At 60.2% G+C, this 57671-nt stretch carries 51 protein-coding genes (2 of these 51 only partly in view); 27 read left to right on the forward strand and 24 right to left on the reverse strand.

Annotation, left to right across the window (positions count from 1 at the left end; genetic code table 11):
• The 3 genes from RRH01S_RS15985 to RRH01S_RS15995 form a co-directional block, all read right to left on the reverse strand.
• Window positions 1-1984, reverse strand: partial view of a molybdopterin cofactor-binding domain-containing protein gene (locus RRH01S_RS15985; RefSeq protein WP_042472935.1) — the 5' portion only. It extends 1574 nt beyond the left edge of the window; only the first 1984 of its 3558 coding nucleotides appear in the window; it begins with the start codon at window positions 1982-1984; its stop codon lies beyond the left edge, outside the window.
• A complete protein-coding gene (locus tag RRH01S_RS15990) occupies window positions 1981-2490 on the reverse strand; it encodes a (2Fe-2S)-binding protein (protein WP_039974517.1) in 510 nt (169 codons plus the stop codon). Before RRH01S_RS15990 ends, RRH01S_RS15985 begins: the two co-directional genes overlap by 4 nt.
• Window positions 2491-2793: 303 nt before the next feature.
• Complete coding sequence (locus tag RRH01S_RS15995; protein WP_007698250.1) at window positions 2794-3204, reverse strand: MarR family winged helix-turn-helix transcriptional regulator; 411 nt, start codon at window positions 3202-3204, stop codon at window positions 2794-2796.
• A 289-nt stretch (window positions 3205-3493) separates the two neighbouring features.
• Here RRH01S_RS15995 and RRH01S_RS16000 point away from each other — a divergent pair, with 289 nt between their 5' ends.
• From RRH01S_RS16000 to RRH01S_RS16045, 10 genes are all read left to right on the forward strand, one after another.
• The gene (locus RRH01S_RS16000; protein ID WP_034515310.1) at window positions 3494-4543 is read left to right on the forward strand and encodes a substrate-binding domain-containing protein; all 1050 of its coding nucleotides are present in this window, start codon (window positions 3494-3496) and stop codon (window positions 4541-4543) included.
• Window positions 4544-4611: 68 nt separating this feature from the next.
• Complete coding sequence (locus RRH01S_RS16005; protein WP_042472941.1) at window positions 4612-5850, forward strand: urea ABC transporter substrate-binding protein; 1239 nt, start codon at window positions 4612-4614, stop codon at window positions 5848-5850.
• Window positions 5851-5917: 67 nt separating this feature from the next.
• Window positions 5918-6784 carry a branched-chain amino acid ABC transporter permease gene (locus tag RRH01S_RS16010; protein ID WP_041723400.1) on the forward strand — a complete coding sequence of 289 codons (867 nt, stop codon included), beginning with the start codon at window positions 5918-5920 and terminating at the stop codon, window positions 6782-6784.
• Window positions 6784-7833, forward strand: a complete 1050-nt coding sequence (locus tag RRH01S_RS16015; protein ID WP_042472945.1) for an ABC transporter permease subunit — start codon at window positions 6784-6786, stop codon at window positions 7831-7833. Before RRH01S_RS16010 ends, RRH01S_RS16015 begins: the two co-directional genes overlap by 1 nt.
• A gap of 1 nt (window position 7834) precedes the next feature.
• Window positions 7835-8563: an ATP-binding cassette domain-containing protein gene (locus tag RRH01S_RS16020; RefSeq protein WP_007698266.1), complete on the forward strand. Its 729-nt coding sequence runs from the start codon at window positions 7835-7837 to the stop codon at window positions 8561-8563.
• A complete protein-coding gene (locus RRH01S_RS16025; protein WP_007698268.1) occupies window positions 8560-9261 on the forward strand; it encodes an ABC transporter ATP-binding protein in 702 nt (233 codons plus the stop codon). Before RRH01S_RS16020 ends, RRH01S_RS16025 begins: the two co-directional genes overlap by 4 nt.
• Before the next feature lie 77 nt (window positions 9262-9338).
• The gene (locus tag RRH01S_RS16030; protein ID WP_007698271.1) at window positions 9339-10853 is read left to right on the forward strand and encodes an amidase; all 1515 of its coding nucleotides are present in this window, start codon (window positions 9339-9341) and stop codon (window positions 10851-10853) included.
• Complete coding sequence (locus tag RRH01S_RS16035; protein WP_007698274.1) at window positions 10853-11152, forward strand: putative quinol monooxygenase; 300 nt, start codon at window positions 10853-10855, stop codon at window positions 11150-11152. The genes RRH01S_RS16030 and RRH01S_RS16035 overlap by 1 nt, the downstream gene beginning before the upstream one ends.
• Window positions 11153-11244: 92 nt before the next feature.
• The gene (locus RRH01S_RS16040) at window positions 11245-12828 is read left to right on the forward strand and encodes a GMC family oxidoreductase (RefSeq protein WP_042473093.1); all 1584 of its coding nucleotides are present in this window, start codon (window positions 11245-11247) and stop codon (window positions 12826-12828) included.
• An 11-nt stretch (window positions 12829-12839) separates the two neighbouring features.
• Window positions 12840-14342 (forward strand): aldehyde dehydrogenase, encoded by a 1503-nt coding sequence (locus RRH01S_RS16045; RefSeq protein ID WP_042472950.1) that lies wholly within the window; start codon window positions 12840-12842, stop codon window positions 14340-14342.
• An 80-nt stretch (window positions 14343-14422) separates the two neighbouring features.
• Here RRH01S_RS16045 and RRH01S_RS16050 read toward each other — a convergent pair whose 3' ends face one another.
• From RRH01S_RS16050 to RRH01S_RS16065, 4 genes are all read right to left on the reverse strand, one after another.
• A complete protein-coding gene (locus tag RRH01S_RS16050) occupies window positions 14423-14836 on the reverse strand; it encodes a hypothetical protein (protein WP_042472953.1) in 414 nt (137 codons plus the stop codon).
• A gap of 199 nt (window positions 14837-15035) precedes the next feature.
• A complete protein-coding gene (locus RRH01S_RS16055) occupies window positions 15036-18104 on the reverse strand; it encodes an efflux RND transporter permease subunit (RefSeq protein ID WP_007698301.1) in 3069 nt (1022 codons plus the stop codon).
• Window positions 18101-19186, reverse strand: coding sequence for an efflux RND transporter periplasmic adaptor subunit (locus tag RRH01S_RS16060; protein WP_042472956.1), 1086 nt, complete (start codon window positions 19184-19186; stop codon window positions 18101-18103). The genes RRH01S_RS16055 and RRH01S_RS16060 overlap by 4 nt, the downstream gene beginning before the upstream one ends.
• Entirely contained in the window at window positions 19183-20262 is a 1080-nt protein-coding gene (locus tag RRH01S_RS16065; protein WP_007698305.1) for an efflux RND transporter periplasmic adaptor subunit, read from the reverse strand. The genes RRH01S_RS16060 and RRH01S_RS16065 overlap by 4 nt, the downstream gene beginning before the upstream one ends.
• Window positions 20263-20391: 129 nt before the next feature.
• On the opposite strand from RRH01S_RS16065, the gene RRH01S_RS16070 reads away from it, so the two are divergent.
• Window positions 20392-21021 (forward strand): TetR/AcrR family transcriptional regulator, encoded by a 630-nt coding sequence (locus RRH01S_RS16070; RefSeq protein ID WP_007698313.1) that lies wholly within the window; start codon window positions 20392-20394, stop codon window positions 21019-21021.
• Window positions 21022-21110: 89 nt separating this feature from the next.
• Here the strand turns inward: RRH01S_RS16070 and RRH01S_RS16075 are convergent, their stop codons facing one another.
• Together RRH01S_RS16075 and RRH01S_RS16080 are read right to left on the reverse strand one after the other, a co-directional pair.
• On the reverse strand, window positions 21111-21638 hold the full coding sequence (locus RRH01S_RS16075) for a cytochrome b (RefSeq protein WP_042472959.1): 528 nt from the start codon (window positions 21636-21638) through the stop codon (window positions 21111-21113).
• On the reverse strand, window positions 21622-22095 hold the full coding sequence (locus RRH01S_RS16080; RefSeq protein WP_042472964.1) for a MarR family winged helix-turn-helix transcriptional regulator: 474 nt from the start codon (window positions 22093-22095) through the stop codon (window positions 21622-21624). The genes RRH01S_RS16075 and RRH01S_RS16080 overlap by 17 nt, the downstream gene beginning before the upstream one ends.
• Window positions 22096-22192: 97 nt before the next feature.
• Between RRH01S_RS16080 and RRH01S_RS16085 the strand changes: the two genes are divergently transcribed.
• Both RRH01S_RS16085 and RRH01S_RS16090 read left to right on the forward strand, forming a co-directional pair.
• Window positions 22193-22561: an antibiotic biosynthesis monooxygenase family protein gene (locus RRH01S_RS16085; RefSeq protein ID WP_007698327.1), complete on the forward strand. Its 369-nt coding sequence runs from the start codon at window positions 22193-22195 to the stop codon at window positions 22559-22561.
• A gap of 53 nt (window positions 22562-22614) precedes the next feature.
• Window positions 22615-23061, forward strand: coding sequence for an anthrone oxygenase family protein (locus RRH01S_RS16090; RefSeq protein WP_007698330.1), 447 nt, complete (start codon window positions 22615-22617; stop codon window positions 23059-23061).
• Between the two features lie 34 nt (window positions 23062-23095).
• On the opposite strand, the gene RRH01S_RS16095 is transcribed toward RRH01S_RS16090, so the two are convergent.
• On the reverse strand, window positions 23096-24010 hold the full coding sequence (locus RRH01S_RS16095; RefSeq protein ID WP_007698333.1) for a helix-turn-helix domain-containing protein: 915 nt from the start codon (window positions 24008-24010) through the stop codon (window positions 23096-23098).
• Window positions 24011-24212: 202 nt separating this feature from the next.
• Here RRH01S_RS16095 and RRH01S_RS16100 point away from each other — a divergent pair, with 202 nt between their 5' ends.
• The 7 genes from RRH01S_RS16100 (at window position 24213) to RRH01S_RS16130 (ending at window position 32950) form a co-directional block, all read left to right on the forward strand.
• Entirely contained in the window at window positions 24213-25403 is a 1191-nt protein-coding gene (locus RRH01S_RS16100; RefSeq protein ID WP_374188756.1) for an ABC transporter substrate-binding protein, read from the forward strand.
• Window positions 25404-25572: 169 nt separating this feature from the next.
• Window positions 25573-26391: a carbohydrate ABC transporter permease gene (locus tag RRH01S_RS16105; protein WP_178128707.1), complete on the forward strand. Its 819-nt coding sequence runs from the start codon at window positions 25573-25575 to the stop codon at window positions 26389-26391.
• On the forward strand, window positions 26391-27242 hold the full coding sequence (locus RRH01S_RS16110) for a carbohydrate ABC transporter permease (protein ID WP_007698344.1): 852 nt from the start codon (window positions 26391-26393) through the stop codon (window positions 27240-27242). Before RRH01S_RS16105 ends, RRH01S_RS16110 begins: the two co-directional genes overlap by 1 nt.
• On the forward strand, window positions 27239-29329 hold the full coding sequence (locus RRH01S_RS16115) for an alpha-galactosidase (RefSeq protein WP_042472973.1): 2091 nt from the start codon (window positions 27239-27241) through the stop codon (window positions 29327-29329). The genes RRH01S_RS16110 and RRH01S_RS16115 overlap by 4 nt, the downstream gene beginning before the upstream one ends.
• Window positions 29330-29334: 5 nt before the next feature.
• A complete protein-coding gene (locus RRH01S_RS16120; protein WP_007698349.1) occupies window positions 29335-30426 on the forward strand; it encodes an ABC transporter ATP-binding protein in 1092 nt (363 codons plus the stop codon).
• A complete protein-coding gene (locus RRH01S_RS16125) occupies window positions 30426-32360 on the forward strand; it encodes a beta-galactosidase (RefSeq protein ID WP_042472976.1) in 1935 nt (644 codons plus the stop codon). The genes RRH01S_RS16120 and RRH01S_RS16125 overlap by 1 nt, the downstream gene beginning before the upstream one ends.
• A gap of 101 nt (window positions 32361-32461) precedes the next feature.
• Window positions 32462-32950 carry a lysozyme inhibitor LprI family protein gene (locus tag RRH01S_RS16130; protein ID WP_042472979.1) on the forward strand — a complete coding sequence of 163 codons (489 nt, stop codon included), beginning with the start codon at window positions 32462-32464 and terminating at the stop codon, window positions 32948-32950.
• On the opposite strand, the gene RRH01S_RS16135 is transcribed toward RRH01S_RS16130, so the two are convergent.
• A complete protein-coding gene (locus tag RRH01S_RS16135) occupies window positions 32947-33618 on the reverse strand; it encodes a hypothetical protein (RefSeq protein ID WP_042472984.1) in 672 nt (223 codons plus the stop codon). The two genes, RRH01S_RS16130 and RRH01S_RS16135, sit on opposite strands and share 4 nt — an antisense overlap.
• 252 nt (window positions 33619-33870) lie before the next feature.
• On the opposite strand from RRH01S_RS16135, the gene RRH01S_RS16140 reads away from it, so the two are divergent.
• Complete coding sequence (locus RRH01S_RS16140) at window positions 33871-36072, forward strand: M48 family metalloprotease (protein ID WP_042472987.1); 2202 nt, start codon at window positions 33871-33873, stop codon at window positions 36070-36072.
• 76 nt (window positions 36073-36148) lie between these two features.
• Here RRH01S_RS16140 and RRH01S_RS16145 read toward each other — a convergent pair whose 3' ends face one another.
• From RRH01S_RS16145 to RRH01S_RS16170, 6 genes are all read right to left on the reverse strand, one after another.
• Window positions 36149-37801, reverse strand: coding sequence for a GMC oxidoreductase (locus RRH01S_RS16145; protein WP_042472990.1), 1653 nt, complete (start codon window positions 37799-37801; stop codon window positions 36149-36151).
• 30 nt (window positions 37802-37831) lie between these two features.
• Complete coding sequence (locus RRH01S_RS16150; RefSeq protein ID WP_042472993.1) at window positions 37832-38914, reverse strand: ABC transporter ATP-binding protein; 1083 nt, start codon at window positions 38912-38914, stop codon at window positions 37832-37834.
• A gap of 4 nt (window positions 38915-38918) precedes the next feature.
• The gene (locus RRH01S_RS16155) at window positions 38919-39803 is read right to left on the reverse strand and encodes a carbohydrate ABC transporter permease (protein WP_007698375.1); all 885 of its coding nucleotides are present in this window, start codon (window positions 39801-39803) and stop codon (window positions 38919-38921) included.
• Window positions 39803-40690 carry a carbohydrate ABC transporter permease gene (locus RRH01S_RS16160; protein ID WP_042472996.1) on the reverse strand — a complete coding sequence of 296 codons (888 nt, stop codon included), beginning with the start codon at window positions 40688-40690 and terminating at the stop codon, window positions 39803-39805. Before RRH01S_RS16160 ends, RRH01S_RS16155 begins: the two co-directional genes overlap by 1 nt.
• Before the next feature lie 69 nt (window positions 40691-40759).
• Complete coding sequence (locus RRH01S_RS16165) at window positions 40760-41992, reverse strand: ABC transporter substrate-binding protein (RefSeq protein ID WP_042472999.1); 1233 nt, start codon at window positions 41990-41992, stop codon at window positions 40760-40762.
• 58 nt (window positions 41993-42050) lie between these two features.
• Window positions 42051-43004: a sugar phosphate isomerase/epimerase family protein gene (locus RRH01S_RS16170; RefSeq protein ID WP_012649921.1), complete on the reverse strand. Its 954-nt coding sequence runs from the start codon at window positions 43002-43004 to the stop codon at window positions 42051-42053.
• Between the two features lie 219 nt (window positions 43005-43223).
• Between RRH01S_RS16170 and RRH01S_RS16175 the strand changes: the two genes are divergently transcribed.
• The gene (locus RRH01S_RS16175) at window positions 43224-44300 is read left to right on the forward strand and encodes a LacI family DNA-binding transcriptional regulator (protein WP_085997458.1); all 1077 of its coding nucleotides are present in this window, start codon (window positions 43224-43226) and stop codon (window positions 44298-44300) included.
• Window positions 44301-44374: 74 nt separating this feature from the next.
• Here the strand turns inward: RRH01S_RS16175 and RRH01S_RS16180 are convergent, their stop codons facing one another.
• Window positions 44375-44617, reverse strand: coding sequence for a DUF1127 domain-containing protein (locus RRH01S_RS16180; RefSeq protein WP_042473008.1), 243 nt, complete (start codon window positions 44615-44617; stop codon window positions 44375-44377).
• 537 nt (window positions 44618-45154) lie between these two features.
• On the opposite strand from RRH01S_RS16180, the gene RRH01S_RS16185 reads away from it, so the two are divergent.
• Window positions 45155-46045, forward strand: a complete 891-nt coding sequence (locus RRH01S_RS16185; protein WP_042473010.1) for a DUF6528 family protein — start codon at window positions 45155-45157, stop codon at window positions 46043-46045.
• 20 nt (window positions 46046-46065) lie between these two features.
• Here the strand turns inward: RRH01S_RS16185 and RRH01S_RS16190 are convergent, their stop codons facing one another.
• Window positions 46066-47316, reverse strand: coding sequence for a D-amino acid dehydrogenase (locus RRH01S_RS16190; protein ID WP_042473014.1), 1251 nt, complete (start codon window positions 47314-47316; stop codon window positions 46066-46068).
• Between the two features lie 28 nt (window positions 47317-47344).
• Window positions 47345-48478, reverse strand: coding sequence for an alanine racemase (gene alr, locus RRH01S_RS16195; RefSeq protein WP_042473018.1), 1134 nt, complete (start codon window positions 48476-48478; stop codon window positions 47345-47347).
• A 128-nt stretch (window positions 48479-48606) separates the two neighbouring features.
• Between alr and RRH01S_RS16200 the strand changes: the two genes are divergently transcribed.
• Window positions 48607-49071, forward strand: a complete 465-nt coding sequence (locus RRH01S_RS16200) for an Lrp/AsnC family transcriptional regulator (protein WP_007698400.1) — start codon at window positions 48607-48609, stop codon at window positions 49069-49071.
• A 148-nt stretch (window positions 49072-49219) separates the two neighbouring features.
• Here the strand turns inward: RRH01S_RS16200 and aptA are convergent, their stop codons facing one another.
• Window positions 49220-50554, reverse strand: coding sequence for an omega-aminotransferase AptA (aptA, locus tag RRH01S_RS16205; RefSeq protein ID WP_042473022.1), 1335 nt, complete (start codon window positions 50552-50554; stop codon window positions 49220-49222).
• 146 nt (window positions 50555-50700) lie between these two features.
• On the opposite strand from aptA, the gene RRH01S_RS16210 reads away from it, so the two are divergent.
• Window positions 50701-51249 carry a cupin domain-containing protein gene (locus RRH01S_RS16210; RefSeq protein WP_037221844.1) on the forward strand — a complete coding sequence of 183 codons (549 nt, stop codon included), beginning with the start codon at window positions 50701-50703 and terminating at the stop codon, window positions 51247-51249.
• A gap of 100 nt (window positions 51250-51349) precedes the next feature.
• On the opposite strand, the gene RRH01S_RS16215 is transcribed toward RRH01S_RS16210, so the two are convergent.
• The 3 genes from RRH01S_RS16215 to RRH01S_RS16225 form a co-directional block, all read right to left on the reverse strand.
• Window positions 51350-52411 (reverse strand): porin, encoded by a 1062-nt coding sequence (locus RRH01S_RS16215; RefSeq protein ID WP_007698409.1) that lies wholly within the window; start codon window positions 52409-52411, stop codon window positions 51350-51352.
• Window positions 52412-53014: 603 nt separating this feature from the next.
• Entirely contained in the window at window positions 53015-54481 is a 1467-nt protein-coding gene (locus RRH01S_RS16220) for an ArnT family glycosyltransferase (protein ID WP_234711706.1), read from the reverse strand.
• A gap of 62 nt (window positions 54482-54543) precedes the next feature.
• A complete protein-coding gene (locus RRH01S_RS16225; RefSeq protein ID WP_042473026.1) occupies window positions 54544-55623 on the reverse strand; it encodes a glycosyltransferase in 1080 nt (359 codons plus the stop codon).
• A gap of 565 nt (window positions 55624-56188) precedes the next feature.
• Between RRH01S_RS16225 and RRH01S_RS16230 the strand changes: the two genes are divergently transcribed.
• Both RRH01S_RS16230 and RRH01S_RS16235 read left to right on the forward strand, forming a co-directional pair.
• On the forward strand, window positions 56189-57118 hold the full coding sequence (locus RRH01S_RS16230) for a metal ABC transporter substrate-binding protein (RefSeq protein ID WP_007698416.1): 930 nt from the start codon (window positions 56189-56191) through the stop codon (window positions 57116-57118).
• A protein-coding gene (locus RRH01S_RS16235) for a manganese/iron ABC transporter ATP-binding protein (RefSeq protein ID WP_007698417.1) crosses the window boundary here: on the forward strand, window positions 57115-57671 show its 5' portion. 283 nt of this gene lie beyond the right edge of the window; 557 of the gene's 840 nt are visible here — the first part of the coding sequence; it begins with the start codon at window positions 57115-57117; its stop codon lies beyond the right edge, outside the window. Before RRH01S_RS16230 ends, RRH01S_RS16235 begins: the two co-directional genes overlap by 4 nt.

A 57671-nucleotide genomic window follows, 5' to 3' on the forward strand; every position in this document is an offset into this window, starting at 1 on the left:
CGCCCCATTCGGCGCTCTCGACCGCAGTGCTGGAGAAATCCACTTTTTCCTTCAGCACGCGGCTGGTGGACTGGATGACATTGCCGTGGATCTGGTGGCGCACGCCATCCGGATTGATCATCATGCCGGAATCCTGGCCGACGGTCACGCGCGTGACGGCGATCTCGCCGGTCTTGCGGTTGACGGCGACATCGGCGACCCAGGCCGACCAGGCGGCCGGCGTTCCCGGGAACTTGCCGTGGACATAGAGCGCATAGGCAAAGCCCCGGCCATAAAGCAGGTCGCCCTCGCCGCCCATCGTTCCCGGTTCCGAGCGCGGCGTCCAGCCGGCGCGTTCGGTCACGGCATGGACCAGATCGACTGCTCTTGGATCCTTCAGGTAGCGCAGCCGGTATTCGACCGGATCGACCTTGGCCGCGAAAGCGAGTTCGTCGATATAGCTTTCATGCGCAAAACTGTTCGGCATGGCCGAAACGCCGCGAAACCACGAGGCCCGCGCGATCGGCGGCATGTCCTGCACGGCGATACGCATATTGCTGAAAGCATAGGGCGGGATCGCCGTCCGATCGCCCATGTCCGACGTTGCCGTGATGTTCGAGGCTTTGCCGGTCAGGATCAGGGCAAGCGTCGGCGACAGGTTCGACGGATAGCGTGTCTCGAAATCGTAAGCCGCCGGGCCGCCTTCGAGATCGAGCCCGCCGCGCACGTCGATCACCTGCGCGGCCCCCTTCGGTTCCCAGCCATGCTCCTGTTCGCGGGTGAGCTGCACGCGCACCGGCCGCCCGACCGCACGCGACAAAAGGGCGGCGTCGGCGGTCACGTCGTCGGCGCAATTGCGCCCATAGCAGCCGGCAGCCTCCAGCCGCTCGACGAGGACTGCCTCTTCCGGCATGTCGAGAAGAAGCGCCAGATCGCGGCGCATCGGATAGGGGTTCTGCGTTCCCGACCAGACGATCAGTTGCTCCGGGTGCCAATCGGCGACGGCGCAGGATGGGCCGATGGAGCCATGCATCTGATAGGGCCAGACGTAGCTGCGGTCAAAACGCGGCGACGCGCCCTCGAGCGCGCGCTCGACATCGCCCTGATCGGCAAGAATGCGCTTCGTGGCCGGATTATCGCGCAGCGCCTGTTCCGGATTGTTGAGGTCGGGCAGGAGCGGCGGATCGCGCCATATGACTTCGAGCCGGCGTGCAGCCTCCGCCGCGTTTTCCTCGCGCGTGGCGACGACGCCGACGAAATCGCCGATCGCTACCACCCCGACCAGGCCGGGAATATCGGCGATCGAGGCTTCGTCGACGGAGATCAGGCTGTGGCCGACATGCGGGCCATGGTCGAAGCCGACATAGGGTGGGCGGACGACGCGGCCATGCAGCATGTCCGGCACGCGGACATCGTGGACATAGGTCCATTGCCCCGTCGCCTTGGCGGCGATGTCGTTGCGCGGCTGCGGCTTGCCGACGATCCTGTAGTTCTCGACCGATTTGATCGGCGCGGTGACGTCGATGACGATCCGCTCATGGCGCCCGGCGATCAGTTCGCCGAACGTGACCGACCAGTTTGCCGATGCATCCGGGTGAATAATGCCTTCTTCGATTGAGAGCGTCTGTGGCGTGACGCCATGGCGAAGAGCCGCCTGCTGAAGAAGCCAGCGTCGCGCCGTTGCCGCAGCCTGGCGCAGCGGTATCGCCGTCACCTGAATGGTTTCGCTGGCGATCGTCGCACCCTGATCGGGTGCCGCCGTCGTGCTGCCGAGCACCATCCGGACCCGGTCGAAAGGCAGGTCGAGCTCTTCGGCGACGATCTGTGCCAGGGCCGTCCGGATGCCGGTGCCGAGATCGACATGGCCGTTGAAGGCGCTGGCGGTTCCATCGGGATGAAGGGCAAGGAAGATGTCGGGATGGAGTGCATCTCCCGGCTTGACCACCAGCAGGATTTCATCCGCTTCGAGATAGCGGGCGCGAGGCGTCTCCTGCAGCGCGGTCATGGCGCATCCTCCGCAATGGCTGAGGAGGGAAGGGCGGCCATCAGTTCGCTGGCGCGGCGGGCGGCAGCAAGGATCTCGATATGCGTGCCGCAGCGACAGAGATGGCGCTTAAGAGCCGCGCGAATGGCGGTCTCGTCCGGCTGCGCATCACGAAGAAGCAGGGCAGTGGTTGCGATGATCATACCGTTCAGGCAATAGCCGCATTGCGCGGCTTGCTTTTCGATGAAGGCCTGCTGTACCGGATGCAACTTGTCCTTTGTGCCGAGACCCTCGAGGGTGACGATAGCGCGTCCTTCGGCAGCTGCCGCCGATATCGTGCAGGCACGCACGGCGCGCTTGCCGATCAGCACCGCGCAGGCGCCGCATTCGCCGAGACCGCATCCGAATTTCGGCCCGTTGAGACCGAGATCGTTGCGCAGGATATAGAGGAGTGGCGTTTCGGGGGACAGGTCGAGCGTGTGGCGGCGCCCATTGACATCAAGGGCGATCGGACGAGTCTTCACCACATCTCCCTTCCTGTCACGAGCAAGATGGAATGGATCGTCATCTCCCGAGATGGCGGGAAGCCATGCGAAACCGAGCAGTCGCTGCCGCGCTTTGTCAAGATAATCATCGCTCTGTTCCCAAGGGTCTTAATCGCCCTTCGTTTGTATACGAATGATTGCCGCGGAGCGGCTATCTGTCAATGGGCAGAGCTTGAAAACTATTTATGGTGATGTCGCGTTATCTTCGGTGCGGGACGCCATCCGGAAAACTCCAATTCCGAGCGCCCGATATCTTGGGGTTCTTTAGAGCAAGTAATCCATTGCTTACTGATCCAGTTTCTGAAAAACCTCGGAAAGCAGATTGGAAAGATCGGCCGCTTCCTTGTGGCCCAATATGTTCATCACATCCTGCTGCGCCTTCGTGCTGAGACCCTGTAATGTCAGGAAGATTTCCTTGCCCTTGTTCGAGCGGAAGATAAGAACCTTGCGCCGGTCCTTGGCGTCGGGAGCGCGATAGACGTCGGAGGATGCGACCATCTTGTCGATGATCTTGGTTAGGGTCGGCGAATCGACGAAAACCCTGGCTGCCAGCTCTCCCATCGACATGCCGTCATGTTCGTCGAGCGCTTCCAGGATCCTGTATTGTTCTATGGATAGGCCAACCGGTCTCAGGTGTGCCTCCATGGCCTGCTCGAGCTTGCGGTTGACGCCGCAGATGAGGCGCGTCAGTTGCACTTGGTTGATCCTCGCGTGCATATATTCATTTTCAATATTTTCCTTTCCATATAAATTTTCAAACGCAAATGATCAAGCCGGCGATTGGGCTAATATGCTTAACAACTGAGCATCTGGCCCTGTCGTTTTTTGTGCACAATCGCCGTCGGCGCCTCTCGAGGACCTGAATCTGATGGCTTGCGGCGGTCTATGGCCGTCCGACGGGTGCAAACAGACGGCCAAGAAGGGTTGGCACATTTCCTGCTTTCATAAATCTCTGGCGAAGCGACGAAGATGAAAGGCAACGGTCTTGTTCACGATTCGGCTTGGTCTGCTCACTGCACAAAGTGGTTCGGCGGGATTATGGGCGCCGTCTGCCGAGGCTTGCGGCCGTCTGGCGGTTGACGAGATCAACCGTGCAAGCGGGATCTTGCGCCGGCCTGTCGAGCTTTCTGTTATCGATGCCGGGTCGACGAGCGAAACCGCCGGCCGCGCGGCGGCGCACGCGATCCGCTTCGATGGTGTTCATGGTATCATCGGCATGGTGCCGAGCTACGCGCGCGAAGCTGTTGCCGCCGCGACCAATGACACGGTGCCGTTCGTCTATACCCCGCAATTCGAAGGCTTTGCGCCGGAGCGTCAGGTGATGACCACCGGAGAGACGGCCGACGAACTCCTGGCGCCGGCGATCAATTGGCTTTCAGAAAATAGCGGTGCGCGCCGCTATTTTCTCTGCGGCAACGATTATGTCTGGCCGCGCTCAAGCCTCTCCATCGCGCGGAAACTTATCCAGCGTGCCGGCGGCATCGTCACGGGAGAGAGCTTCGTTCCCGTCGGCGTGCTCGACTACGATGAAATCCTAGATCGCATCAAGACGACGCGCGCGGATGTGGTTCTGCCCTATTTTCTCGGCTCCGACGCCATTGAATTCAACCGGGCCTTTTGCGCGGCGGGCCTGAGCTCGAGTGTCTTGCGCTTCACCTCGGCGATCGACGAGACCATCGTCTATGGCCTTGCGCCGCACGAGACGGAAAATCTCTATGTCAGCTCGGCCTATTTCTCATCGATCCGGTCTCGCAACAACGGCGCCTTCCTGGAGCGCTATCACATGGCCTATGGCGAAAATCCGCCGCCGGCCAATGCCTTCGGGCAATCCTGCTATGAGGGCGTCTACTCCCTGGCTGCCCTTGTCGAAGAGGCCGGCGGCTTCGATACCAAACAGCTCGGGCGCCTCTATGGCCGCATCCTGCAGCAACGCACCGCTCGTGGCAGCGAGCCCAAGGCGGTGGTTGGTGGGCGCCATCCCGTGCATGTCGCGCGTCTGGACGGCTATGATTTTAAGATTCTCGCCAGCGCATAAAATAACTTGATTTTTCAAATATTGCGGATTTAAGTATCCCCGCCATAAGCAACAAGGGGAACTCTTCAATGCACCTGTCTCGCCGCCGCTTCCTGCATCGCTCCGCGCTCGCCTCCGCCACGCTCCTCACCGCCCCCATGATCCTCCGTCATTCGGCCCTTGGCGCGGATAACCCCATCCTGATCGGCAGCCTGCACGACCAGTCCGGCCCGATCGCGGCATCCGGCGTACCGATGGTGCATGCGCTTCAGCTGGCGGTCGACGAGATCAATGCGGCAGGCGGCCTGATTGGCCGGCCGCTAAAGATCGTGCATTACGACACGCAATCGAACATCCAGATGTATTCGCAATATGCCCAGCAACTGGCCCTGAAGGACAAGGTCGCGGTTGTTCACGGTGGCATCACCTCGGCCTCGCGCGAGGCCGTCCGCCCGACCTTCGACCGCTTCAAGGTGCTCTATTTCTACAACGTGCTTTATGAGGGTGGCGTCTGCGACCGCAATACGTTCTGCACGGGTACGACGCCGGCGCAGACCGTCGAGAAGCTGGTGCCCGCGGCCATGAAGAAGGCCGGCAAGAAGGCCTACATCATCGCCGCCGACTATAATTACGGTCAGATCACCGCGAAGTGGATGACCAAATATGTCAAGGACAATGGCGGCGAGGTCGCTTCGATCGACTTCTTCCCGCTCGACGTCACCAATTTCGGCCCGACCATTTCCAAGATCCAGGCGGCCAAGCCCGATCTCATCCTGTCGGCTCTCGTGGGCGGCAACCACACCGCCTTTTATCGGCAGTGGACTTCTGCCGGAATGAAGGGCCAGATCCCGATCGCCTCCACCACCTTCGGCCTCGTCAACGAGCCGACGACGCTGGATGCGGCGGAAAGCGAGAATATCCTGGGCGCCTACGGCTATTTCGAGGAACTCGATACGCCCGCGAGCAAAAGCTTCGTCGAGAAGATCAAGAAGGCCCATCCGGATACGCCTTATATCAGCGAGCTTGCCGCAGCCACCTATGAAGGCGCGCAGCTCTGGGCCGAAGGCGTGCGCAAGGCTGGCAGCATCGACCGCGCCAAGGTTGTCGACGCGCTGGAATCGGGCCTCTCCTTTGCCGGACCGACCGGCACAGCCACTCTCGACCACGCGACCCATCACACTACGCGCAATGCCTTCCTCGCCGAGGTCAAGGATCGCAAGTGGAGCGTTCTCGAGAGCTTTCCCGACGTCAAGCCACTCGACACCGCCAGCGTCTGCGATCTGGTGAAGAATCCGGCCGACAACAAGCAATACGTCATCAGCTTCTAGAGCCCGCCGGCGGATTGCGCGGCAAAGCCTGCGCAATCCGCAGTCTTCGCGAGAAAGGAGCTCGATTTTGGATATCTACATCATAGTGGCGCTCGACGTCATCAACGGCACGGCCTCTTTGTTCCTCCTATGCCTGGGATTGGCGATCATCTTCGGGATGATGAAGATCATCAATCTGGCGCATGGCGAGTTCATTATGCTCGGAGCCTATGCCACGGTTATCTCCGCCAATGCGGGCGTCAACATCTGGATCGCGATGCTGGTCGTCGCGCCGCTTTTCGTCGGGCTGGTCGGGCTTCTCGTCGAGCGCTGCCTGATCCGTTTCCTCTACGGGCGGCTGGTCGATTCCATGCTGGCGACCTGGGGATTGAGCCTGCTGATCATCGGTATCGTCACCACGATCTTCGGCAATACCATTCAGGGCGTGCCGACCCCGCTCGGCGGCTTCTCCATCGGCGCCTACCGGTCGAGCTACTACACGCTGTTCCTGCTGGCGATGGCGATCATCATGATGGCGCTGGTCTATGCCGTCATGCGCTACACCAGGTTCGGCCTGATCGCGCGCGCCACCATGCAGAACCCGGCCATGGCCAATACGCTCGGCGTCAATCCGGCGCGTGTCTACATGACGACCTTTGCGGCCGGGGCAGCCATTACCGGCCTTGCCGGCGGCCTGCTGGCACCGGTATCGGGCGTCACGCCGGTCATGGGCGGCGCCTATGTCGCCAAGGCCTTCATCACGGTTGTCGGCGGCGGCGCGGCTATTCTGTCCGGGACGCTTTCGGCGGCGACCTTGTTCGGCAGCATCAACCAGATCGGTGCCTATCTCACCACCCCCGTCTATGGCGAGGTCATCGTCTTCACCGCCGCCATCGTCCTGATCCGGCTATTGCCCCAGGGCATTTCCGGGCGCTTTTTCAAGGGGAATCTGTGATGACGCCACGTCTTCGCCTGTTTGCCCAGAGCCTGGCCGTTCTCGTAGCCATCATTGCCGTCGCCATTGCACCCGGCCAGCTCGAACTCTTTACATTGATGCAGTTCACGCTGTTTGCCGCCATGGCGGTGCTGTCGCTCAGCCTTGCCTTCATCTGGGGTTTCGGCGGCATTCTGTCCTTTGGGCAGACAGCCTTCTTCGGCCTCGGCGGTTATGTCTATGCAATCTCCGCCATCAACTTCCAGGATTCCACGCAAGGCATCATGCTGGCGCTGTTCATCCCGGCCGTGTTTTCGGCGTTGCTTGGCTACTTCGTCTTCTACGGGCGGATCTCCGATGTCTATCTCGGGGTCATCACCCTGACGGTGACCCTGATCCTGTTCAATGTCATTAACTCGACGTCGGGGGACGAGTATCATATCGGCACGGCGATGCTGGGCGGCTTCAACGGCATCCCGGCGGTGCCGACATTCAACATGCCCTTTGATCCTTCGACCCCACTGTCGCCGGAGCAATCATGGTGGGTGACGGGCGGTGCGCTCATTGCCGTCTACCTCCTGCTGCGCCTCATTCTGGCGAGCCCTTTCGGCCGTGTCGTGGTCGCCGTCCGGGAAAACGAGGTTCGTGCTTCCCTGCTGGGATATGATCCGCGCCTGATCAAGCTGGTGACCTTCGTGATCGGTGGCGCGATCGCCGGATTGGCTGGCGCCCTTTATGTCAATTGGGGCGCCTTCGTCGGGCCGACGATCTTCAGCCTGTCGCTGTCGGCCGAGATCATCATCTGGATCACCATCGGCGGTCTTGGCACACTGCTCGGCCCGATCATCGGCTGCATATTGATCGAATATGCCGTCGCCGCCATCGGCTCGCAGCAGACCCTGAATTCGAACCTCGTCCTGGGCGCGGTTCTCATTTTCTTCGTCCTGCTGCTGCCCAAGGGATTGGTGCCAACCGTCCGCGACCTTCTGCTGCGTCTCGTTCCCAAGATCGAGCCGAGATCGGCCAATCCAGCTCCAGAACCCTCCGTCCAGCCTGTGGGAGCCAAGTGACATGCCCGAGCCCACTTTGCTTCTCAAGACAGAACATCTGACCATGCGCTTCGGCGGCGTCGTCGCCAATGACGACATCAACTTCACGCTGGAGGAGATGGAGCTACGCTGCCTGATCGGCCCGAACGGAGCCGGCAAGAGCACCTTCTTCAAGTCACTCACCGGCCAGCAGACGCCGACATCGGGGACGATCGCGTTCCGGGGGCAGCCGATCGCGGGAAAGCTCCCGCATGAGATCGCCCGCATGGGCATCGGCATCAAGACGCAGGTTCCGAGCGTCTTCAACGGCTTGAGTGTCCGCGAAAATATCTGGATGGCGGCCCGCCGCAAGGCGACCCCGAGGGGGCTCGCGCCCATGGTGGAAAGCGTGCTTTCCCTGATCCGGTTGAGCGACTTCGCCGACAGGGTCGTCGCGACGCTGTCGCACGGCCAGCGCCAATGGGTCGAGATCGGCATGGTGCTTGCCGCCGAGCCGGACCTCATCCTGCTCGACGAGCCCGCCGCCGGCATGACGGACGAAGAGACGCTTAGAACCGCGGAGATCATCCGCGACATCAACCAGTCGCGCGCCATTATCGTCGTCGAGCACGACATGGCCTTCATCAAGCTGATCGCCAAGAAGGTCACGGTCTTTCACCAGGGCAAGGTGCTGGTGGAGGACACGATCGACCGCGTGCTCGCCGATCAGAGGGTTCGAGACATCTACCTCGGAAAGAAGGTGGTTGCATGACACAGCTTCTGAGCGTGAAGGACTTGCGATCCGGCTACGGGCGGATTCCGATCCTCGCAGGCGTGGATATGGCGATGGAAGAGGGCGAGTATCTCGGCATCCTCGGCCATAACGGCATGGGCAAGACGACGCTCATGCGTACTCTCATGGGGCATCTGCCGGCAACAGCCGGCTCGGTGGAATTCTCCGGCCGCAACGTGACGGGGATGAAACCTTTCGAGCGGTCGAGGCTCGGCATGGGGCTGGTGCCGCAGGGGCGCGAGATCTTTCCGGAGCTTTCGGTCTATGAAAACCTGCGGATGGGGCTGGTGGCGGCCCGAAAGGAGGACCGATCGATTATCGATACCGTTCTTCAGGATTTTCCACGTCTCGTTCGCCTGCTCGACCGTCGCGGCGGGGCGCTTTCCGGCGGCGAACAGCAGCTTCTGGCGCTTGCCCGCTGCCTGTGCACCAAGCCGAGGCTCATTCTGCTTGATGAGCCGACGGAGGGCATTCAGCCGTCGATCATCGAGGAGATTATCGAGACGCTGATTGCGCTGAAGAGCCGCTGGAAACTGTCGCTGATCGTCGTCGAACAGAACCTCGAATTCATCACCTCGCTGTCCGACCGGATCCTGCATATCCAGAAGGGACGCATCACCGGAGAAATCGATCGGGATGCCATCCTGTCCGGGGAGGTAGGCATGGCCCCCGTTTAGTTCACCGGGGCCGTCCCGGCTCCGTTCCAACCGAAATCCGATCTCAAAACGCTTGTCTTCACAAGAAAGGATGACTCATGTCCATTACCCGTCCAACCGTTGCCGATGTCGTCGAGCTGGCCTCCAGCCTGCACATGAACATGTCTGCCGAAGAGGCCGCCAGTTATCAGTCTCTGATGGGCGGCATGTTCGATGCCTATGATGTGGTCGACTCGCTGCCCAATCCGTTGCCACCGGCCAAATATCCGCGCACTCCCGGCTACAAGCCGGGCCTTGAGGAAAATAAATACGGGGCCTGGGCCTACAAGAGCGAGGTGAAGGGCGCGTCCGAGGGCAAGCTCAAGGGACGAACAGTCGCTCTCAAGGACAATGTCGCGCTCGCCGGCGTTCCGATGATGAACGGGTCAACGACGCTTGAAGGCTTCGTGCCGGCCGCCGACGCGACCATCGTCACCCGCATGCTCGATGCAGGTGCTACCATCGTCGGCAAGGCGGTCTGCGAGCATTTTTGCCTCTCCGGTGGTAGCCACACCTCCGATCCCGGCCCGGTGCATAACCCGCACCGCATGGGCTATTCGGCGGGTGGATCGTCTTCCGGCAGCGCCGCACTGGTGGCGGCCGGCGAAGTGGACATGGCGATCGGCGGCGATCAGGGCGGCTCGATCCGAATTCCGGCCTCCTATTGCGGCATTTACGGGATGAAGGCCACGCATGGTCTCGTGCCCTATACCGGCGTCATGCCGATCGAATCGACCATCGACCATACCGGGCCGATGACCGCGACGGTGGCCGACAATGCTCTGCTGCTGGAAGTGCTTGCCGGTGCCGACGGCTTCGATCCGCGCCAGTATGCGCCGAAGGTTTCGTCCTATACCGAGGCCCTGGGCAAAAGCGTCAGGGGTTTGAAGATCGGCCTGCTGAAGGAAGGCTTTGCCGTGTCGAACATGCAGGAGGCGGTTGCCGACAAGGTGCGGGCGGGTGCGGAGCGTCTGGCCGGCCTCGGTGCCGAGATCTCCGAGGTCTCCATTCCGGATCATCTCAATGCGCTTGCGGCCTGGAATCCGATCACGCTGGAAGGCTTCATGGTGCAGATGATGCATGGCAATGGCATGGGGTTCAACTGGAAGGGGCTCTATGATGTCGGTCTCTTGGACGCGCATTCGTCCTGGCGGAACCGGGCCGACGATCTGTCGAAGACACTCAAGCTGTGCATGCTGGTTGGTCAGTGGGGGCTTACTCATTATCGCGGGCGCTACTATGCCAAGTCCCGCAATATCGCTATCGCGGCAAAGGCTGCCTATGACGCGGTCTTCGGTGAATATGATCTGCTCTTGATGCCGACCCTGCCTTGCGTGGCAACGAAATTGCCCGAGAAGGATGCGCCGCTCTCCGAGATCATTGAGCGCGCCTTCGAGATGACCGCGTCCACCAGCCCCTTCGACGTCACCGGCCATCCGGCCATGTCCTTGCCCTGCGGCCTCGTGGACGGACTGCCCGTTGGCTTGATGCTGATCGCCAAGGATTACGACGAGAGCACGATTTATCGTGCGGCCAGTGCATTTGAGGCCGACGGCGACTGGAGGTCGTTCTGATGCACACCATCAGCGCGATCATCCGGGTTAAGGCCGGGCAGGAGGCGACCATGCGCGACGCCCTGATGGCGGTCGCCTCGCATGTGGCCATGAATGAGCCGGAAACTCTCGGCTTCTTCATTTCCCAGAGTGAGGACGATCCGTGCCTGTTCACCACCTATGAACGCTTCGCGGATCGCGCCGCCATGGACCGCCACAATGGTTCGGATGCGGTGGCTGTGTTTTTTGCCATCGCAAGCCCCATCCTGGATGGGCCTGTGACACTGGTGACGGCGCTCGAGGCATCGGCGAAAGCCTGATTTTGACAGTCCCGAAGTGCCGGCGGCGTCGAGCGCGCCGGCACGGGGCAACGCATGGCTCTTTGCCGATTTTCCAACGAAAGAATGGGATGATGTTCGATACGATCATTATCGGGGCGGGCTCAGCCGGCTGCGTGGCAGCCCATCGCCTGAGCGCGGATGCGAAGCGAAAGGTTCTGGTGCTGGAGGCCGGGCGGGATGCGCCGATTGCTTCCGATATCCCGTCCGACTGGGTGACGATGTTTAATACCGGCGCCGACTGGGGCTACTATACCGAGCCGCAGCCCGGCTGCCGGGGCCGCCGCATCTTCTGGCCGCGCGGTAAAATGGTCGGCGGATCCGGCGCGCTCAATGCCATGATCTATATTCGCGGCCTGCCGTCGGATTATGACGCCTGGCAGGAGATGGGCTGCACCGGCTGGGGCTGGAAGGACGTATTTCCGGCCTTCCTCGCCGCCGAGAACAATGCCGATTTCCAGGCCGACCACTATCACGGCAATGAAGGGCCGCTTCATGTCGCCAACGTGCCCTATGTCGATAGGCACGAGCACCTATGGCTCGAAGCCGCCCAGGTGGCGGGCTTCGCGTTCAACCCGGATTTCAATGGCGAGAGCCAAGAGGGGGCCGGGCTCTTCCAGTTCACGATCAGGAATGGCGAACGATGGGGGACCGGCAAGGCCTATCTGCGCCCCGTCCTCGACCGGCCGAACCTGACCTTGAAAAAAGGCGTTCTCGTCACCGGTCTGATTATCGAGAAGGGCCGTGTCATCGGCGTGAACTACCTGGTGAACGGCATTCCGGAGACATCCTATGCGGCCAGCGAAGTCGTCATGGCAGCCGGCGCCATCGGGACATGTCAGATCATGATGCTGTCCGGCATCGGCCCGGCCACGGAGCTGGAAGCGGCGGGCGTCACGCCGGTTCACGATCTTCCCGGCGTCGGCAAGGATCTGCAGGACCACCTCAATATCCCGATATCCTTCTACGCCAAGGAGCCGATGGGGATCGGGGCGTGGACAGAGGAAATCCTTGAAGACAGTTTTGCGGAATGGCGTGATCATCGAAGCGGCATCCGCACCTCGCCCTGGGTGGCGGCAGGTGCCCATGTCTGTAGTCGGGAAGGCGTCGAGCCGGATCTCCAGCTTTACGGCGCCATCAGCCCGCATCGCGACTATGCCCGGTTCCTCGGCGGTCGCTCCGGTATCACCGCCCATTGCGTTCTCCAGCGGCCGAACAGCCGGGGAGAGATCAGGCTGCGCTCGCCGGATCCCACGGAGCATCCGGCGATCGATCCGAAATACTTCGTCTCCAATCCCGACGGGACCGATCTTGCGACGATGATCGCCGGGGTGCGGATCAACCGCAATATCCTCGCCCAATCGCCGATAAGAGAGCTCATCGACTACGAGCTGTCGCCGAGCGCGGAGTGCGAGACGGATGCCGAGATCGCCGATTATGTCCGGGGGCATATGACGACGCTCTATCATCCCTCCAGCACCTGCCGGATGGGCGTCGACAGGTTCGCCGTAACCGATCCCGTCACGATGAAGGTGCATGGCCTCGAGGGCCTGCACATCGCCGATGCCTCCGCCATTCCGAAAATGGTGTCCGGCAATCTCAACGCGCCGACAATCATGCTTGCCGAGCGTGCCTGCCAGAAAATACTTGCGGCTTGAGGAGAACGAAAATGACCGCTGTTTCCACCCATGCGACCTGGCACCAGAAGGCCGAAAAATTGAAGCTCGAGGGCGGGTTGTTCATCGACGGCACGCTCCTGCCGGCAAGGTCCGGCAAGCTGTTCGAAAGCATCAATCCGGCGAACGGCGCGGTGATCGCCGAAGTGGCCCAGGGTGATGCCGCCGATATCGATCGTGCCGTGGCATCAGGCCTGAAGGCCTTCAAATCCGGTGTGTGGTCGCGAAAGGCGCCGCGCGAGCGTATGGCGGTGATGCTGCGCTTTGCCGATCTCATCGAGGCGCATCGTGAGGAGTTCGCGCTGATCGACACCATGGACATGGGCAAGCCGATCAGCGAGATGCTGAACGTGGACATTCCGCTGGCGCTTCTCTGCTTTCGCTTCACCGCCGAATGCATCGACAAGGTACAGGGAAGTGTGGGCGCGACCTCCCCCGATATCCTTTCCTACTTGCTGCGCCAGCCGCTCGGGGTTATCGGGTGCATCGTGCCCTGGAACTACCCGTTGCTGATGACCGCGTGGAAGATCGCTCCCGCACTGTCGGCGGGCAATTCGGTGGTGCTGAAGCCGGCCGAGCAGTCACCGCTGTCGGCTGTGCTGCTCGCGCGCCTTTTTGTGGAAGCAGGAGGCCCCGAGGGCGTGCTCAACGTCGTCAACGGCTTCGGGCCGGAGGCCGGCAAGGCACTCGCACTTCATCATGACGTCGAGAAGATCGCCTTCACAGGCTCGGTCGAGATCGGCAAGCTGATGATGGTTTATTCCGGCCAGTCGAACCTCAAGAAGGTCTCGACCGAATGTGGCGGCAAGTCTCCACATGTCATCATGGCCGACGCCACCGATCTCGAGGCGGCAGCCTCCTGGGCGGCCATGGGTATTTTCGGAAACCAAGGCGAGGTCTGCTGCGCCGGCTCGCGCATCCTCGTGGAACGCAAGATCCTCAAGGATTTCACGGACATCTTCCGTGAAAAAGCCGAAACGGGCTATCGTCCGGGCGATCCGCTGGACCCTAGCACCAGCATGGGGCCGCTGGTGGATTTCGGCCAGCAGAAGCGGGTGTTGAACTATATCGGCATCGGCAAACAGGCCGGCGCGGAATGCGTGCTCGGCGGCGGCATTCCGGCAGGGCTGGAAAAGGGTGCCTTCGTTTCGCCGACGATCTTCACCGGTGTCAACAACCAGATGACCATCGCCCGCGAGGAGATCTTCGGTCCTGTCGCCAGCATCATTGCTTTCGATGGTTTCGAGGAGGCGGTCTCGATCGCGAATGATACCAGCTTCGGTCTCGCCGCCGGCATCTGGACATCGGATCTCGGCAAGGCGCATCGTTTCGCGCGCGATGTGGAGGCCGGGATGGTCTACATCAACAGCTATATGACCGGCGACATGCAGCTTCCCTTCGGCGGCTGGAAGGAAAGCGGCAACGGCCGCGACAAATGCATGGATGCGCTCACCTCCTACACCCAGACCAAGGGCGTCTGGGCGACGATTGGGTAAGCGTATAATTACCGAATGGCAATCGGCGTTTCCGCACCATTTACATCTTACCGAATGTAGGAAGCGGAAACGTCCGGCTTTTACCGCGATACGGAATTCACGATGTTGCAAAGACCGGTTCGGACCGCATTGTTCGAGGTGACTTGGCCGGCCTGAATATCGAATATCGCGTCGACGCGCACTCCGGCGCCGATTTGACGTGCGACCACTCTAAGGGTCTGAATTCTGCCGGACCCCGTGGTTTCCTGATAGGCGTCGATGGCCGAAAGGTCCCGGTCGATCTTGATACCGGAAAATCCCTCTGCCGCAACGGCTTGGGCAAGCGTTTTCAGAACCGTTGCCGCCTTTGCCTTCGGGAGTTCCTGCCAGGTCTTGTAGCTGACAGCCGTGACCATCGGCACTCCGCTCGTCTTGAAATTGCTTTCGCACGAGGCGGCTTCGACCACGCCGGCCGACATGGCGAAAACAATCAGAATTCCAACAACTCGTTTCATGTTTACATCCCGAGCAATTTTTAGAATGTCGGGAATGTTGCAATAAATACGGTATTAGTAAAGTCAGTTTTTCGCTATGTGGTTGCGCCCATCCACCGCGAAGGATCATGGCCGATCCTTGGCGCATGGGCAGCGATATAGAAACTGGCAACAGACCCACGCCGCTCGAAAGAGCGCGGCGCGGGTCTGTTATCTTGGATTATGCGGATACTTCCGGTTCCTTGACTGCTTCTTCTCGCGGTATCCGGAACCATGCCACGTAAAGGGCGGGGAGGAACAACAGCGTCAGGGCCGTGCCGATGACGATGCCGCCCATCATGGCATAGGCCATCGGTCCCCAGAACACCTCTCGCGAAATGGGGATCAGGGCGAGCGTGGCGGCGGCGGCCGTCAGCATGATCGGTCGCATACGATGCTCGGTCGCCTCGATCACCGCATGCCATGCGCTGACCCCGGTTTCTCGCAGATGCTCGATCTGCACCACGAGGATGACCGAGTTTCGGATCAGGATGCCGATCAGCGCCAGCACGCCCAATATCGCAACGAAGCCGAGCGGCGCATTGCTCATCAACAGCGCGACGACCACGCCGATGAGGGCTGTGGGGGCGACCGCAAAGACCAGGAACAGCCGGCTGAAGCTCTGCAACTGGATCATCAGGATCGTCGCCATGATGAAAATCATCATGGGTGCAACGGCGGCGATCGGTCCCTGTGCCTTGGCGCTTTCCTCGACGGCACCGCCGACGACGATCGAATAGCCGACCGGCAATGTCTTCTCGAACTGCTCGACCTTGGCATCGAGCTGGCTGACGACCGTTGCCGGTTGGATCGCACCGACGACGCCGGCCTTGATCGTGATCGTCGGGATGCGCGCGCGACGCCAGATGGTCGGTTGTTCCAGCTCGTAGCGGAAGGTTGCCACGGCCGAGAGCGGGACCGCTTTACCGTTCGAGGCCGGCAATTGCAGGTTCTGGAGCGTTTCGATGGAACCGCGCTCTGCCGTCTGGGCACGCCCGATCACGTCGATCAGGTAGATGTCGTCGCGGATCTGGGTCGTGCTCGATCCTTCGACGATGCTGTTGAGCGCGGTGGCGATGTCTTCGGACGAAACGCCCAGCTGGCGCGCCTTGTCCTGGAGAACATCGATCTTGACGACGCGCGCCGGCTCGTTCCAGTCGAAGATGATGCCGGTCAGTGAGGGATTGCTACCCATGACGCCAGCAAAATCCTGAGCTATGCCGCGGACCTTCTGGATGTCCGGGCCGCTTATCCGGTATTGTACAGGCTTGCCGACCGGCGGGCCGATATCGAGCAGCTTCACGAAGGCGTCCGTGCCGGGGAAGGTCTTGTTGAGGTAGTCCTGCAGCTCCGCCCGCACCTTGTCGCGCACCTCCAGGCTCTTCGTGACGATGACCGTCTGGCCGAAGGTCACGTCCGGCGTCTGCACGTCGAACGACAGGATAAAGCGCGGTGCGCCCTGTCCGACATAGGTGGTCCAGTGATCGATGCCCGGGTTGTTCGCGAGCTTTTCACGTTCGAACTGGGCCATCTGCCGGTTCGTTTCGGTAATCGAGCTGTTGTGCGGCAGGTTCCAGTCGACGATGAGCTCCGGCCGGTCCGATGACGGGAAGAACTGCTGCTGCACGTAGCCCATGCCGAAGATGGAAAGGGCAAAGGCAAAGACGGTGAGGGCAATGGTTGCCCATCGGAAGCGCATCGCCATCGTCAGCAGTCGTGAAAACAGCGCGGCAAACCAGCCCTTTTTCTCGTGATGCTTCTTCATCGTCTTGGGCAGGATCGTCACCCCCAGCAATGGGGTGAAGAGAACCGCCACGATCCATGAGACGAGCAGAGACACCGCAATGACGACGAACAGAGTGAAGGTGAACTCGCCGGCGGCGCTGTCGTTGAGGCCGATCGGAATGAAGCCGGCGACGGTGACGAGCGTGCCGGTGAGCATCGGGAATGCCGTCGAGGTGTAGACATAGGTGGCGGCCTTGCGCAGGTCGTCGCCAACCTCCAGGCGCGCCACCATCATCTCGACCGCAATCATGGCGTCGTCGACCAAGAGGCCGAGTGCGATGATCAAGGCGCCGAGCGAGATGCGCTGCAACGAAATGCCCGAATAGGCCATCACGACGAATGTAATGGCAAGGACGAGCGGGATGGAGATCGCGACCACAAGACCGGCCCTGAGGCCGAGGCTGATGAAGCTGATCGCAAGCACGATGGCTATGGCTTCGAAGAGGGCGCGCGTGAAGCCGGAGACGGCCTCGTCGACCACGGCCGGCTGATCCGAGACGCGGTGAACATCGACGCCCACCGGCAGGTCGGCGACAATCTCGTCGACTTTCTTTTCCAAAGCCTTCCCGAATTCGAGCAGGTTGGCGCCCTGTTTCATGCCGATGGCAAGGCCGATCGCCGGCTCGCCGTTGACTCGGAAGAGCGAAGACGGCGGATCGACATAGCCGCGCTTGATCGTCGCGACATCGGTCAGCGGAAAGAAGCGGTCGTTGACCCTGAGGTTGATCGCCCGCAGGCTCTCTTCCGAGGAGAACTGCCCGCCGACCCTGAGCGCGATGCGTTCAGGCCCTGCCTCCACGAAACCGGACTGCGTGACGGCATTTTGCGCCTGCAGCGTCGAGATGATGGCGGAGCGGTCGATGCCGAGCGCTGCAATCTTGCGGGTCGAGAATTCCAGATAGACGGCCTCGTCCTGCGCGCCGATGATGTCGACCTTGCCGACATTCGGAACGGTCAGGATCCTGGCGCGCGCGTCTTCGACGCGGTCGCGAAGCTGCCTCTGGGTGAGCCCGTCACTGGTGAACGCAAAGATGTTGCCGTAGACATCGCCGAAACGGTCGTTGAAGAACGGACCCACCACGCCCGACGGGAAATCGCCCTTGATGTCCGCGATCATGTTGCGGACCCGGACCCAGGTGGCTTCGACATTCTTGGCTTTTGTCGTCGGAAGCAGCTCGACGAAGATGGTCGTCTGCCCCGCAACGGTTTCACTGCGGGTGTAGTCGAGGGACTCGAGCTCCTCCAGCTTCTTCTCGATGCGATCGGTCACCTGCTTGGTGACTTCCTCAGCAGACGCTCCCGGCCATTGTGCCTGGATGACCATGGTCTTGATGGTGAAGGAAGGGTCTTCTTCGCGGCCGAGCCCCATATAGGAAAACACGCCGGCAAGAATGAAGACGATCATGAAATACCAGACCATCGAACGATGTTCGAGCGCCCAGTCGGAGAGGTTGAAGGTCTTCAAAGCTGGTTCTCCTGCGTAAGTTTGACCTTCTGGCCGTCTGTCAGATGATGAACGCCTGCAATCGCGACATGGTCACCGATCTTCAGTCCGTCGAGAATCCGCACGCGGTCAGGATCGGTAAAGGAGCTGTCCAGGGTAACCGGTTTGCGGGATACCGTTGCGTTTTCCGTGTCGATCACCCAGACATTGGGCTTGCCGTCCTGCATCAAAATGGCGGTCGACGGCAGGGACACGGTGGGCTCGGCATTGATGACGGCGCTTGCGGTGATAATCGAGCCCAGGCGGAATGCGTCCGGCGGATTGCTGAGCGTGATCTTTGTCCGTCTTGTCCGCGTGGTTGCCTCCGATTCAGGGGCGATTTCACGGACGATGCCAGTGACCCGGATGGTGGGATCAAGTTGCAGGGAGATCTCGAAGGGCGATCCCGGCTTCAGCCCGTCGAGACTTGCCTCGGGAATGTCGATGACCGCTTCGCGCACGTCGGGGCGAGCGACGGTGAGGACGGTCTGTCCAGCGGAGACGACCTGGCCGACTTCCGCCGAGGTTGCGGTGACGACGCCGTCGAATTCCGCCTTCAGCTGGGCATAGCCAAGCTGTTCTTCCGCCTTTGCCAGATTGGCTTGCGCCTTGGCGACAGAAGCGACGGCCGATTTCTGCGCCTGCTCGGCGCTTTCAAGCGCTGCCTCGCTGCCCGATCTGGATTCGGCAAGCGCGCGCTGGCGTTCCTCCGATGCCGAAGCATTGGTCAGTTGCGCCTGGCTGTTCGACAGATCGGCACGGGCGCTGCGGACGGCAAGTTCGAGGGAAAGCGGATCGATGGCGGCGACCACCTGTCCCTTGGTGACGAGATCTCCGACATTGACGTCGCGCGCGATGACTCGCCCGAGGACGCGGAAACCAAGGTCCGTCTCGATCCTCGGCTCGATCGTTCCCGGCAGTTGCAGGCTGACGACCGGCACCGATTTGATGATGGTCGAAAGAACCGGCCGTACTTTCTGTTCTGCCTCGGCGGGTTTGCTGTCGCAGGACGATAGTGTCGACGCGGCCAGCAATAGCGACGCTGCAATCAAGGCGTTTCTCATTTCGCAGCCTCCTGGGAGCTGGCCACGCGCTGGCCGGCGCGCAGGAATTTGCCGCCTTCGGTGACGACGACCTCCTGCGGCTTCAGTCCGCCGCTGACCGCGAATTGTCCGGTTTCGTATTCGGCGACCTGAATTTTCCGCAAGGAGACTTCGCTCGTTGCGGGGTCGACGACCCATACCGCTGGCTGGCCGCTCGCCGAAGTCATGGCGCTCCATGGCAGAAGGATGGCTTCCGGCGACGGTTTGCTGAATGTTCCGGAAACGGCCGCACCAAGCGGCAAATCCCCGCCATTATCCAGCCCGACCTTGACCTTAATGGTGCCGGTCGAAGCATCGATCGTCGGCGATATCTCCCTGATCGTGGCGGTTACCTGCTTGGGTGTGCCAGACAGGAGGGTGACCAGGACCTGCTTGTCGGGTTGTTCCTTCAGAAACAGGGATTCGAAGACATTGAAAACCGCGTCGCGCGGACCGTCATGGGCAAGCGTGAAGACGGATTGTGCCGCCTGCGCCACCTGGCCGACTTCGGCGTTGCGCGCCGTGATGATCCCGTCCGCGTCGGCGCGCAGTTCCGTGTAGGAAAGTGCGTCCTTGGCGGTCTCGAGCTGAGCCTTTGCGGCTTCTTCGGATCCCTGGGCGGTCAGAAGCGCTTCATTGGCGGAATCATAGGCGGCGCGGGTCGTGACCTGGTTCTTGAAGAGGCTTTCCTGGCGGGTCGCGGCGAGTTGCGCCTGGGTGAGCTGCGCTTCGGCGGCCTGAAGGCTCGCCGTCGCAACGTCGACGTCGGCCCGCTGCTCCTCCGCATCGATCTTCGCCAGGAGATCGCCTGCCTTCACCTTGGCTCCGACATCGACGCTGCGCTCGATGATTCTGCCGCTGACGCGAAATGAAAGTTCCGACTCGATGCGGGCCTTCACTTCGCCGGTGACGGTTGTCTGTGCGGTGGGCTTGCTGAGCGTTGTCTCGATAGTTCGGACGTTTTGTGACGCCTGTACGGCGGGCGCGTCTTTCTGATCGCAGGACGATAGGGCCAGCGTCAGTGTGAGCAACCCCATGATGGGTGCTGATCTTTTCATATATCCCCCGAGCGCGGGTTTTTACGATTGCGCTTGTCCAATATTATTGACTGACTGACTAGTCAATGAAATAATCCGTTACAATTGAGATTGTTATATCAGATTTTCCTAAGAAAACGAGGAGGTTGCATGTCGTCGGAAAAACAACTCGGGCAGCGGGCGCAACGCAAGGCGCAGCGTCCTCAGGAAATTCTGGAAGCGGCCTTCGAGGAATTCGTGGAGCGTGGCTATGTGGCGACGCGCATCGAGGACATCGCCAGTCGTGTCGGCGTCACCAAGGGGACGATCTATTTCTATTTCGAGACGAAGGAGCGGCTGTTTGAGGAGATGATCCACCATATCTCCGTCCCATTTTCCGATATTAGCGCCGACGCGAAAAACTTGAGTGGATCCTATTCCGAAAGGATCAGTATGTTTATCCGCTTGCTTTACGATCGCATCGTGATGGACCGGAATACGCGAGAGTTGCTGCGCTTCGTCCTCACGGAGGGATCGCGGTTTCCGCAGGTGGTGGATCGCCATCATGAAGAATTCATTGTGCCGTTCAAGGAGGCGGCAAGGGATATCCTTGAAGCAGGTGTTGCCGCCGGTGAGTTTCGAAATGCGCCGGCAATCAGGATTCCGGATGCGGTACTAGGGGCGACCATGATGCTGTCCGTATGGCAGATGCTCTTTGCCGATCGCAAGCCGCAGGATGTGGAGGCGTTTTTCAAGGCACATGTGGATGTCATTCTCCACGGATTGATCGCAAAGGACTGAACTGGCTGCGAATGAGGCGGTCATCGATCGTCGGCTCTCAAGCAGGATCGCAGCCGCGCGGGGATTGAGGATATCCCTGACTGACCTGACTAGCCGCCGTACCACATCCGCCAAAGTAGCCCGTCGTGGCGAACGAACTGGTGGTAGAGGGCTGCTCCCGCGTGGAAAATGAGAAGCCCGACCAGCAAGAAGGCGCCCAGGCCATGTGGCGCGCGTGGCGGATAGTCGGTGAAATTTGGCAGCGCGGCGCCGGCTTCGCCAAAGACCGCTGGGGTGGCACCACTCAGGATCATCATGCCGATGCCACTGGCAATCATGCCAAGAATGACGATGTAGAAGGCGAGATGGACCCAGCGAGCGATGCGCTCCTGCCATGCGGGCGATCCCTTCATCGGAAGCGGCTTCAGATCGAACCGCCACCAGACGATGCGGAAGATGGTGAGAAACAGAACGACGATCGCCACCGGAATATGAAAACGCAGGAGACCGGCTTTGGCGGCGGCATCCATGGCATTGGTCGCCCGGAAACCGGAGCCGAGCAGAGCTAGGATCAGAATGGCGCTGATCCAGTGAATTGAGATTGCGACCGTGCCATAACGATCAAGTGTGCTCTTCATCTCCGTTTCCTTCCAGCTTGCTGCGCATCGCCAAAATGACCCTGTGCATCGTTTCGATATCCTCGATCTGAAGCCCGTCGGAGAGCTCGTTGGCCCACGGCGCCTGCAGGCGCATGGCGGCGTCGAATGTCTGCTTGCCCTTGTCGGTCAGCACCACGAGTTGCGCCCGCCGGTGATGCGGATTGGCTTCAAAGGCGATGAGCCCTTCCTTTTCCAGATCGTTGACGATGCGCTGAACGTTCTGGCGATTGGCTTCCATGTCACGCGCCAGCCATGCGACCGGCTGTGGCCGGTCGGCCGAGATGATCGCGCCGAGAATCTGCCAGCGGGCACTCGTCAGGCCAAGAGGGGCAACCAGCCTGTCGCCGGAGGCAAGAACGCGGCTGTTGAGCCTGAACAGGTCCAGGATCAGATCGGTCAAGGCAGTTGCGGCGGGGGTCAATTCGGTCTTGTTCATTTGACACCATATAATCAGTTTGACATCATAATGTCAATCATCTATGTGTGTGCCGCACCAGATTGACGCCATGTAACCATATCGAACGGAGTATGCCATGTCGCATATGCGTCCAATGGACCCCTCATTTCCTATCGAACGTCAGGTCGCGGTCGATGCCGCCCCCGTCATCCTCGTGAACGTCTTCACGCTCGATAAACAGGACGAACAGATCTTCCTCAAGGCATGGCAAGACGATGCGACATTCATGAAGCGGCAACCCGGCTTCATCTCGACCCAGCTTCACCGGGCGATCGGTGAAAGCCCGACGTATTTCAACTATGCCGTCTGGGAGACGATGGCTGATTTTCGCGCCGCATTTACGCATCCGCAGTTCAGGGAGAAGCTCTTGACTTATCCATCCTCGGCAGTTGCCTCCCCGCACCTGTTCCAGAAGGTCGCCATTCCGGGCATCTGCCTGGCGTAGACGCAACGTCAACCTCATCAAGATCGACGTAAAAAGAAACAGGAGAGAGGCCGATGCGGCTCCTATTCAACATTCTCGCCATCTCCGGCTCCGCAATGTTCGCCGGTGTCATGTTGGCGATCGGCGTGACGCTCGGAGGCTACTGGAAAAGCCTTCCAGCTTCCGACTTTCTAGATTGGTTCAGCCAGAACGGCCAGTTTGTCGCGCGCACGATTCCTCTTGCGGTCGCTCCTACCCTCATTGGTCTGGTCGGCTCTCTCTGGCTTGGCTGGAACGAGGGAGGAGCGCGCGTGTTTTGGCTAGGGGCGATCGCCTGCGTTGTGGCTGTTCTGGTTCTCACCATTGCCTGGTTCTTTCCGAGCAACGCGCAATTTGCCGTCAAGTCGGTTCCTCTCGATCAGGTCTCCGCACGGCTCGACACCTGGCTCATGATCCATAATGTACGGATCGTGCTTGCCGCCATGGCTTCGGTACTCGGCATTCTGGCGGTCGCACGCTGAGCGGCGGGCAAGCCCGAAGTTCAAAATGACGATGCTAGGCCGCCGAGGCTCCCTTTGTCGTCACCAGACCGAAGCCGCTGCGATATTTGGCCGGCGTCGTGGAAAAGCGCTCCTCGAAGGCTTCGTAGAAGCGCGACAGCGAGCCAAATCCGGATTCGAATGCGACTGCGGCCACCGGCAAATCGCTGGAGATCAGCAGGGACTGCGCGGTATCGAGCCGATGGCGCGTGATCGCCTGATTGACGGTTAGGCCCACGGTCTTCTTGAAGATCGACATGGCATAGTTGGGATGCAGTCCGGCCGCCGATCCGACATCGATCGCCGATATCTCGCCCAGCGCGCGTTCGGCGATGAAGCGGAGCATCTTTTCCACCCTCGGCAGGCGATCGGGATCCTGATTGCGCGAGGCTTCGATGGCGGAGCCCTGTTCCCGCAAGTCCTGCCAGCCCTCGCGGGCGATTCGGCGTATGCGGGCGACAAGCTCGTCGCGGACGATCTGTTCCAACTCCGGATCGCCTGACAGCAACTCCTCGCGCCATTTCAGAAAAACATCGCGGTCGTGTGCTCTGACGCTCAATGCCTCTATCAACCCGCCACGGAAGACGGCGTCGCGAAAGGTGCCCATGCTGTGCAGGTTGACGAGCACGGACATGGGGACATAGAGGCAGACGAAGTTTGCCGGCTCGGTGACGTCTACGACCTGGTGCGGGATCATTCCCCAGAAAAGGCAGAGCTGCCCTTGCGAGATCTGAAGCCTGCGGCCGTCGAACCAGTATGTGATACGGCCGTCCAGGACATAGTTGAGTTCCACCTGGCTGTGCATGTGCGGACCGCTCATCCGCCGCACGTCCAACCGCTCCCCGGCACAGAAGCGATGATCGCCGAAGACGACGAGAGGGTGGCGCGTCGGGCCGTCATGAACTGGAACTGACTCGTCTTCGATCAGCATTGCAAGAGTCTCCATTGCGGTCGCGATCTTAGAAAACCGGAAACGAACTTTAATATGGCGGTAGAGGTCTACGAATTTGAATGATGAATATCAACGCCGCACATTGGGGGCGATGTGCGCGCCGGCGCTCCGCGCCGCAACAGGTCAGTGGAGGATATACGTGACCCTTTTGAAGAATATCAGCTCGATCGCATTGAGCTACATGCTGGTCGCCTCGGCGGCTTGCGCCGGTGAAATCGTTCTCAATTCCGACCAGTCGGATCCCGTGCCGAAAAAGGCGATGGAGCAGCTGATTGCGGACTTCCAGACGAAGAACCCGGATATCAAGGTCAAGTGGAACAATTTCGATCACGAAGGCTATAAGTCCGCGATCCGCAACTTTCTGACCGCCACGCCGCCTGATGTCGTCGCCTGGTATGCCGGCAACCGCATGGAGCCTTTCGTCAAGGCAGGGCTTTTTGAAGACGTCAGCGACGTCTGGGCTGCAAACGGGCTGAACGACCAGCTGAAGTCTGCTGCGGCATCGATGACCATCGACGGCAAGAAGTGGGGCGTTCCCTACACCTACTATCAGTGGGGCATCTATTATCGCGCCGACATCTTCAAGGATAAGGGCATTACGCCGCCGAAGACCTGGGACGAGCTGCTGGCTGCCTGCGCCAAGCTGAAAAGCGCCGGCATTACGCCGTTTACGATCGGCAGCAAGGCACTCTGGCCGACCGCCGGCTGGTTCGATTATCTCGACCTGCGCGTCAACGGCTACCAGTTCCACATGGACCTGACCTCCGGCAAGGTGCCTTACACCGATCCGAAGGTGAAGGCCGTGTTCGCCAAGTGGGCGGAACTGGTGAAGCCGGGCTATTTCCTTGAAAACCATGCAGCACTCGACTGGCAGGATGCTATGCCGCAGTTCGTTCAGGGTAAGGCGGCCATGTATCTTATGGGCAATTTCGCCGTCGCTCCGATGAAGGATGGCGGGCTGAAGGAAGACCAGATCGGCTTCCTGCCGTTCCCGGAAATCACGGCTGGCTTGCCTGCGGCAGAAGAAGCGCCGCTCGACACGTTCCATATTCCGTCGGGTGCGAAGAACAAGGAAGATGCCAAGAAGTTCCTCGCCAATCTGGCATCTCCGGAAGCGCAGACGAAAATGAATGCGACCCTCGGCCAGTTGCCCGTCAACAACCAGTCGACGCCTGCGGACGACAAGTTCCTGAAGGCCGGCTTCGAGCTTGTGTCGAAGGCCCAGGCTCTCTCGCAGTTCTACGACCGCGACGCTCCGGCCGATATGGCAAAGGCCGGCATGGAAGGCTTCCAGGAATTCATGGTGAAGCCCGACAAGATCGACGCGATCTTGGCACGCCTCGATAAGGTACGCGTCCGCGCCTACAAGTAGTCCATTCCAACGATGACCCGCTGCCGGACGTTCACGACGTCCGGCAGCGTTCTTACTCGCATTTGCATAGGAGCAGACAGTGGGCACGAGCAGCACCGCTCTACCGGGGTTCTGGAAACGCAATCAGCGGACCTTCGCACCCTGGCTCTTTCTTGCGCCGGGCGCCCTGATGTTCCTGGTCTATGTGATCCTCCCGGTCTTCCAATCCGTATGGATCAGCTTTCACGACTGGGATGGTCTGGGGCCAAAAACCTGGATCGGTCTTGGAAATTACGTCGAGCTTTTCTCCGACGACGCCTTCTATACGTCGCTGGAAAACAACATTATCTGGCTCGTCCTCTATCTGCTGGCGGTCCCGGCGGGCCTGGCCGCGGCCCTGTTCCTGAACCAGACCGTTGCCGGCATCCGGATCTACAAATCGCTGTTCTTCTTCCCCTTCGTGATCAGCCAGGTCGTCGTCGGCCTGATCTTTACCTGGTTCTATGCGCCGAATTTCGGGCTATTCTCGGTGCTGACCGAGGCTTTGACGGGGACGCAGATCGCCATCCTCGCGGATGAGCGTCTGGTCACCTACGGCATCATCGCGACCGGCCTCTGGCCGCAGATCGCCTATTGCATGATCCTCTACCTGACCGGCCTCAACAACATCAATCCGGAACAGATTGAGGCCGGGCGCATGGATGGCGCCAAGGGCTGGCACCTGTTCTGGAATATCGTGTTGCCGCAGCTTCGGCCGGCCACCTTCATCGCGGTGGTGGTGACGGTCATCGGCGCGCTTCGGTCCTTCGACCTCGTCTCCGTGATGACGGCCGGCGGTCCCTACGGATCGAGCCGCGTTCTCTCCTACTACATGTATGAAGAAGCCCTCTCCGAATACGGTTTCCGGATGGGATATGGCGCCGCCATCGCGGTCGTGCTCTTCCTGATCATGATGATCTTCATCACCTTCTTTCTCATCCGCATGCTGAGACAGGAAAGGAATTCCTGATGTTTCCAACACCTGTCCAGAAATCGGCACCATGGGTGTCCTCCGCCTACCAGATCATCCTGCCGATCGCGCTGATCATCTGGCTCCTGCCGCTGATCGGCGTCGCAGTCACCTCGATCCGGCCCTCGGGGGATTTGGCGGCCGGCAATTATTTTGGCATTCCCTCGGGCTTTGCCGGTGTCGAGAACTACACCGCTGTCTTCCGGGATTCGCCAATCGGCCACTACATCCTCAATTCGTTCAAGATCACCATCCCGACGGTCATCGGCGCTGTTGGGCTGTCATGCCTTTGCGGCTTCGCGCTCGCCGTCTACCGGTTCAAGGGAAGCCTAGCGCTGTTCTTCATCTTCGTTGCCGGCAACTTCATCCCGTTCCAGATCCTGATGGTTCCGGTTCGCGACATGACGCTCAAGATGGGCCTCTATGACACGGTCACCGGGCTGGTGCTGTTCCACGTCGCGTTCCAGACGGGCTTCTGCACCCTGTTCATGCGCAACTTCATCAAGGGCTTGCCTTTCGCGCTGATCGAGTCGGCTCGCGTAGAGGGCGTTTCCGAATGGCGGATCTTCGTCCATATCGTGCTGCCGCTGATGCGTCCGGCGATCGCGGCATTGTCGGTGCTGATCTTCACATTCGTCTGGAACGACTATTTTTGGGCGACGGTGCTCGTTCAGGGGCAGAGCGCCATGCCAGTCACCGCCGGCCTTAATTCCTTGAACGGACAGTGGGTTGCCGCGTGGCATCTGGTATCGGCGGGATCCATCGTCGCCGCCATGCCGCCGGTTCTGATGTTCTTTTTCATGCAGAGGCACTTTATTGCGGGCCTCACTCTCGGAGCGACCAAGGGATGAGCAAGACTGTTGTTGTCAAAGCCGGCGCGGTATCGCTGGCGCTCGGCCTGCCAGCGAGCGGCATGCCGGAGATCCTCGGCTTCGGCCGTGGGGCGCTTGCGCCCGACTTTTGGCCTGACGTTCCGCGTTCGAGCCGTGTCAACGGCATGGATATCGCCGTGCCGTCGAATGTTCTGCTGCCTGTCGGCGGGCTCGGCTTCTTCGGCTGGCCGGCGATCTCAGGGCACCGCGACGGGCGCTCGTTCATCCTGGAGTTCCAGAACTGGCAGGCCGAGGAGATCGCTTCCGGTGTCATTCTGAAGGCTGAGGATCCTGTCGCGGAGATCGGCCTGCGGATCTGCATCGAGGCGAGCCCCGCCGAAGTGTTGTCGATTTCGACATCGCTGACCAATCTTGGTTCCGGCGATTACACCCTCGACCGATGCATGGCGGCGAGCTTCCTCATGCCTGCCGGTGCGGCGGAGCTGACCACCTTCACAGGCATGTGGGGCCGGGAATTCCAGACACGCCGCACGGCAATTGCCGACGGGCTCTGGATGCAGGAAAGCCGGCGCGGGCGCACCTCGCATGACCGCTTCCCCTTCGCTTGCCTCGAATGCGGTGGTGAGCGGATGGGCTTCCATCTCGGCTGGAGCGGCAATCACTTGATGGCGATCGATACGCTTGATGACGGGCGCCGGCTGGTGCATCTCGGCGAGCTCTTCGAACCAGGCGAAATACGTCTGGCAACCGGCGAAACCTACGCCAGCCCGACAGCCTTTGCCGGGCCTGACAGTGAAGCTTTCCATGCCTTCGTGCGAGAGAGCGTAATTGCTTGGCCGGGCGGCGAGATGAAGCCCCGGCCGGTGACGCTGAACACCTGGGAAGGCAATTACTTCGATCACCGCATGGACTCTCTCAAGGCCCAGGCCGATGCGGCGGCGGCCGTCGGCATCGAGCGCTTCGTCCTCGATGACGGTTGGTTCGGCAAGCGCGATGACGATACCACCAGCCTCGGCGACTGGTTCATCGACGAGCGGAAATATCCCGAAGGGCTTAAGCCGCTCGTCGACCATGTGACTTCCCTTGGCATGGAATTCGGGCTCTGGTTCGAGCCCGAGAATGTAAATCCCGAGTCGGAGCTCTTCCGTGCTCATCCCGATTGGGCTCTGCAGGTCGAAGGGCGTCCGCTGCTTCTGTCGAGAAACCAGCTGGTGCTGGATCTGACGCGGCCGGAGGTCAGCGGCTATCTCTTCAGATGCATGGAAGCCGTGCTTTCCCAGCATGCGATCGCCTATATCAAATGGGACATGAACCGCGACCTGACCCATGCAGGCGGCGCGGATGGCCGTGCTCGGACCGCGCAGCAGACGCGGGCGGTCTATGCCCTGATGGATAGGATCCGGCAGGCGTTTCCGGCCGTCGAGATCGAAAGCTGCGCATCGGGCGGCGGGCGTATCGATTATGGTGTTCTCCGACACACGCACCGCGTCTGGACCTCCGATTGCACCGATGCCTTCGAACGGCTTGAAATACAGCATGGGGCCTCGCAGTTCGTTCCGCCGGAACTTCTCGGCGCGCACATCGCCGCGTCGCCGAACCACCAGACCGGCCGCAGGCTGACGCTTTCCTTCCGGGCGCTCGTCGCGCTCGCCTATCATCTGGGCGTCGAACTCAACCCGTTGACCCTCGATGCGGACGAGAAGCAGGAGCTTGAAGGCTGGATCGCGCTTCATAAGAGCCTGCGTCCGCTCCTGCATGCGCCTGGCAAGCAATTTCGCCTGCCGCCACTCGACGGCCGTTACGTCTGGGGTGCTGCGGACGAGAGCCGTATCGTGGCTTTCGTCGCGCAGGGTCCGCAAATGGTTGGCGAGCAGCCGGCGCCGGTTCGCCTGCCGGTGAGCGGTGAAGGTGCTGGCAAGTGGCGTGTGAAGGCGATCCATCCCGCCGAGCCCGAGTTCATCCGGATATCGGAAGGACAACAGCGGCTTCTGAACGGCGAACTGACCTTCAGCCTCGATACGCTCCGGCATGTCGGCTTGCCGCTGCCGATGCTTCGGCCCGAAAGCGGGCTTCTTCTTGAATTCGAACCAGTGACGGGAGACTAAGTCTCATGGGGAATGTAACGCTTAACCGCGTGACCAAGCAGTTTGGTGCTGCCAGCGTCATCAAGGGCGTCGATCTGACGATCGAAGATGGCGAGTTCTGCGTCTTCGTCGGGCCGTCCGGCTGCGGCAAGTCCACGCTTCTGCGCATGATTGCAGGGCTTGAGGATATTTCCTCCGGCGAACTCAAGATCGGCGGCAATGACATGACCAGGGTCGGCCCCGCCGAGCGCGGTGTCGCCATGGTGTTCCAGAGCTACGCTTTGTACCCGCATATGACGGTCGCGGAGAATATCGGCTTCGGCCTGCGCATGACCGGCCACTCCAAGGATGAGGTCGCTCGCCGCACCGATGCCGCCGCCGAGATGCTGCAGTTGAAGTCCATGCTCGACCGCAAGCCGTCCCAGCTTTCGGGCGGCCAACGTCAGCGCGTCGCCATCGGCCGCGCCATTGTGCGCAATCCACAGGTGTTTCTCTTCGACGAACCGCTGTCCAATCTCGACGCCTCGCTCCGGGTTCAGATGCGTACGGAGATCAGCAAGCTGCATCAGGATATCCGCACGACGATGATCTACGTCACCCACGATCAGGTCGAGGCCATGACCATGGCCGACAAGATCGTCGTGCTGCAGGGCGGACTGGTCGAGCAGGTTGGGTCGCCGCTGGAGCTTTATCATCGCCCGAAGAATATCTTCGTGGCTGGCTTCATCGGATCGCCGAAGATGAATTTCCTGAAGACTAAGGCTTCGCCGGTCGATGGCGGTGTAAAGGTCGATCTTCCCGGCGGCCAGTCGATCACGCTGCAAGGCGGTTCGGTGAAAGAAGGCCAATCGGTTACTCTCGGCATCCGCCCCGAACACCTCGATCGAAGCGAAGGCGGTGACGCGACGCTTCAGGGCAAGGTGCGCCTTGCCGAATATCTGGGATCGGAAACGATGTTCTACATCGCCCTTGCCGATGGCACCGAGATTGCGGTGAAGGCGGATGGTCTCGCGCAGGCCAAGCCCGGCGATGATTTTGCCATTCATATTCCTGCGGCTGCATGCCATCTGTTCGACGATGCCGGCAATGCCATCCTCAACGGAGATCTGACGAAATAATGCTTGGCGTTTGCTATTATCCGGAACATTGGCCCGAGAGCTGGTGGGAAAAAGACGCGCGTCGCATGCGGGCGCTTGGCATTTCTCATGTCCGCATCGGCGAGTTCGCCTGGTCGCGTCTTGAGCCGACGCGCGGCTCCTTCGATTTCGGCTGGCTCGACCGGGCGATCGACACGCTGGCGGCCGCCGGTCTAAAGGTCGTGCTCGGCACGCCGACCGCCACGCCGCCGAAGTGGCTGATGGACGAATATCCGGAGATCGCTCCGGTGGATGAGCAGGGCAGGGTGCGGGGCTTCGGCTCGCGCCGTCATTACACTTTCTCATCGGATGTCTGGTGGAAGGAGTCGGAACGTATCGTCGAGGTCGTCGCGAAGCGATATGGTGAGCATCCCGGTATTGTCGGCTGGCAGACCGACAATGAATACGGATGTCACGATACCAGCCTTTCCTGGGGTGCCGAAGATCTGAAGGCGTTTCGCCGCTGGCTTCGCCTCCGCTATCAGTCGGCGCAGCAATTGAACGAGGCCTGGGGCAGCGTCTTCTGGTCGATGGAAGTGCAGAGCTTCGAGGATGTCGTGCTGCCGAATCTGACGGTGACGGAGACGAACCCCGCCGTCCGGCTCGATTTCTGGCGCTTCCATTCCGACCAGATCGCCGCCTATGACCGCATGCAGTGCGATATCATCCGAAAGCACTCTCCAAACCGTTGGATCACCCATAATTTCATGGGCTTCGTCAACGATTTCGATCATTGGAAGGTTGCCGAGAACCTGGATCTGGCCTCCTGGGATTCCTATCCGATCGGCTTTGTCGAGAAGTTTCCCTTCAGTGAGGCAGAGCGCGTGCGCTGGGCGGAGACATCCCACCCCGACATTGCCGCTTTTCATCACGATCTCTATCGCGGCGTCGGCAATGGCCGGTTCTGGATCATGGAGCAGCAGCCGGGGCCTGTGAACTGGGCGCCATGGAACCCGGTGCCCAAGCCGGGCATGGTGCGCCTGTGGAGCTGGGAAGGTCTTGCTCATGGGGCCGAGGTCGTCAGCTATTTCCGCTGGCGTCAGGCGCCGTTCGCGCAGGAGCAGATGCATGCCGGCCTGAACCTGCCCGGTCTCAACGAACTCTCGCCGGGAGGCAAGGAAGCCGAAATCGTCGGGCGTGAGATCGAGACCGTCGGTCCGTTGCCGGAAGCCGCTCAGGCCCCGGTCGCAATCGTCTACGACTATGAAAGCTACTGGTCCGCCGTCATTCAGCCGCAGGGCAAGGATTTTCGCTATGAAGAGCTCGCCTTCCGCTGGTACGAGGCGGTCAGGAAGCTCGGGCTCGACGTCGATTTCGTCCGTCCGGGTCAGTCGCTGAAAGGCTACAAGCTTGTTCTCGTTCCCTGCCTGATGCATGTCTCCGATGTGGCTCTGGCCGCGTTCGAACAGGCTGATGGGACCGTGCTTTTCGGTCCGCGGACCGGATCGCGGGACCGCCACTTCCGCATTCCGGCCAATCTTCCGCCGGGACCGATCGGCGACCTCACCGGTGTCAGGGTCACGCAGGTCGCGTCCTTGCGGCCGGGGCTCCGCGCCTCGTTGGCCGGTGCGGTCAACGGTCAGGCGACAAGATGGCGCGAACATATCGAGACGCAGTCGGATGCGACTGTCGTGGCGACCTTCGAAGACGGCGCTCCGGCGCTGGTGTCGAAGGGCCGTTATCTCTACCTCGCCTGCTGGGCGGACGGTGCACTCCTCGGCAATCTGATGTCCTACCTCGCGTCCAGCCTCGACCTGTCAACCACGGCGATACCCGATTTCATCCGTCTTCGCCGCGCCGGCAAGCTGACATTCGCGTTCAATTACGGGCCGGATGCGTGGACAATTCCCGGAGAGCAGGATTTCGTGCTCGGCGGGCAGGAGATCGCTCCGTTCTCTCTTTCAGCCTGGAAATAGACACTGGGCTGGCGTGCAACGTGGAATAGCACGGCGGCGGTTTCGCCGCCGTGGCCCCATGTCGAGACGAAAAGCTATTTCATTTGTTGCGATGGAATGGCATGGAGGAAGGACGACTGCACCGCTACAAGCATTTTCGCTTCGGTTGTTCCGCCATGATGTCTGCACAGCAATACCTCGCAGCACTTTTGCTGGCCTCTTTCGTATCTCTTCCGGCACTTGCCGCAGACCAGAAAGATCCAACCGACCGCAGCCTTGATCTCTGCCTGCAGGATCCGAACAATGGATCGACGGGCGACCAGACGGCCTGCGAAACAAAAGCGCTCGCATCCTACGACAAGCGAATGAATCTCGCTTATTCCACACTCCTCAAGGAGCTTTCGCCGCCAGCCGCACAGGACCTCAAGACCGCACAGCGCAGTTGGATCGCCTATCGCGATCTGGAAGCGAAGGCGCGGGAAAGCCTCTTTGAGACCCGGAACGGCAGCATGTATGCCCCGATGGAGGCGGATGCGGAAGTGGCTCTGACCAAGGAGCGCGCGTTACTTCTGGAGCGCTACGTTCGGGTGCTCGACATTGACGGCCCCTAAGCGATGCGCTGGTTTCTTTTCGGCCGAAAAATCAGGTACACCAGCAGTCCAGCCAACAAGGCTATCGCCCCCAATGAAAGGAAAAGCATGGAAGACAGCTTCTTGCTCTGTGTCGTCGTATCGTAACTGACCAGCGTCTCTCCGGCCTTGTTTTTCAGCTCAAACGCTTCGGAGCGGCCCGTCTGATCCTTGACTAGCCCGACGATGTCGGTGTCGATCCAGCTACGAAGCTCCTCATCGGACATAACAGCATTGACCTTCCACACCCGTGGTTCCGTTCCCGCGGCCGACGATCCAGTGGGTACGACTGTCAGTTCGATCCACCAGTTGGATGCAAACGGATTGATCGAGCTCGCCGACTGATCGCTGTTTTCTTCCGCCCGATGCACTGTCGAAATGCTCGTTATATGAGCGGCGACCTGGGTCAGTTCCTGCTCGGATGGCACTTGCTGGGAGAGGCCATATACCGTCGACCCAATACCGACGGCAGCCAGAAACAAAGCGGCATTCATACGCTTCTTCTGCAGGCCGCTTTGCGCGTCTGTTGGATCTACCGTGCCTGTTCCGGCGAGACGATTGGCGCGGCGTCTGCGGGAGTTCAGGAAAACCGCGGCGAACAGCACGATGAGGATCACATAGATCAGAATATGCGCAAGGCTGTAGGGCAAATTCGTCTCCTCCACTTTCAATTGCTCGAATCGTGGACGTGATCCTTGAGTTGAGCCGTTCCGTTATAATCAAAAACACTTGAATGCCAATCTAGGGCCGAGCCACAATCCTGGCGACACCATCGCCGTGCCGCCGACGTCGCTTGCCCCGCTGAACGCTGATGTTTTCAGTGGGGAAGTCGATACCGCTATGGTAGAAAACCTCGCGGCAAGACTTTCGTCACCGCGAATTGGCATGGAGCAGCACACGAGATGAATGTGACCCAGACCAGCGGCGGGAACGGCAACCGCAAGATCGATTTCCGCGCGAGCTTGGTTTTGGTCGTGTGGGTTCTTCTTGTACCCATCGCGCTAGCCGCCCTGGGGCTCTGGCAGGCGCAGCGCGCGGCCGAAACCCTCGAAAACGCGGAGCGCTCTTCGGCCGAACTCTCGACAACCTCTGCCCAGGTGAAGGAAATCGCGGCAACCAATCCCAATGCCAGTCTCACCTTTGAGGGAGAGGGCGGGCCGATCTACCTCTCCGCGCTGGTTGCGGTTTCGCAGATCAAGGACGCCCTTTCGCAAGCCGACGAGGATCTTGAGATCTCCCGGATTCGCCGGCCGCTGGTCTGGGTGACGATCGGTGGAGCGGTTCTTGCCTTTATAGGTGGTGCAGCCGGTCTCATCACCGCGACCATCAGCGGGCTGCGGGCGCGCCGCTCGCAGCGCCAGTTGATCAAGAGCTTTCAACGTCTCGGATCTATTCTGCCGTTTATTCTGGCAATGGTGGTGATTGGGTTTTGTATCGGCGTCAGCGCGGCAATATTGTTCGAGGCGATCAGCATCGGCCTATGGGCGGACCTGACGACGGGAAGTGCCAAGCTGTTTGTCGCCGCCTTGGCGCTGGCCATCGTGGCCGCCTATAGCGCCTTCATGGCCCTGCGCGGACTGCGGGATGTCTTTGCGCTGTTCACACCCGAGCCGCTTGATGTCTCGGGGCGAGCCCTTGGCGAAGCGGAGGCACCGGAACTTTGGCGTTTTGCCCGCAGCCTGGCCGATCGGCAAAATGCCTTGCTGCCTGACACGATTATCGTCGGCCTTACTGAAGGCTTTTTTGTTACCGAAAGCCAGGTGCGTCTGTGGCCGGAAGACAGACTGCTGACCGGACGGTCGTTCTATCTGCCCGCGCCCTATCTCGATCTGCTCGATCGGCCCGAAATCACAACCATCATCGGCCATGAGTTCGCGCATTTTTCTGGCGAGGATACCCGCTACAGCCAACGGTTTACCCCCATCTATGCAGGTTTCTGGCGTGCGCTGACGGCGCTGCAACGAGTCGATGGCGGCCGTTTCGTTTTGTATCCGGCGGTTAAGCTTGGCTTTCATGCCATCCAGCAGTTCGATCACGCGGTCTGGCACTGGAGCCGGCTGCGAGAATTCGAAGCCGACCGCATGGGCGGTCTGCTCGGCACGCCGGCAGATGCCGCCTCGGCGCTGATCCGCACCGGCGTCATCGCGCCGGCCGTCACCTATGTTCTCGGTCGAGCCCACGCAGAATCCGATAATGATGCATTGCACGATCTCGTCGCTGAGACGACGGAGCTGGTTCGCACGGAAGGATGGGCCGATCCCATTCCGCTTCTTGAAGACCGGCAATCACACCCGACGGACAGCCATCCACCGACGATCCGGCGCATATCGGCCCTGGGTGTCCACCTTGACGAGGATATTCTGAGGAGAGCGACGCGCCGGCCGGAGCAGGGCGTTCGATCCTTCGTGCATGAGCTGTTTCCGGATTGGACAGGCTTGTGCCGTCGTCTAAGCCAGGATTTCATCGATGATGCGCGCAAAGCGCGTGCCCTTCGTCGCGAAGCGCTTGAAAAGGTCGTCGCTGATGTGGCCGACGAGACCGTTGTCTATGACAACGTCAAGCCGATGATCTGGACGATGGGGATCGTGGCGGGGATTTTCGGCGCATTCGGCCTGACGGTCGTGGTGTTTTCCGCGCAGGCAGGCCTCGGCTATGACAAATTCGGGCAGATGATGATGGCTGTTGTCACCGGCACATGCGCGGCGGCAGCTGCCATTTATGCGGTTTTTCTCCATCGGAGAGCGGCAAGACCACTCATGGTGTTGAACCCGGACGGACTGGTTTCGCTGCGGTTGGATAGGCCTATTGCCTGGACGGAAATTGCCAAATACGCGGTCTACGCATCAACTCGTTTCTCCCTGCGTCTCTGGCTCCATCAAGACGCAACCGTGCCCAAGAAGGACTGGAGCGCGCTCTATAGCAAGGTCGACCGTCGACGGAGCATCGTCACATTGGGGGCTATGGGGATACGAGGCATGAAGCCGGCAGATTTCAGCGCCCTCGTTGGCCGGTATCTTTATGCCGCCTATGCCCGCCAGGAATTGGCCGCCGCTGCATCAGGGTCGATCCAGGTCGCGACCGCTGACGAAAACGTAGATCAATAATGCGCTCCTTGGGGCAGTCACCTCAAGCTGGACGACCAAGCCAAGCCTCAGTGTCGAAACAGCTTCGAGCGCGCAATCACAATTGCCCGGCGCGATAGTTGTCCACGAGGTTTCGGCAAGCGCGGATTGTCAGCGCCATGACTGTCAGCGTCGTACCGGCAATACCGCTGCCGGGAAAAGCTGACGCATCCGTCACGATCAGATTGGGAACGTCCCAGCTCTGGTTATAGGCATTGAGGATGGAGTCCTTTTCGGATGTCCCCATGCGCGCGCCGCCCGTCTCGTGGATCGCAGCGCCCATGCACATGGTCTTGCGAAACCATTTTCGGAACATGAAGCGGCTGAAGGCATCCGCGTCGGGAAATGCGCCGCGGCCCATTTCCTTGAGACCGGCGGGCGAGCCGATGAACTCCAGCTCGCCGCCGACGCCTCGCACCGTCTCGATCAGCGTCTCTTCCTGACGGCGCAGCAGGGCGTGTTCTTCCTCTCCCATGGCGCAGCGGATATGCGGGACCGAAATGTTCCAGGCATCCTTGCGCCGGGCATCAAGAGTGATGCGGTTGTCGGCATAGGGCAGCATCCGGCCGAAGCCGAAGAAGGCGAGCCGGGAAGGCTGGTCATTCGGTGCCGGAGCGCGGCCGACGCTGCCCTGATAGTCGAAGTCTCCGCGAGAAGCGTCGCTAGCCCCGAAGCGCGGAATGAAGATGCCGCCCGAAGGGTTGTAGAAGGGATCGGCCGGCGCGGAAGTGTCGGTCGCCCAACCTGTCGCTTTCGGGAAGGACCCGAAAGCGAGGCAGGGCAGCTGATCCATGAAATAGCGCCCGAGCGTGCCTGAGCTGTTGCCCAGCCCGTCGGGATGCTTGGGCGATGCCGAATTGAGCAGCAGCCGTACGCTTTCGATCGGGGAGGCCGAAAGCACCACCAGCGCGGCGCGCGCGATCTCCACTTTGCCCGTCTCACGATCGATGAATTCCGCACCGGTCGCCCGGCCGCTCTCATCATCCGTCGTGATGCGGCGAACGATGGCGTCGTGACGGATAGTGAGGCGGCCGGTCGCCAGCGCCTCACGCAAGGGTTTTGGCGTGCGCTCGGCGTCCGGGGCGATGTAGCGCCAGGAGACGACGCTCCGTTCCGGCCAGCGGCCCTCCACTTCGGTCTTGAAGGTCTCTTCGGCCGGCGTCAGTTTTGCGGGATGGGCATAGACGCCGTCGGGCAGGGTCTCCACGCCGTCCTTGTTGCCATAGAGCCCGAGATAGGATTCGACCTCGGCATAATAGGGGGCCAGCTCGTCATAGGAAACGGGCCAGTCGACGCCCTTGCCGGTTCGCGACTGGATCTTGAAATCATCGTCGGTCCAGCGCAGCAACACGCGGCCGAAACTATGCAGGCGTCCACCGCTCTGGCGCCCGCGAATCCAGAGAAACGGCGCATCCTTTGGTGTCGTGTAAGGGTTCTTGCGGTCGTTGACGAAGAAGTGGCTGAAGCGCTCGGTAAAGAAGGCGGCGCGCGCCTGGATGGGCTGACCCTTGAGCGTGGCGCGGGCGCGCTCCCAGATATTGATACTGCTGGCCGGCTCCTTCTTGCGGGAGGGATCGAAATCCTTCTGCGAGACGGCAGGCCCCGCCTCGAGCAGCAGGACCGAAAGCCCTTGAGCGGTCAATTCCTTGGCGGCGAAGGAGCCTGCCGCGCCGGAGCCGATCACCAGCGCATCATAGATAGTCTGAGACATGAGCAATTTCCGTATGGTCTGAAAGCTGTGTTACAGGCGCACGCCGTCCGCGCCGAAGAGAGAGGCCTTGGCGATATCGAGCCCAGGCGCGATCTCTGCGCCCGGATCGAGCGTCGCATCGCCCATAATCCGGTAGGAAAGGTTTTGCCCCGCCCAATCGAACCAGATCACCGCATCGGCCCCCATCGGCTCGACGACGGAAACCACGCCCGGGATGGTGGGCCAGCCCTTCGCCTTGCCGTCGGGCGCGATATGTTCCGGGCGGACGCCGAGGGTGGCCGGGCCCGCTTTGGGAGATGCGAGAAAGGGATAGTCGGAAAGGTCGATGCTGAGCCCGTTGCTTTCGAAGATCGGAAGGCCCGCCTTGAACGCGATCTCACCTTCGATGAAGTTCATTGCGGGTGCGCCGATGAAGCCGGCAACGAAAAGATTGGCTGGGCGGTGATAGATCTCGGATGGGCTGCCGAGCTGCTGGATCACGCCGTCGCGCATGATGGCGATGCGATCGGCAAGGGTGAGCGCCTCCACCTGATCATGCGTGACATAGATCATGGTGTTGCCGAGACTCTGGTGCAGCTTCTTGATTTCGACGCGCAGCTCGTTGCGCAGCTTGGCGTCGAGATTGGAGAGCGGTTCGTCGAACAGGAAGACGTCGACCTGGCGCACCAGGGCGCGGCCGATCGCCACCCGCTGGCGCTGACCGCCGGATAATGCCGACGGGCGGCGGTCGAGCAGCTTTTCGAGCTGCAGAAGCGATGCGGTGCGGGCGATACGCGCTTCTATTTCGTTTTTGGCAAGACCTGCCACGCGCAGACCGAAGGAGAGGTTTTTCTTTACCGTCATATGCGGGTAAAGCGCATAGGACTGGAACACCATGCCGATGCCGCGATCCTTCGGCTCCTCCCAGGTGACGTTCCTGCCGGAGATCGAGATCTCGCCGCCGGTGATGTCCTGTAGTCCCGCTATGGCATTCAGAAGCGTGGATTTCCCACAGCCCGACGGTCCCAGCAGCACGAGAAATTCACGCGGGGCGATATCGATCGACATTTTCTCGATCACGGTATGATCGCCATACGCGATCTTCAGATCCTTTACGGAAACGGCGGATTGCATGGAATTATCCCTTCACTGCGCCAGCGGCCACGCCGCGCACGAACCAGCGGCCGGAAAAGAAATAGATGGCGAGCGGAACGATGGCGGTCAGGATGGTGGCGGCCATGTTCACATTGTAGGCACGCTCGCCCATGGTGGTGTTGACGATATTGTTGAGCTGAACCGTCATCGGCAGATTGTCTCGCCCGGCAAAGACCAGCCCGATCAGGAAGTCGTTCCAGATGCCGGTGAACTGGAAGATGGAGGCGACGACCACCATCGGCACCGACATGGGCAGCATGATTTCGAAGAAGATCCGCCAGAAGCCGGCGCCGTCGACGCGCGCGGCCTTGCAGAGCTCTTCGGGGATCGCGACGAAATAGTTGCGGAACAGCAGTGTGACCAAGGGCAGACCGAAGATCACATGGACCAGGACGACGCCCGCCACCGAATTATAGAGGCTGAGATTGGCGAGCAGCCGCACCAGCGGATAGAGGAAGATCTGGTAGGGGATCAGCCCGCCGGCCATTAGCAGCCCGAACAGGAAGCCTGAGCCTTTTGGTCGCCAGAAGGAGAGGGCATAGCCATTGATCGCGCCGATGAAGACGGAAATTGCCACCGCCGGAACGGTGATTTTCACCGAGTTCCAGAAGCCGAGGCGCACACCAAGGCATTGCGTGCCCATGCAGGCGCCCGACCAAGCGGTTTTCCAGGCGTTGAAATCGAGAGCGCCGGGAAGTGCGAAGATGCGGCCCTGGCGGATCTCTTCCATCGTCTTCAATGAGGTGACCAGCATCGTATAGAGCGGCAGCAGGAAGAACAGTGCCGAAAAAATCAGGAACGCATAGAGCCCGATGCGGCCGACCGTCAGCCTGGATGGTTTGGGGCCGTTTGGACGAAGGGCTGTCATCAATGCGCTCCCTTTCTTCTGGCGCGCATGTAGAGCGCATAACGAAACGGAGCGACAGCCGTGACGACGGAGAGCACCAGCACCGTGGCGCCTGCGCTCGCCAGGCCGAGGTTCTGCCGCTCGAACAGATTGTCCATGATGAATTTTGCCGGCACTTCGGTCGCATTGCCCGGCCCGCCGCCGGTGAGCGCCACGACGAGGTCATAGGTCTTGATGACGCCCATGGAGAGCAGCATGCCGGATGCTGCAAGCGCCGGCCCCAGCTGCGGCAGGATGATCGACAGGTAGATGCGCCAGACAGGAATGCCGTCGATCTGTGCGGCTTTCCATTGCTCTTCGCCGATGCCGCGCATGCCGGAGAGCGCGATGACCATGACGAGGCCCGCCCCCTGCCAGACGCCGGCGAAGACGACGGTGTAGATCGCCATGTCGCGACTGACGATCCAGTCGAATGCGAAACTCTGCCAGCCCAGTGCGCGCACGCTTGCCTGAATGCCGAAGGTCGGGTTCAGCATCCATTGCCAGATGAGGCCGGTGACCACGAAGGACATGGCGTAAGGATAGAGGAAGATGGTACGGAACACGGCTTCGAAGCGCACCTTGCGGTCAAGCGCCGCCGCCAGCACGAAGCCCAGCGCCAGACAGCCGGCGACATAAAGCACGCCGAAAATCAGGACGTTTTCCAGGGATGCGAGCCATCTCGACGTCCGGAACAGCTTCGCATACTGGGCAAAGCCGACATAGTTGGACGATGGAAAGATGGTCGAATCCGTGAACGACAGCCGCACGGACCAGACCATAGTGCCGATATAGATGAAAATCGCTGCGATCCATGTCGGCAGGAGCGTGATGGTCGCAGCGGGGGATCGTCTGCGCTTGGCTTGCATAAGCAAACTTTCTCAAAAGGAATACGCGGGCCGATCGGCGTTCTTTTTCCAATCGGCCCGCCGCACGGCTTATTCAAAGATCGCGAAGAACTTCTCCGCGCCGGAGGCGCTATCCTCGGAAGGATTGCTCCAGAACTCGTCGACAAAATCATTGAGCGCGCCGGCCTGCTGTGGAGGCAGGATCAGCGCCTGATCCGGCACGATCTTGCCGGCGCTCATCAGCTCGAGACCTTTCTGCGCGCAAATGTCGAGCTTCGATTTGTCGACATCGGTCCGCATCGGCACCGAGCCCTTCTTCAGCGAGAATTCGACTTGTACGGCCGGATCCATCGCGACTTCGGCAAGCAGCGTCTGGCCCTTCTGGGCCGCCGGGTCAGTGAGCTTGGGGAAGGAGAAGGAATCGGCGACATAAACCATGCCCGGCGATTGCGGAGCGAGCATGCAGCCGTAATCCTTGCCTGCCTCCTTGCCGGCGGCGGTGAATTCGCCCTTGGCCCAATCGCCCATGAACTGCACACCGGCCTTGCCGCTGATGATCATGGCGGTGGCGTCGTTCCAGTTGCGGCCCGGAGCACCTTCGTCGACATAGGCGCGGAGCTTGCCGAGGATGTCGAGGGTCTTCTTCACACCGGCGGTGGAGGCTTCGCCCTTATCCTTGTCGGCATAGATCTTGAGGAAGCCGTCAATGCCGACCTGGGTCAGCAGGATCATGTTGAAGACCTTGGATTCCTGCCAGGATTGCCCGCCCCAGGCGACCGGCTGCACGCCGGCGGCCTTGAGCTTGTCGAGCGCTGCGAAGAATTCGTCCCAGCTCTTGGGCTCTTCGGTTATGCCGGCCTTGGCGAAGGTATCCTTGGAGTAGAACACCCAGCTTTCGCCATGGGCGCCGGTCGGAGAAAGGTAGACTTGGCCGTTATAGGAGATCAGATCATAGATCGATTTCGGCAGCACATCGGCCCATTTGCCGGCTTTAGCCACCTCGCCGATCGGGCTCATAAGGCCCTGATTGACGAAATCGGCGTTGGCGACACCAAGCACGCTCTGCTTGGCGGTCGGCGGATCGCCGGCGACCAGACGGTTCTGGAAGGCGGCGTCGGCGGCGCCGAAACCGGCGATGGAGGAATCCGTCCAGACCCCGTCGCGCTTTTCGAATTCCTTCTTGATGACGTCAAGAGCCGCCGCTTCGCCGCCGGAGGTCCAGGAGGTCATCACCTCGACCTTAGGCTTGTCTTCGGCATGGGCCGGAGCGAGGGCTGCAAACAGTGCAGCGCCCGCCAGTAGCAGTTTCACTTTGTTCTTCATTGTTCCACCTCTTCAAAAGGCCCTCTTGGCGGGGCCGTTGGTTCCAGGATTATGAAATTCAGCGATAGATCGGCAAGAGCGCCTGCCGGACGAGCGTCAGCCCGTTTGCGATGTCACTGATCGGATCGGGCGCGGCATCAAGCTCGAGAATGGCCCAGCCCTGATAGCCGCGATCGCGCAGCAGCCGGATCCAGCCCGGCCAATCGACGCGGCCCAGGCCAAAGCCGCAGAAATAAGGGCGGTGGCGATCATGGATATGTTTGTCGATCGGGGTGTCGGCCGGCATTGGCCCGAGCGCATCCTTCCAATGGGCGATGATGACACGCTCGTGATGGCGATCGACGAGCTGGAGCGGATCGGACCCCGCGACGATAATATGCGCCGTATCCGGGCACATATGCACGTAAGCCGGATCGGTCAGCAGCATCAGCAGATCGACGTCGCGTGCGGATGCAAAGATCGAGTGTGCCTCGGTATGGATCGCCAGGCGAACGCCCTTGGCGTAAAGGGCGGCGCCGAGGCGGTTGAGAAAGTCGGCGATCTTGCGCGCCTGTTCGAAATCGAAAAACCGTACCGGCTGGGCGCCAAGCGTCTGTCGCAACGGACCGCCGATCACCATGATGTCGCTGCCGCAGGCCTTCAGAAACTCGGCGTACTTCTCCGCCTTGTCGATAATGGCGGCCTGCGCCGCGCCTTCCGTGAAATCCCCGGCGGCTTCAAGTTCGGCGAAAAAGCCGCTCGCCAGCGTCAGTCCACGTTTGGAGAGTTCGCCGGCAAAAGCTTCGACCGAGCCATAGGTCTTCGTCGCATCCTGCCAGTTGAAGGGCGAGAAGGTCAGCTCCACGCCGGTGACGCCGGAGGCTTGCACGCTGTCGAGAATCTTGTCCCAGAAGGCGCGGGGCTCGTTGCGGGACAAAGCGATGATGCCGTCATAGTCCTCCACGCCCCAGAAACCGGGGTGGAAGAAGGTGACGAGATCGACGCCAAAGCGAAGCCGTTCGGTTGAAGTCATGACGCTATCCGTTCTCCAGGCACAGGAAATCGCTTGCGGAAGCGGGGTCCGCATTAAATTATCCGAATAATTTCAATGCACTGCAAATGGCAATCGTTTGCCGTGCCCAGATAGTAGCCAAGTCGTTTTTTTATGCAAGTTGTTTTTGGCAATCGTTTGCCAATTGACTGTTATTGCCGTAACCTTCAATAGGGCAGGCGTTTGGGAGAGAGTGAAAAATTGAAAAATAACAAGGATATGCCCGTGGAGGAGCAATCAGGTCCGTTGATGGCCGATGTTGCGCGGTTGGCAGGGGTCGCGATCTCGACGGTCAGCCGCGCGCTCGCCAATCCGGGCCGGGTAAACGAGAAGACGCGCCTCAAGATCGATGCCGCCGCCAAGCAATTGGGCTATACGCCGAACGCCATGGCCCGCAACCTGAGGGTCGGCAAGTCCAACATCATCATGATCATCCTGCCGGGATCGCTCTATTACGGCGTATCCCAGATCATTCCGCAGGTTTTGCAAAGCATCAACAAGGCCCTGATCCAGAACGGCTACCATCTGATGATCGCCAACCTCGATCGCGATGAGATGTCGGAACGTCATATCCTGGATCTGGCGTTTAGCGGCACTGTTCGCGGCGCCATCATCCTGTCGTCAAAGCTGCCGGAGGTGGATGGGCGGTCTCTTGCCAATGCCGGTCTGCCGATCGTCTCCATGCTGCTCGATATGAGCGAGGCCGGCCTGCCGAGCGTCGTCACGAACGATCGCGAAGCGGTGCGGGAGGTGACGGCGGAACTGATCCGCCTGGGCCATCGGCGCTTTCTCTACATAGCCGGTCCGGAGGGGAATTATCATGATGTGGAACGTTATGCCGGCGCGCTGGAGGCCCTTCGTGCAGCGGGACTTACCGAAGCGGCGGTGACGCGATCGGGCGGTCAACTTGATTATCAGGAGGGTTTTGAGATCGGCGTTCAGGCGGCTGCCGACTTCGCGCGCTTGGCGGATAGGCCGACGGCGGTGATCGCAACTAGCGACGACATGGCCATTTCTTTCGTCAGCCGCGTGCAGCGGATGGGCCTGAATGTTCCCGGTGATCTCTCCGTCGTCTCGTTCGACGGTTCGCCGGTTTGCGAATTTTCCTCGCCGCCGCTGTCGACGATCGAACAGCCGGCGGAAGAGATGGGGCGGGCGGCGGTCGGTTTGCTGATGGAACATATCGATGCGGTCGAAAAAGGCATGGCCGCGCGCCATGTCATCCCGAGCAAACTCATTCGGCGCGAGAGCTTCGCTCCAGCTCCATCAACCGTCTGATTGAGATATTGTCATATCAAGAAGGCGTCGGAGCGGTTTTTGAAACCAGCTCCAACGCCCTTTGTGTCGGCGATCTAACCGAAGGGTCGGATGTGCCGAAACAGGAAATTGGGTTGCGCAAACATATCTTCCTTTTCCGGCATGCCGATATCTCGAAGCTGGTAGTTTGAAAGCTCCGAGATATGCGTGTGCGTTTGATGCCGTCTCCAGGCCACGAGCAACAGCGCACGCGCAGTCCTCCAGGCACCGAATTTTTGGCACAGTTCGTCAACTGCCGCACCAAGGGTGTCGGCAACCAGTAATTGTGAATCTGTCATCGTCATTATCCCGGCGTCCTCCAGACAACCGAGTCCTCTTGCGGGGCGACAAGGCAGATGGATGCGGACGCAAGAATGCGTACGCCCGCTCAATCAGCCGGTCACGTCAGTTTCAATGGAAATCGCCAAAAAGGCAGGGAATATAGGCTACTAGCGCCGAAGCGAGTGATGATGCAGTGGTCGGACCAAAGCCATCACGAACATTCCGCCAGAGGCGCACATAAATACTGTTGCAGTTTGCATTTGACGCCTCCTGTGATTTGAGTTGCGGATGGCGACAATGATACGCAACAATGCGGCATAGACAAGCCTGCAATTTCGAATTGCACGCATAACATGCGGTCTGTTGCTGAACGGCAACAGTGCTCCAGCTGCGAGCCATACTCTCCAATCGGCACCTGAGAGAGCATCAAGATCCTGGCGGACCGACAGGCACGTCATGACGTCAATTCACTCGAGGTGACATGAAGCTGTCAAACTCGATGATGTAAGGGTCGCGCCGCCGCGCCTCGCGGATGATCCGTTTGGAGACCACGAATGACCAAGTCCGTCATAATGACACTCGCTGCCGCAATCGTCGCATTCGCTGCGGCGCAGCCGGCACCGGCCGCCGATCGGCTCTATGCATGCGGTGATGATCAGATCCGTGAGTACCGGATCGATGGCGGGGCTGCCACGGAGACCTGGCGTTGGCGCGCCACCGATGCCAATGACCTTCCCGAGGCCTATCGCCTCAAATTTCTCCGGCACCTCGACGATTGCAAGCCGGTTGATGGAGGCCGTTCGATTCTCGCGACCGCTTCGACCGGCGGGGCTGTGCTGATCGACCGTGGGACCGGTCATGTCTCGTTCCATGCCAAGACGCCAATGGCCCATTCGGCTGATCTTCTGCCTGGCGGCTGGATCGCCGTTGCGCTGTCCATCCATGCGGAAGGCGACCGGCTCGAAATTTACGGCCGCGACCGCAGCGAGGCACCGCTGCTCAGCCTGCCGCTCCCTTCCGGCCATGGTGCGGTCTGGGATGCGGCGCGTGCGCGGCTGTTCGTTCTGTCGCATGACCTGATCCAGGCCTATAAGGTCGAAGGAACTGAGGCTACGCCGACGCTGACCGAGACGGCGCGATGGACGCTTCCCGGCCGTCACGACGGACATGACCTGTCGAGCAGGCCGGGCGGCGGATATTTCGTGACCACGGATGATGGCGTCTGGACCTTCGATCCGAATGCCGGCAGCTTTTCGCCCTTCTCAGTGCTCAATCCCAAACTGCAGGTCAAGGCGGTGAGCGCGCTGGGTGACCGGCTCGCCTGGGTACAGGCGGAGGAAAGCTGGTGGGCAAACGGCTTCACCGTCGCCGGGGCCGACGGCAGCGAGCAGAAGCGCATCCCGATCGAAGGCATGCATCTCTACAAGGTTCGCTGGATTCGGTGATGCCGCATCCCGGGACGTTGTTATCCGTAGCGCGCGACTGACAGATCGGCGGTATCGATCTCGGCCTTGCGTCCACTGACGAGATCGCTGATCACGCGCGCCGAGCCGCAGCTCATGGTCCAGCCGAGCGTGCCATGGCCGGTGTTAAGGAAGAGGCCGCGGATTTTCGTCGCCCCGATCACAGGGGTTCCGTCTGGCGTCATCGGGCGCAGGCCGGACCAGAAGGCCGCCTTGCTCACGTCGCCGCCGGGGAACAGATCCATGACGGAATGTTCGAGGGTATTGCGGCGTGCGAGCCCGAGGTCGTTGGTGTAGCCGGAGATTTCCGCCATCCCGCCGACGCGAATACGGTCTCCGAGGCGGGTGATCGCGATCTTGTAGGTCTCGTCCATGACGGTCGATTCCGGCGAGCGCGCGGGGTCGACGATCGGGATCGTCAGCGAATAGCCCTTCACCGGATAGACGGGCAGGCTGATGCCGACCTGCTTGAGGAGCAGCGGCGAATAGCTGCCCAATGCGACGACAACGGCATCGGAGGCTATGGCACCCTGATCGGTCACAACGCCGCGTATCTGGCCGCCCTCGACCTGTAGGTCCTTGATCGTGCGCCCGTAGAGGAACTGGACGCCGAGTTCCACAGCTTTTGCCGCCAGCGCATTGGTGAATTTGAAGCAGTCGCCGGTTTCGTCCTTCGGCGTCAGCAGGCCGCCGACGATCTTGTCCCGGGCGTGGCTGAGGGCAGGCTCGACGCGGATGCATCCATCCCGATCGAGAACCTCATAGGGTATGCCGTCGGCGGCCAGCGCCTTCACGTCCTTTGCCGATGCGTCGAGCTGCTGCTCGGTTCTGAAGAGCTGCAGCGTGCCCTGCATCCGCTGGTCATAGGCAATGCCGGTTCCCGCCCTGACGTCGGCCAGTGCGATCCGGCTGTAGTCGGCAAGCCGCAGCATCCGGCTCTTGTTGACCGCATAACGTTCCGACGTGCAGTTCGACAGCATCTTGACGAGCCATGACAGCATTGCCGTGTCGACCTTCGGGCGAAGGATCAGGGGTGCATGCTTCATGAAAAGCCACTTCAGCGCCTTCTGCGGTATTCCCGGGGCGGCCCAGGGCGAGCAATAGCCGAAGGAGACTTCCCCGGCATTCGCGAAACTGGTTTCAAGCGCAGGCCCCGCCTGCCGGTCGACGACCGTGACCTGGTGTCCCGCCTTGGCAAGCTGATAGGCGGTCGTCACGCCGATAACCCCGGCGCCGAGAATGGTGACTTTCATGGTGTCCTCGATAGTGGCGGTGGGAACGTCAGAGATAGTTGCGATGGTAGCGGTGGCCGAGGCCGGTCAGGATCTCATACGAGATGGTTCCGGCCGATTTGGCAAGGTCTTCCAGTGTCTGGTGCGGCCCAATCACCTCCACCAGGCTGCCGAGCCTGAGCGTGCCCGGAGGCAGGGCGGTGACATCGATCGTAATGCTGTCCATGGAAACACGGCCGACGATGGGCAGCCGCACGCCCTCGTAATAGACCGCGCCCCGGTCACCAAGGCAGCGGGGGAGCCCGTCCGCATAGCCGGCGGCAAGCGTGGCAAGGCGCATCTCCACCTTTGCCGCATGGGTGCCGCCATATCCGATGAGGGTTCCCGGCGGCACGCTTCTCGTTTGCACGACGGCGACGTCAAGCCGAATGACCGGCTGTATGTTATTGGACTTGTCCACCGTCAGTGCGCCGCCATAGACCGCGATGCCGGCTCGGATGAGGACGCCGTGATAATCCGATCCGAGAAAGACCCCGCCGGAGTTGGCGAAGCTGACGGAGAACTGAGGAAACTCGGCCGCGATCTTGCGCATCTCGGCGAGCTGTTGGGCATTCTGCCCGTTGTCCGTCTCGTCGGCGGAGGCCAGATGGCTCATGATAAACAGGATTTCGACGACATCGGTGTGTGTAAGCTCCGCGGCGAATGCCGCCCGGTCTTCCGGCGAGATCCCCAGCCTCGACATTCCCGTGTCGAATTGCAGGACTGCGGGCAGGACGCGGTTCTGCGCCAGCGCGGTGGATCTCCAGCGCTTGTACTGCTCCATCGAGTTCAGCACGGGAACGACCCCGGTCTGCGCGCAGGTACTCTCGGCGCCCGGCTGCAAGCCGTTCAGCACGTAAATACGGGCATCGGCCTCGAGGTGCGGTCTTAGCTTCTCAGCCTCCCCAAATTGGGCGACAAAAAAGTCCCGGCATCCGGAGTGATACAATGCGGGGGCCACTCGGTCGGCGCCCAGCCCATAGGCATCAGCCTTGACCACAGCGGCAGCCTTTGCCGGCGCCACGGCGGCTGCGATCGTCTCGTAATTCCGGCGCAGTGCAACGAGGTCGATCGTCAGATAGCCCGTTGCTCCGGCCTGTCTTTGCCGTGCCTGAGCAGGGCTCATTCTCGCGCCGCCATCCATGGGAAACCCCTCTTTATCGTTAGGAGCAGGATATTGAAACGATCGATGAATTTCTCTCTGATTACTGCTTGATTATTCGATGAATGCATGATTTTCAGAATTATCATTGAAAAATTGAAAGAATATGCATGTCGGGAATCGATGCGATCGATCGGAACATCATTCGGCTGCTCCGGCTGAATGCGCGCATGAGCAATGCGAAGCTGGCAACCGAGGTGGGGCTGTCGCCGTCCGCCTGCCTGAGGCGCATCAATCTTCTTGAAAAGGCCGGCGTGATCCGCGGCTACACGGCGCTGATCGATAGCGTTTCGGGCGAGAGCGCCATCGCCGTGATCATCAACATCACGCTGGAACGGCAGACGGAGGATCATCTCAATCGCTTCGAGGCGGCCGTTCGAAAACACCCGGAAATCCAGGAGTGCTTCCTGATGACGGGCGGATCGGATTATCTTTTGAAGGTAGAGGTCGCCGGCGCCGGTGAGTTCGAGCGGATCCACAAGGAGATCCTGTCGACCTTGCCGGGTGTGCTGCGCATCCATTCGAGCTTTTCGATCCGAAACGTGCTTGCAACCCGGGCGAAGGGGCGTCGCTAAAGGGCTTTCGTGCCTTGTGCGAGAGACGAAAAGGCCCGGCATCGGACACGCCGGGCGAGGTACAGGCCAACTGTCTGGCCTGGGGGAATCTGTCTCGAAGCCTGCCGGGCGCAGATTATGCCGGCAGGCTTCGCGGCGATCGATTGGCTTACGACGCGCGCTTCAAGGCATCGCCGAGGATCGAGACGATTTTGCCGATCTCGTCCTTCTCGATGATCAGCGGCGGCGACAGGGCGATGACGTCGCCGGTGACCCGGATCAGCAGACCCTTCCGGAAGCAATCCACGAAGATATCGTAGGCGCGGGCGCCGGGTGCGCCGTCGCGCGAGGCAAGCTCGATGGCGCCGACGATGCCTAAGTTGCGGATGTCGATGACGTTGGGCAGGCCCATCAGCGAGTGAAGCGCGTCCTGCCAAGTCTCGGCCAGTTCGGCGCCGCGGGTCAGCAGACCATCTTCCTGATAGATTTCCAGGGTGGCAATGCCGGCGGCGCAGGCGACGGGGTGGCCGGAATAGGTGTAGCCGTGGAAGAGCTCGATCTGGTTTTCCGGACCGGTCATCAGGCCATCATGCACCTTGCGGCTTGCAAAAACGGCGCCCATCGGGATCGCGCCGTTGGTGATGCCCTTGGCGGTGGTGACAAGATCGGGCACGACACCGAAATAGTCGGTGGCAAACGGCGTGCCCAGGCGGCCGAAGCCGGTGATGACTTCGTCGAAGATCAAAAGGATGCCGTATTTGTCGGCAATGGCGCGCAGGCGCTCCAGATAGCCCTTTGGCGGCATGATGACGCCGGCAGAACCGGACATCGGCTCTACGATGACGGCTGCGATCGTTTCCGCGCCGTGCAGCGCCACCAGGCGCTCAAGGTCCTCGGCCAGCTCGATGCCGTGTTGCGGCAGGCCCTTGGAGAAGGCATTGCGCTCGATGTCGAGCGTGTGGCGCATGTGGTCGGCCGGGATCTGCGGGAAGACACGGCGGTTGTTGACAAGGCCGCCGACGGAAATGCCGCCGAAGCCGACGCCATGATAACCCTTCTCACGGCCGATGATACGCGTCCGAGTGCCCTGACCGATGGCTCGCTGATAGGCAATGGCAATCTTGAGGGCGGTGTCCACGGATTCGGAGCCGGATCCGGTGAAGAATACGCGGTCAAGCTTCGCGGCCGGTCCGCCCGGCGCAATCGCTGCCAGCTTTTCTGCAAACTCGAATGCGATCGGATGGCCCATCTGGAACGTCGGAGCGAAGTCCAGGGTACGCAGCTGCCGTTCGACTGCCTGGGTGATACGCTCCCGGCCATGGCCAACGTTGACGCACCAGAGACCGGCGGTGCCGTCGAGAACCTTATTGCCGTCGACGTCGGTGTAATACATGCCCTCCGCCGAGGCCAGCAGGCGGGGAGCCGTCTTGAACTGGCGGTTTGCGGTAAAAGGCATCCAGAAGTTTTCGAGGCTGGGGCTGTTCGGCTTGCTGATCTGATCCATAGCTCTCTCCATTGAGGTGATAATTCAAATCAGGCATTTTCCGTTTCCGAACAAGTCCTTTTCTCACTCTTGCTAACCCATTGAAAAATAGCATACGGATTGCATGATATTTCCATATATCGAACAACCGAAAACATGAGGAATCCATGTCCGTCGATATTGGCAACCGATTGCGGCATCTGCGCGTGGCGCACAATCTGTCCCAGCGCGAACTCGCGAAGCGCGCTGGCGTGACGAACTCGACGATTTCGCTGATCGAGTCGAACTCCGCCAATCCATCGGTGGGTGCGCTGAAGCGCATTCTCGACGGCATCCCGATCGGACTTGCGGAATTCTTCGCATTCGAGCCTGAGAAGTCTCGCAGGGCCTTCTACGCGGCCGAGGAGCTCGTCGAGATCGGCAAAGGACCGATCTCCTATCGCCAGATCGGCGACAACTTGTTTGGCCGCAGCCTTCAGATCCTGAAGGAATGTTATCAGCCGGGATCAGATACGGGCAAGGTGCCGCTCGTCCATGAAGGCGAGGAGGGAGGGATTGTCCTCTCCGGACGGCTTGAAGTCACAGTGGACGAGGAGAGGCGAATCCTCGGGCCAGGAGACGCCTATTATTTTGAGAGCCGGCGCCCCCATCGCTTCCGGTGTGTCGGACCGGTTCCGTGCGAGGTCATCAGTGCCTGCACGCCGCCAAGCTTCTAGGCCGTATAAAGACCAAGAAATTCATCTGGCCATAAATAGAAAAAGACCCGGCAGGGAACCGGGTCTTCCTCTTCTCTGATCGGAGGTCAATCAAATCAGATTAGAAGCTACGCTCGAAACGGAGGATACCAGCCCACTGATCTTCGTTGATCGAATCCCAGTTGGTGTAGGTGACTTCCGGCTCGACGAGAAGGTTCTTGACCGGGTTGAACTTGAGGTTCGTGGTCGCGGAGAAGATCTTCGAGTCGGTATAGGCGACCTGGAAGTTCCACTTCAGCTTTTCGTTGATCGGAACGCTTGCGCCGCCCCAAACTGCCCAGTCACCCCAGCCGATACCAGAAGCGTCGCCGCCACCGTTCGCGCCAGCGTACTTGTTCAGCTTGTCGCCGTCCGTGTTCCAGCCGCCCATGACGAAGGCCGAGAAAACGCCGAAGTCAGCGTCGACGCGAGCCTTGATGGCGCCTTCTTCAACGATGGAGTCATAACCACCGACAACCTTGAAGCCCCATGCGCCAGCCTTGTAGCCGAGACCGCCGACAACGTCAGGAGCGTAGTGATCGGAGCTGTCTTCGCCGTTGGCGCCCGTGGCGCCAGTGCCGGAGTTGGTGTCTTCCAGCGAGATTACAGCCGTGAAGCCGTTGCCGGCATCGTAGTTGTAAGTGATCTGGTTGAGTTCGTACGGGCCGTCATAGACAACGTCGTCGTTGATGACGTCGCCAGCGTAACCGGTGAAGACGTTGAACTGCGAGTCTTCCTTACCAATGGTGAAGCCGCCGAGGCTGATGCTGCCATGCAGGAAGTTGGTAGATGTCGAAGCACCTTCCTGCCAATCCCAACGCAGCTCGGTGTTGGTTTTCAGCGGTCCGTACTCGGTGTCAGTCGCCGTCTGCAGCTGCAGCTCAGCACGAGTGTGCCAGAGCGTGCCACGAACGTTGTTCGGGTTGTAAGCGTCGTACCACTGACCTTCCGTACGAACCTTACCGCCGATCTTGAGGCAGGTTTCGGTGCCCGGAATGAAGAAGTAGCCAGCGCCGTATGCGTCGCAGATGCGAACGTATTCCAGCGGCTCCGGCTCAGCAGCGACAATAGCGTCAGCGGCGTGAGCGCCGGATACTGCTGCAAGCGCAGCAGCGGAGCCGAGAAGAAGGCTCTTGATGTTCATTTTAATTCCAATCCACTAAGTCGAACTGAGAAATGGCGCACGAACGATGTCCGCCGTGCCTCACTCCCCATTCCGAACGTTTCCCCTTTTAGAAGCCATCCGACTTCTCGAAAAAGAGCTAACAGGAACAGAGAAGAGTGAGAACGACTTCAATGGCTATAAATGGAAAGCTCGATAATGAGGTGGAGTTGTTGTTGTACAAAAGCAACAAAAAAGGCTCAGTAAAAAATATTTAGAAACATACAGAAACAAAATGCACTAAATGATTTATACAGGAAATACTTATTCAATTTATAAATTTGGAATCATTTATTTGTAAGTGAGATTTACTATAAAGGCAAGTTTATATTACTATTATCTCGCTAATTGTCCTTTGTTCCGCCTATTCCAGCGCAAATCTGTGCCGGCTGACTCGAAACGAGCTAAAGCATGACGTTCCCAATGATGCCGACCGGGCGGCGTGGAATATTGATCATTAGTCATCCGGAAGGAGCGGCAATCAGTCGGTGGAGGCGCCGGCGCTTCCAATTCCGCCAGTCCGCTCGAGCGCAAGTATTATTCCAGACGATCCAAACGTTGGCCGCTCATCCTCCGGCGCCTATACTAGAGATGTCGGAAAAGACGATAGTTCGATAGCCTTGCATCGACCTCATAGTAGTCGGCTGGAGAGGGAATAGGGCAGTCCTGGCTTACCAAGAGAAAGGATGTGTCCTCCTCCGGCGATAGCTCGGCGTCTTTCTTCAGGCTGACGTGATAATAACGTTCGAGATAGGCATGCAGCTGCCAATCGTCCGCAACGTTGCCGCAGGCTGCAACAATCGGCTGACAGCGGCCAGCGGCCGGGCAGATATGTTCCGCGATCTTTTGCGCATCCTCGATCTCGATTCTGTCCGAACCCGGTTTTCCAACGGCGAGAACCACGGAGAAGATAGCCGCGACCACGCCGGCAGTTAGTGCGAGATTCAACCGCCGAAGCCATTCTTTGTTGAGCGAGCGGATCTGAGGCAGCAATGCAGGGGCCGAGATCATTGCAGTCGCTGTGGCGAAATAGAGGATCGAAGGGTTGAAATAGAAACTGTTAAGACGGGGGCTGACGAGAAGCGGCAAGGAGGCCGAGAGGCCGACGGTGAAAAGGAAAGCGGCATTGCGGTATCGTTGCCGGTGTAGCTCCGGCGTGGCGCATCTCGTCGCCAGGGTCCCGTGTCGGCCGCGCAGACGAGTGGACAGTATGAGAGCCGCAAGAAGCAGCGGGAAGAAATTGACCCGGAAAAGCGACCAGAGCCCATGCAATCCACCGCTGGTCCCTCCACGATCACCGGCGAGGCTGGCAAAGAGCTGATAATGCAGATAGCGATCGGCATATCCGCGTGCTTCGGGATCGAGCAAGAGCAAGGCCAACATGCCGGCCGCGGCAATGGCTATCATCGCGGTATCGATCGTGGCGGTCCTGACGGATGGGCGACCGAAGCTGATGCTGAAAAGGATCGGAACGGCGAGCGGAAACAGGCCGACCGGCCCTTTCGTCATGATCGCCAGGAATGTCAGAACGCCTGCCTCGATCATATACGGCAATCTCGACGCAAACTTTGAAGCGCGGGATGTGCTATAGGCCTCGACGACAAGCCAGATCGCCGCCGAGGTGAACACGATCAAGGTGTTTTCAAGCATATTGTTGGCATATGCCCAGCTCAGCCGCCCCGCTATCAGAGTGAAGATCAAGGCAAGGACTCCGGTGCTACGCAGCGCAGGATCCTTCCCGGTCAACCGGCGCCATATGCCGAGCATGATCAGGCCGCTGAGCAGTGCGGCGAAGAGGGAATAACCTTTCTCGACCCAGGCGGTGTCGCCGAATGCCCGGAACGCGATGGCCTGCAGCCACATGGCAAACGGCGGGTGTTCGGCGAAAAGCGGAAACAGGGTTTGCGAGAAGGCGGGCCGCCACGGCGATCCGATACCCTCGGCCATGTTGCGGGCCACGCTGGCATAGATAAGGCCATCGAAGAACATGGTCTGTGTGACGAGCGGGCGTAAGACCTTCAGGCACAAAAGGATGGCCAGGAGTTTCCACAACAAGCCGGCCCCGGACGTTTGTCCGGAGGGCGGCACGGTTTCCTGGGTCGATGAGCCCGTATTCATTTCCATACGAGGTGCTTGACGACGACAAATTTCCAGATCGTGTCGATGGCGATGCCGGCCAACGTGGCAAGCAGGACGACATGCACGATGCGCTCATAGGTTATGGCCGCCGCCGACACATTGGCGAGGATGCCGACCGAGGAGATGAGCAGAAATTTGACGTACCCGTAAAATTGCGCCCAGCCCCGCAGGCGCTTGTCGCGAAACGTCAGGAAGTTGTTGAGCAGGAAATTGCTGCTGGCCGCCACGAGAGCGGCGGCGACCTGTGCCGCAGTGAACGGCAAGCCAAGCGTCAAGGCGCAGTAGAGTATGCTCAGATGCACCAAGACGCCCGAGGCGCCGACGCAGAGGAATGAAATGAGATTTGCGGGGAGAATACTACCCGTCATCTTGCTCATCAGGAAGGTTGCAAATCGCCAAAGCACACAGGCGTCGAGCTTGGATTCGCCATTCACCCTGACGCCGAAGTCGAAGGGTACCTCGGCATGCCGGAGCGATTTCTTCGTATGAAGGATATCGAGCAGGAGCTTGAAACCGGGATCACCAAGACGAGGCGCGATCTCCAGGAAGCTGTCGCGGCGGATGACGAAGAAGCCTGTCAGAGGATCGGTCATGCGCCGGCCGATGACGATGCTGCTCAGCGCATTGCCGCAGTCCGAAATCCGGCGGCGCAGGGCGGAAAGGGCGGCCGGGTTCACGCCTTCATCCAACCGCCGTGCCGCGCTGACAACATCCAGAGAACCGCTTTGCAGTCGTTGGACCAGTTGCGGAACAACGGCCGGATCGTGTTGTCCGTCGCCGTCCATGATGCATAGCAGATGCCCTTTTGCAGAGAGCATCCCCTGGATGCTTGACCGTGCCAAACCGCGATCGGCCAGTCGAAGGATCAAGCGGACGCGATGATCCTGCTGAGAGAGTTTATAGGCTGCGGAAGCGGTTCCATCCGAGGAATTGTCATCGACAAAGATCAACTCCCAATCGAAGTTGGAAAGCGCGTGTTTGACCCGCTCCAGAAAGGGAATGATGTTGTCGATCTCGTTGTATGTCGGAACAACGATGGAGAGAGTTTGATGCAAATCTGCACTTCCGGAAATATAATTCGAGGTTCGTCGATCGACATCTCTGAAATGAAGACCATGATCTCGTTTTAGACCGTGCAGTGCGTCTGGATATTTCCGACGATCTCTGAAGTAAGAATAATTTTAGGATTTTTGTTTCCGAAAGGGATGGGGGTGTCTTTCCGTTGGGTTTAGACACGTCAGTTGTTCCAAGCAGCATTGCTGGGGGAGCAAGGGGAAGGCGGGGTTGGCGCGTACTCGGCGTCATTTTACCGAAAGTTTGTGAAATTCGCGCAATCCGTTATTGCAATTCAGTCGCAATTGCATGATAGATACGCTGCGGAATATGGCAGGTAATTATTGCAAATAAGTTGCATTTGCAAAATGCGGGCCGGCGATTGTGGGGTCGCGATAGGGAGAGGCGGGGGCTGATCCAGTGACCGCTCCAAGCTTCACCGGCTTGCGGGTATCTGCCGCAGCCGAACGGTATTTTGTGTGCCCCTGAAGGCCGACTGGTCAACCTGGTTGTCGGAATGGCGCGAATGTTCAGGTCAGAGCAAAGAAAATAAGGAGAGACAATTTCATGTTTGATCGCGCCCGACGCAGGGTCCTTGCGGGATTGGCAGGTTTCGCGGCACTCGGCCTGATGGCAGGCGGTGTGGCCGCTGAGGAGGCAGCCAATCAGAAGTTCAAGGCGGTGACGACCTTCACGGTTATCGCCGACATGGCGAAGAATGTAGCGGGCGACGCTGCCATAGTGGAATCGATCACCAAGCCCGGCGCCGAGATCCACGAATATCAGCCGACGCCCCGCGACATCCAGCGGGCGCAGGGCGCCCAGCTTCTCTTCTCGAACGGTCTCAATCTCGAACTCTGGTTCCAGAAGTTCTATCGGCACCTGAAGGACGTTCCCGACGTCGTGGTCTCGACCGGCGTCGAGCCGATGGGCATCACGGAAGGCCCCTATAACGGTAAACCTAATCCGCATGCCTGGATGTCGCCGAAGAATGCGATCATCTATGTCGACAATATCCGCGACGCCTTCGTCAAATACGACCCGAAGAACGCCGAGATCTACAAGGCCAACGCGGAGGCCTACAAGACGAAGATCGCGGCGACCATCGCGCCGATCCGCGAGAAGCTGGATACCATTCCGGAAGACAAGCGCTGGCTGGTTTCGAGTGAAGGCGCCTTTTCCTATCTGGCCCGCGATTTCGGCCTGAAGGAACTCTATCTCTGGCCGATCAATGCCGACCAGCAAGGCACCCCGCAGCAAGTGCGCAAGGTGGTCGATACTATGAGTGTCAACAAGATCAGCGCGGTCTTCAGCGAGAGCACCATCTCCGACAAGCCGGCCCGGCAGGTCGCACGCGAGACCGGCACCCATTATGGCGGCGTGCTCTATGTCGACTCCCTGAGCGAGGCCGATGGGCCGGTGCCGACCTATGTCGACCTCCTGCGCGTCACCTCCGACACCGTGGCGAAGGGGCTGGCCGAGGGGCTGTCGCAATGAACGCGGTCGCTACCCGCATCTCCCCAGCACCTGCGGATGCGGGGGGCGGCATTTTCGTGAAGGATGCCACCGTCACCTATCGCAACGGCCATACGGCACTGCGCGATGCCAGCTTCAAGGTGCCAGAAGGCACCATCACAGCACTGGTCGGCGTCAATGGCTCCGGCAAATCAACGCTCTTCAAGGCGATCATGGGTTTCGTGCATCTGGCAAAGGGCGAGATTTCGGTCTTGGGAATGCCGGTCAAACAGGCGCTGCGGCAAAATCTCGTGGCCTATGTACCGCAGGCGGAAGAGGTCGACTGGAATTTCCCGGTCCTGGTCGAGGATGTCGTCATGATGGGTCGCTATGGCCATATGGGCATGATGCGGATTGCGAAGGCGGCCGATCATGAAGCCGTATCCAGGGCGCTTGCGCGCGTCGACATGAGCGAATTCCGCAAACGCCAGATCGGCGAATTGTCCGGCGGGCAGAAGAAACGCGTCTTTCTGGCTCGTGCTCTGGCGCAGGATAGCCGTGTCATCCTGCTCGACGAGCCCTTCACCGGTGTCGA

This window comes from Rhizobium rhizogenes NBRC 13257, assembly GCF_000696095.1.
Taxonomy (GTDB): Bacteria; Pseudomonadota; Alphaproteobacteria; order Rhizobiales; family Rhizobiaceae; genus Rhizobium; species Rhizobium rhizogenes.

Bases quoted from the DNA above. Each gene is read 5' to 3' on its own strand.
- RRH01S_RS16030 (WP_007698271.1), top strand. From the start codon at position 9,339: ATGTCCATTACCCGTCCAACCGTTGCCGATGTCGTCGAGCTGGCCTCC.
- RRH01S_RS16080 (WP_042472964.1), bottom strand. From the start codon at position 22,095: ATGAACAAGACCGAATTGACCCCCGCCGCAACTGCCTTGACCGATCTG.
- RRH01S_RS16140 (WP_042472987.1), top strand. From the start codon at position 33,871: ATGAATGTGACCCAGACCAGCGGCGGGAACGGCAACCGCAAGATCGAT.
- RRH01S_RS16100 (WP_374188756.1), top strand. From the start codon at position 24,213: ATGCTGGTCGCCTCGGCGGCTTGCGCCGGTGAAATCGTTCTCAATTCC.
- RRH01S_RS16190 (WP_042473014.1), bottom strand. From the start codon at position 47,316: ATGAAAGTCACCATTCTCGGCGCCGGGGTTATCGGCGTGACGACCGCC.
- RRH01S_RS16160 (WP_042472996.1), bottom strand. From the start codon at position 40,690: ATGCAAGCCAAGCGCAGACGATCCCCCGCTGCGACCATCACGCTCCTG.
- RRH01S_RS16040 (WP_042473093.1), top strand. From the start codon at position 11,245: ATGTTCGATACGATCATTATCGGGGCGGGCTCAGCCGGCTGCGTGGCA.
- RRH01S_RS16015 (WP_042472945.1), top strand. From the start codon at position 6,784: ATGACGCCACGTCTTCGCCTGTTTGCCCAGAGCCTGGCCGTTCTCGTA.
- RRH01S_RS16215 (WP_007698409.1), bottom strand. From the start codon at position 52,411: ATGAACATCAAGAGCCTTCTTCTCGGCTCCGCTGCTGCGCTTGCAGCA.
- RRH01S_RS16210 (WP_037221844.1), top strand. From the start codon at position 50,701: ATGTCCGTCGATATTGGCAACCGATTGCGGCATCTGCGCGTGGCGCAC.
- RRH01S_RS16125 (WP_042472976.1), top strand. From the start codon at position 30,426: ATGCTTGGCGTTTGCTATTATCCGGAACATTGGCCCGAGAGCTGGTGG.
- alr (WP_042473018.1), bottom strand. From the start codon at position 48,478: ATGGATGGCGGCGCGAGAATGAGCCCTGCTCAGGCACGGCAAAGACAG.
- RRH01S_RS16130 (WP_042472979.1), top strand. From the start codon at position 32,462: ATGGAGGAAGGACGACTGCACCGCTACAAGCATTTTCGCTTCGGTTGT.
- RRH01S_RS16090 (WP_007698330.1), top strand. From the start codon at position 22,615: ATGCGGCTCCTATTCAACATTCTCGCCATCTCCGGCTCCGCAATGTTC.
- RRH01S_RS16165 (WP_042472999.1), bottom strand. From the start codon at position 41,992: ATGAAGAACAAAGTGAAACTGCTACTGGCGGGCGCTGCACTGTTTGCA.
- RRH01S_RS16115 (WP_042472973.1), top strand. From the start codon at position 27,239: ATGAGCAAGACTGTTGTTGTCAAAGCCGGCGCGGTATCGCTGGCGCTC.
- RRH01S_RS16075 (WP_042472959.1), bottom strand. From the start codon at position 21,638: ATGAAGAGCACACTTGATCGTTATGGCACGGTCGCAATCTCAATTCAC.
- RRH01S_RS16110 (WP_007698344.1), top strand. From the start codon at position 26,391: ATGTTTCCAACACCTGTCCAGAAATCGGCACCATGGGTGTCCTCCGCC.
- RRH01S_RS16060 (WP_042472956.1), bottom strand. From the start codon at position 19,186: ATGAGAAACGCCTTGATTGCAGCGTCGCTATTGCTGGCCGCGTCGACA.
- RRH01S_RS16035 (WP_007698274.1), top strand. From the start codon at position 10,853: ATGCACACCATCAGCGCGATCATCCGGGTTAAGGCCGGGCAGGAGGCG.
- RRH01S_RS16230 (WP_007698416.1), top strand. From the start codon at position 56,189: ATGTTTGATCGCGCCCGACGCAGGGTCCTTGCGGGATTGGCAGGTTTC.
- RRH01S_RS16070 (WP_007698313.1), top strand. From the start codon at position 20,392: ATGTCGTCGGAAAAACAACTCGGGCAGCGGGCGCAACGCAAGGCGCAG.
- RRH01S_RS16145 (WP_042472990.1), bottom strand. From the start codon at position 37,801: ATGTCTCAGACTATCTATGATGCGCTGGTGATCGGCTCCGGCGCGGCA.
- RRH01S_RS16005 (WP_042472941.1), top strand. From the start codon at position 4,612: ATGCACCTGTCTCGCCGCCGCTTCCTGCATCGCTCCGCGCTCGCCTCC.
- RRH01S_RS16170 (WP_012649921.1), bottom strand. From the start codon at position 43,004: ATGACTTCAACCGAACGGCTTCGCTTTGGCGTCGATCTCGTCACCTTC.
- RRH01S_RS16025 (WP_007698268.1), top strand. From the start codon at position 8,560: ATGACACAGCTTCTGAGCGTGAAGGACTTGCGATCCGGCTACGGGCGG.
- RRH01S_RS16155 (WP_007698375.1), bottom strand. From the start codon at position 39,803: ATGACAGCCCTTCGTCCAAACGGCCCCAAACCATCCAGGCTGACGGTC.
- RRH01S_RS16020 (WP_007698266.1), top strand. From the start codon at position 7,835: ATGCCCGAGCCCACTTTGCTTCTCAAGACAGAACATCTGACCATGCGC.
- RRH01S_RS16095 (WP_007698333.1), bottom strand. From the start codon at position 24,010: ATGCTGATCGAAGACGAGTCAGTTCCAGTTCATGACGGCCCGACGCGC.
- aptA (WP_042473022.1), bottom strand. From the start codon at position 50,554: ATGGATCAGATCAGCAAGCCGAACAGCCCCAGCCTCGAAAACTTCTGG.
- RRH01S_RS16105 (WP_178128707.1), top strand. From the start codon at position 25,573: ATGTTCCTGGTCTATGTGATCCTCCCGGTCTTCCAATCCGTATGGATC.
- RRH01S_RS16120 (WP_007698349.1), top strand. From the start codon at position 29,335: ATGGGGAATGTAACGCTTAACCGCGTGACCAAGCAGTTTGGTGCTGCC.
- RRH01S_RS16200 (WP_007698400.1), top strand. From the start codon at position 48,607: ATGTCGGGAATCGATGCGATCGATCGGAACATCATTCGGCTGCTCCGG.
- RRH01S_RS16065 (WP_007698305.1), bottom strand. From the start codon at position 20,262: ATGAAAAGATCAGCACCCATCATGGGGTTGCTCACACTGACGCTGGCC.
- RRH01S_RS16150 (WP_042472993.1), bottom strand. From the start codon at position 38,914: ATGCAATCCGCCGTTTCCGTAAAGGATCTGAAGATCGCGTATGGCGAT.
- RRH01S_RS16085 (WP_007698327.1), top strand. From the start codon at position 22,193: ATGTCGCATATGCGTCCAATGGACCCCTCATTTCCTATCGAACGTCAG.
- RRH01S_RS16045 (WP_042472950.1), top strand. From the start codon at position 12,840: ATGACCGCTGTTTCCACCCATGCGACCTGGCACCAGAAGGCCGAAAAA.
- RRH01S_RS16180 (WP_042473008.1), bottom strand. From the start codon at position 44,617: ATGACAGATTCACAATTACTGGTTGCCGACACCCTTGGTGCGGCAGTT.
- RRH01S_RS16185 (WP_042473010.1), top strand. From the start codon at position 45,155: ATGACCAAGTCCGTCATAATGACACTCGCTGCCGCAATCGTCGCATTC.
- RRH01S_RS16050 (WP_042472953.1), bottom strand. From the start codon at position 14,836: ATGAAACGAGTTGTTGGAATTCTGATTGTTTTCGCCATGTCGGCCGGC.